At 62.9% G+C, this 56,812-nt stretch carries 55 protein-coding genes, 2 tRNA genes and 1 pseudogene (2 of these 58 cut by a window edge); 27 read left to right on the forward strand and 31 right to left on the reverse strand.

Annotation, left to right across the window (positions count from 1 at the left end):
- On the reverse strand, positions 1–162 hold the 5' portion of the coding sequence (locus tag HY852_RS17100) for a thioredoxin family protein (protein ID WP_291605961.1). Its footprint begins 216 nt before the window's first position; only the first 162 of its 378 coding nucleotides appear in the window; its start codon is at positions 160–162; its stop codon lies beyond the left edge, outside the window.
- 289 nt (positions 163–451) lie between these two features.
- On the opposite strand from HY852_RS17100, the gene HY852_RS17105 reads away from it, so the two are divergent.
- The 7 genes from HY852_RS17105 (at position 452) to HY852_RS17135 (ending at position 5,243) form a co-directional block, all read left to right on the forward strand.
- Positions 452–856: a hypothetical protein gene (locus HY852_RS17105; protein WP_291605962.1), complete on the forward strand. Its 405-nt coding sequence runs from the start codon at positions 452–454 to the stop codon at positions 854–856.
- Positions 857–928: 72 nt separating this feature from the next.
- A complete protein-coding gene (locus HY852_RS17110) occupies positions 929–1,537 on the forward strand; it encodes a nitrous oxide reductase accessory protein NosL (protein ID WP_291605963.1) in 609 nt (202 codons plus the stop codon).
- A 104-nt stretch (positions 1,538–1,641) separates the two neighbouring features.
- Positions 1,642–2,148: a nitrous oxide reductase accessory protein NosL gene (locus tag HY852_RS17115; protein WP_291605964.1), complete on the forward strand. Its 507-nt coding sequence runs from the start codon at positions 1,642–1,644 to the stop codon at positions 2,146–2,148.
- Positions 2,145–2,453 (forward strand): hypothetical protein, encoded by a 309-nt coding sequence (locus HY852_RS17120; protein WP_291605965.1) that lies wholly within the window; start codon positions 2,145–2,147, stop codon positions 2,451–2,453. The genes HY852_RS17115 and HY852_RS17120 overlap by 4 nt, the downstream gene beginning before the upstream one ends.
- On the forward strand, positions 2,450–3,574 hold the full coding sequence (locus tag HY852_RS17125; protein ID WP_291605966.1) for an FtsX-like permease family protein: 1,125 nt from the start codon (positions 2,450–2,452) through the stop codon (positions 3,572–3,574). Before HY852_RS17120 ends, HY852_RS17125 begins: the two co-directional genes overlap by 4 nt.
- Positions 3,571–4,251 (forward strand): ABC transporter ATP-binding protein, encoded by a 681-nt coding sequence (locus tag HY852_RS17130; protein WP_291605967.1) that lies wholly within the window; start codon positions 3,571–3,573, stop codon positions 4,249–4,251. Before HY852_RS17125 ends, HY852_RS17130 begins: the two co-directional genes overlap by 4 nt.
- Positions 4,248–5,243 (forward strand): hypothetical protein, encoded by a 996-nt coding sequence (locus HY852_RS17135; protein ID WP_291605968.1) that lies wholly within the window; start codon positions 4,248–4,250, stop codon positions 5,241–5,243. The genes HY852_RS17130 and HY852_RS17135 overlap by 4 nt, the downstream gene beginning before the upstream one ends.
- Positions 5,244–5,318: 75 nt before the next feature.
- Here the strand turns inward: HY852_RS17135 and HY852_RS17140 are convergent, their stop codons facing one another.
- Positions 5,319–5,732 (reverse strand): hypothetical protein, encoded by a 414-nt coding sequence (locus tag HY852_RS17140; protein WP_291605969.1) that lies wholly within the window; start codon positions 5,730–5,732, stop codon positions 5,319–5,321.
- Positions 5,733–5,915: 183 nt separating this feature from the next.
- Here HY852_RS17140 and HY852_RS17145 point away from each other — a divergent pair, with 183 nt between their 5' ends.
- Positions 5,916–7,412, forward strand: coding sequence for an AMP nucleosidase (locus HY852_RS17145; RefSeq protein WP_291605970.1), 1,497 nt, complete (start codon positions 5,916–5,918; stop codon positions 7,410–7,412).
- A gap of 229 nt (positions 7,413–7,641) precedes the next feature.
- A complete protein-coding gene (locus tag HY852_RS17150) occupies positions 7,642–8,229 on the forward strand; it encodes a phasin family protein (RefSeq protein WP_291605971.1) in 588 nt (195 codons plus the stop codon).
- A 1,065-nt stretch (positions 8,230–9,294) separates the two neighbouring features.
- On the opposite strand, the gene HY852_RS17155 is transcribed toward HY852_RS17150, so the two are convergent.
- A complete protein-coding gene (locus tag HY852_RS17155; RefSeq protein WP_291605972.1) occupies positions 9,295–9,687 on the reverse strand; it encodes a VOC family protein in 393 nt (130 codons plus the stop codon).
- Between the two features lie 511 nt (positions 9,688–10,198).
- On the opposite strand from HY852_RS17155, the gene HY852_RS17160 reads away from it, so the two are divergent.
- The gene (locus HY852_RS17160; RefSeq protein ID WP_291605973.1) at positions 10,199–10,522 is read left to right on the forward strand and encodes a hypothetical protein; all 324 of its coding nucleotides are present in this window, start codon (positions 10,199–10,201) and stop codon (positions 10,520–10,522) included.
- A 147-nt stretch (positions 10,523–10,669) separates the two neighbouring features.
- Here the strand turns inward: HY852_RS17160 and HY852_RS17165 are convergent, their stop codons facing one another.
- Entirely contained in the window at positions 10,670–11,554 is an 885-nt protein-coding gene (locus HY852_RS17165; protein WP_291605974.1) for an alpha/beta hydrolase, read from the reverse strand.
- 243 nt (positions 11,555–11,797) lie between these two features.
- A complete protein-coding gene (locus tag HY852_RS17170; RefSeq protein WP_291605975.1) occupies positions 11,798–13,036 on the reverse strand; it encodes a CHRD domain-containing protein in 1,239 nt (412 codons plus the stop codon).
- A gap of 882 nt (positions 13,037–13,918) precedes the next feature.
- Between HY852_RS17170 and HY852_RS17175 the strand changes: the two genes are divergently transcribed.
- The 4 genes from HY852_RS17175 (at position 13,919) to HY852_RS17190 (ending at position 18,582) form a co-directional block, all read left to right on the forward strand.
- Positions 13,919–14,794 (forward strand): DUF4349 domain-containing protein, encoded by an 876-nt coding sequence (locus tag HY852_RS17175; RefSeq protein WP_291605976.1) that lies wholly within the window; start codon positions 13,919–13,921, stop codon positions 14,792–14,794.
- A gap of 61 nt (positions 14,795–14,855) precedes the next feature.
- Positions 14,856–15,032 carry a hypothetical protein gene (locus tag HY852_RS17180; RefSeq protein ID WP_291605977.1) on the forward strand — a complete coding sequence of 59 codons (177 nt, stop codon included), beginning with the start codon at positions 14,856–14,858 and terminating at the stop codon, positions 15,030–15,032.
- A 437-nt stretch (positions 15,033–15,469) separates the two neighbouring features.
- A complete protein-coding gene (locus tag HY852_RS17185) occupies positions 15,470–16,666 on the forward strand; it encodes a serine hydrolase (protein WP_291605978.1) in 1,197 nt (398 codons plus the stop codon).
- A 233-nt stretch (positions 16,667–16,899) separates the two neighbouring features.
- Positions 16,900–18,582, forward strand: coding sequence for an NAD(P)/FAD-dependent oxidoreductase (locus HY852_RS17190; RefSeq protein WP_291605979.1), 1,683 nt, complete (start codon positions 16,900–16,902; stop codon positions 18,580–18,582).
- Between the two features lie 440 nt (positions 18,583–19,022).
- On the opposite strand, the gene HY852_RS17195 is transcribed toward HY852_RS17190, so the two are convergent.
- The 13 genes and pseudogenes from HY852_RS17195 to HY852_RS17255 all read right to left on the reverse strand — a co-directional run bounded on the left by HY852_RS17195 (position 19,023) and on the right by HY852_RS17255 (position 27,539).
- Positions 19,023–19,098, reverse strand: a tRNA-Phe gene (locus HY852_RS17195).
- A 182-nt stretch (positions 19,099–19,280) separates the two neighbouring features.
- Positions 19,281–19,472 carry a DNA gyrase inhibitor YacG gene (gene yacG, locus HY852_RS17200; RefSeq protein ID WP_291605980.1) on the reverse strand — a complete coding sequence of 64 codons (192 nt, stop codon included), beginning with the start codon at positions 19,470–19,472 and terminating at the stop codon, positions 19,281–19,283.
- Between the two features lie 62 nt (positions 19,473–19,534).
- Positions 19,535–20,164: a Maf-like protein gene (locus HY852_RS17205; protein WP_291605981.1), complete on the reverse strand. Its 630-nt coding sequence runs from the start codon at positions 20,162–20,164 to the stop codon at positions 19,535–19,537.
- Between the two features lie 411 nt (positions 20,165–20,575).
- Positions 20,576–20,668 (reverse strand): annotated as a pseudogene (locus HY852_RS27945) (low molecular weight phosphatase family protein); the annotation flags it as partial.
- A gap of 181 nt (positions 20,669–20,849) precedes the next feature.
- Positions 20,850–21,320 carry a low molecular weight phosphatase family protein gene (locus HY852_RS17215; RefSeq protein WP_291605983.1) on the reverse strand — a complete coding sequence of 157 codons (471 nt, stop codon included), beginning with the start codon at positions 21,318–21,320 and terminating at the stop codon, positions 20,850–20,852.
- Positions 21,321–21,449: 129 nt separating this feature from the next.
- Positions 21,450–21,947 (reverse strand): UPF0262 family protein, encoded by a 498-nt coding sequence (locus HY852_RS17220; protein WP_291605984.1) that lies wholly within the window; start codon positions 21,945–21,947, stop codon positions 21,450–21,452.
- On the reverse strand, positions 21,944–23,239 hold the full coding sequence (gene hisD / locus HY852_RS17225) for a histidinol dehydrogenase (RefSeq protein WP_291605985.1): 1,296 nt from the start codon (positions 23,237–23,239) through the stop codon (positions 21,944–21,946). Before hisD ends, HY852_RS17220 begins: the two co-directional genes overlap by 4 nt.
- Before the next feature lie 130 nt (positions 23,240–23,369).
- Positions 23,370–23,864, reverse strand: coding sequence for a DUF2948 family protein (locus HY852_RS17230; protein ID WP_291605986.1), 495 nt, complete (start codon positions 23,862–23,864; stop codon positions 23,370–23,372).
- Between the two features lie 10 nt (positions 23,865–23,874).
- Positions 23,875–25,164 (reverse strand): UDP-N-acetylglucosamine 1-carboxyvinyltransferase, encoded by a 1,290-nt coding sequence (gene murA, locus HY852_RS17235; RefSeq protein WP_291605987.1) that lies wholly within the window; start codon positions 25,162–25,164, stop codon positions 23,875–23,877.
- Between the two features lie 206 nt (positions 25,165–25,370).
- Complete coding sequence (locus HY852_RS17240) at positions 25,371–26,195, reverse strand: alpha/beta hydrolase (protein ID WP_291605988.1); 825 nt, start codon at positions 26,193–26,195, stop codon at positions 25,371–25,373.
- A gap of 75 nt (positions 26,196–26,270) precedes the next feature.
- A complete protein-coding gene (locus HY852_RS17245; RefSeq protein WP_291605989.1) occupies positions 26,271–26,765 on the reverse strand; it encodes a hypothetical protein in 495 nt (164 codons plus the stop codon).
- Positions 26,766–26,981: 216 nt separating this feature from the next.
- Positions 26,982–27,290: an EthD family reductase gene (locus HY852_RS17250; RefSeq protein WP_291605990.1), complete on the reverse strand. Its 309-nt coding sequence runs from the start codon at positions 27,288–27,290 to the stop codon at positions 26,982–26,984.
- Positions 27,291–27,359: 69 nt separating this feature from the next.
- The gene (locus HY852_RS17255) at positions 27,360–27,539 is read right to left on the reverse strand and encodes a hypothetical protein (RefSeq protein WP_291606036.1); all 180 of its coding nucleotides are present in this window, start codon (positions 27,537–27,539) and stop codon (positions 27,360–27,362) included.
- Between the two features lie 362 nt (positions 27,540–27,901).
- Between HY852_RS17255 and HY852_RS17260 the strand changes: the two genes are divergently transcribed.
- Positions 27,902–27,976 (forward strand) — tRNA-Thr (locus HY852_RS17260).
- A gap of 267 nt (positions 27,977–28,243) precedes the next feature.
- Here the strand turns inward: HY852_RS17260 and HY852_RS17265 are convergent.
- Positions 28,244–29,224 carry a DUF4142 domain-containing protein gene (locus HY852_RS17265; protein ID WP_291605991.1) on the reverse strand — a complete coding sequence of 327 codons (981 nt, stop codon included), beginning with the start codon at positions 29,222–29,224 and terminating at the stop codon, positions 28,244–28,246.
- Positions 29,225–30,230: 1,006 nt separating this feature from the next.
- Between HY852_RS17265 and HY852_RS17270 the strand changes: the two genes are divergently transcribed.
- Complete coding sequence (locus tag HY852_RS17270) at positions 30,231–31,307, forward strand: PQQ-dependent sugar dehydrogenase (protein WP_291606037.1); 1,077 nt, start codon at positions 30,231–30,233, stop codon at positions 31,305–31,307.
- Positions 31,308–31,430: 123 nt separating this feature from the next.
- Here the strand turns inward: HY852_RS17270 and HY852_RS17275 are convergent, their stop codons facing one another.
- A complete protein-coding gene (locus HY852_RS17275; RefSeq protein ID WP_291605992.1) occupies positions 31,431–32,189 on the reverse strand; it encodes an MFS transporter in 759 nt (252 codons plus the stop codon).
- Between the two features lie 92 nt (positions 32,190–32,281).
- Here HY852_RS17275 and HY852_RS17280 point away from each other — a divergent pair, with 92 nt between their 5' ends.
- The 6 genes from HY852_RS17280 (at position 32,282) to HY852_RS17305 (ending at position 38,152) form a co-directional block, all read left to right on the forward strand.
- Positions 32,282–33,697 carry a hypothetical protein gene (locus tag HY852_RS17280; RefSeq protein ID WP_291605993.1) on the forward strand — a complete coding sequence of 472 codons (1,416 nt, stop codon included), beginning with the start codon at positions 32,282–32,284 and terminating at the stop codon, positions 33,695–33,697.
- Positions 33,694–35,082, forward strand: coding sequence for a glycosyltransferase (locus HY852_RS17285; protein WP_291605994.1), 1,389 nt, complete (start codon positions 33,694–33,696; stop codon positions 35,080–35,082). The genes HY852_RS17280 and HY852_RS17285 overlap by 4 nt, the downstream gene beginning before the upstream one ends.
- 640 nt (positions 35,083–35,722) lie before the next feature.
- A complete protein-coding gene (locus HY852_RS17290) occupies positions 35,723–35,944 on the forward strand; it encodes a hypothetical protein (RefSeq protein WP_291605995.1) in 222 nt (73 codons plus the stop codon).
- 80 nt (positions 35,945–36,024) lie between these two features.
- Positions 36,025–36,351 carry a hypothetical protein gene (locus HY852_RS17295; protein WP_291606038.1) on the forward strand — a complete coding sequence of 109 codons (327 nt, stop codon included), beginning with the start codon at positions 36,025–36,027 and terminating at the stop codon, positions 36,349–36,351.
- Between the two features lie 131 nt (positions 36,352–36,482).
- Positions 36,483–37,574: a glycosyltransferase family 4 protein gene (locus tag HY852_RS17300; protein WP_291605996.1), complete on the forward strand. Its 1,092-nt coding sequence runs from the start codon at positions 36,483–36,485 to the stop codon at positions 37,572–37,574.
- Between the two features lie 218 nt (positions 37,575–37,792).
- Positions 37,793–38,152, forward strand: a complete 360-nt coding sequence (locus HY852_RS17305; protein WP_291605997.1) for a PRC-barrel domain-containing protein — start codon at positions 37,793–37,795, stop codon at positions 38,150–38,152.
- Positions 38,153–38,278: 126 nt separating this feature from the next.
- On the opposite strand, the gene HY852_RS17310 is transcribed toward HY852_RS17305, so the two are convergent.
- On the reverse strand, positions 38,279–38,440 hold the full coding sequence (locus HY852_RS17310) for a DUF2934 domain-containing protein (RefSeq protein ID WP_291605998.1): 162 nt from the start codon (positions 38,438–38,440) through the stop codon (positions 38,279–38,281).
- 219 nt (positions 38,441–38,659) lie between these two features.
- On the opposite strand from HY852_RS17310, the gene HY852_RS17315 reads away from it, so the two are divergent.
- Together HY852_RS17315 and mdoH are read left to right on the forward strand one after the other, a co-directional pair.
- A complete protein-coding gene (locus HY852_RS17315; protein ID WP_291605999.1) occupies positions 38,660–40,171 on the forward strand; it encodes a glucan biosynthesis protein G in 1,512 nt (503 codons plus the stop codon).
- Positions 40,159–42,306 carry a glucans biosynthesis glucosyltransferase MdoH gene (gene mdoH, locus HY852_RS17320; protein ID WP_291606000.1) on the forward strand — a complete coding sequence of 716 codons (2,148 nt, stop codon included), beginning with the start codon at positions 40,159–40,161 and terminating at the stop codon, positions 42,304–42,306. Before HY852_RS17315 ends, mdoH begins: the two co-directional genes overlap by 13 nt.
- A gap of 149 nt (positions 42,307–42,455) precedes the next feature.
- Here the strand turns inward: mdoH and HY852_RS17325 are convergent, their stop codons facing one another.
- The 9 genes from HY852_RS17325 to HY852_RS17365 form a co-directional block, all read right to left on the reverse strand.
- On the reverse strand, positions 42,456–44,597 hold the full coding sequence (locus tag HY852_RS17325) for an EAL domain-containing protein (protein ID WP_291606001.1): 2,142 nt from the start codon (positions 44,595–44,597) through the stop codon (positions 42,456–42,458).
- Between the two features lie 599 nt (positions 44,598–45,196).
- Complete coding sequence (locus HY852_RS17330) at positions 45,197–46,498, reverse strand: phenylacetate--CoA ligase family protein (RefSeq protein ID WP_291606039.1); 1,302 nt, start codon at positions 46,496–46,498, stop codon at positions 45,197–45,199.
- A gap of 167 nt (positions 46,499–46,665) precedes the next feature.
- Positions 46,666–47,241, reverse strand: a complete 576-nt coding sequence (locus tag HY852_RS17335; protein WP_291606002.1) for a 2-oxoacid:acceptor oxidoreductase family protein — start codon at positions 47,239–47,241, stop codon at positions 46,666–46,668.
- Complete coding sequence (locus tag HY852_RS17340) at positions 47,238–48,077, reverse strand: thiamine pyrophosphate-dependent enzyme (RefSeq protein WP_291606003.1); 840 nt, start codon at positions 48,075–48,077, stop codon at positions 47,238–47,240. The genes HY852_RS17335 and HY852_RS17340 overlap by 4 nt, the downstream gene beginning before the upstream one ends.
- Positions 48,077–49,243, reverse strand: a complete 1,167-nt coding sequence (locus HY852_RS17345; protein ID WP_291606004.1) for a 2-oxoacid:acceptor oxidoreductase subunit alpha — start codon at positions 49,241–49,243, stop codon at positions 48,077–48,079. The genes HY852_RS17340 and HY852_RS17345 overlap by 1 nt, the downstream gene beginning before the upstream one ends.
- Positions 49,240–50,154: a 2-oxoacid:acceptor oxidoreductase family protein gene (locus HY852_RS17350; protein WP_291606040.1), complete on the reverse strand. Its 915-nt coding sequence runs from the start codon at positions 50,152–50,154 to the stop codon at positions 49,240–49,242. Before HY852_RS17350 ends, HY852_RS17345 begins: the two co-directional genes overlap by 4 nt.
- Before the next feature lie 38 nt (positions 50,155–50,192).
- Positions 50,193–52,004 (reverse strand): indolepyruvate ferredoxin oxidoreductase subunit alpha, encoded by a 1,812-nt coding sequence (iorA, locus tag HY852_RS17355; RefSeq protein ID WP_291606005.1) that lies wholly within the window; start codon positions 52,002–52,004, stop codon positions 50,193–50,195.
- Between the two features lie 179 nt (positions 52,005–52,183).
- Positions 52,184–52,528 carry a hypothetical protein gene (locus HY852_RS17360; RefSeq protein ID WP_291606006.1) on the reverse strand — a complete coding sequence of 115 codons (345 nt, stop codon included), beginning with the start codon at positions 52,526–52,528 and terminating at the stop codon, positions 52,184–52,186.
- A gap of 212 nt (positions 52,529–52,740) precedes the next feature.
- Complete coding sequence (locus tag HY852_RS17365) at positions 52,741–53,058, reverse strand: hypothetical protein (protein ID WP_291606007.1); 318 nt, start codon at positions 53,056–53,058, stop codon at positions 52,741–52,743.
- A 259-nt stretch (positions 53,059–53,317) separates the two neighbouring features.
- Between HY852_RS17365 and HY852_RS17370 the strand changes: the two genes are divergently transcribed.
- The 3 genes from HY852_RS17370 (at position 53,318) to HY852_RS17380 (ending at position 56,299) form a co-directional block, all read left to right on the forward strand.
- Positions 53,318–54,613, forward strand: a complete 1,296-nt coding sequence (locus HY852_RS17370; protein ID WP_291606008.1) for an O-acetylhomoserine aminocarboxypropyltransferase — start codon at positions 53,318–53,320, stop codon at positions 54,611–54,613.
- A gap of 3 nt (positions 54,614–54,616) precedes the next feature.
- A complete protein-coding gene (locus HY852_RS17375; RefSeq protein WP_291606009.1) occupies positions 54,617–55,399 on the forward strand; it encodes an alpha/beta hydrolase in 783 nt (260 codons plus the stop codon).
- Between the two features lie 168 nt (positions 55,400–55,567).
- A complete protein-coding gene (locus HY852_RS17380; RefSeq protein WP_291606010.1) occupies positions 55,568–56,299 on the forward strand; it encodes an SDR family NAD(P)-dependent oxidoreductase in 732 nt (243 codons plus the stop codon).
- 37 nt (positions 56,300–56,336) lie between these two features.
- Here the strand turns inward: HY852_RS17380 and HY852_RS17385 are convergent, their stop codons facing one another.
- Positions 56,337–56,812, reverse strand: partial view of a long-chain fatty acid--CoA ligase gene (locus HY852_RS17385; RefSeq protein ID WP_291606011.1) — the 3' portion only. The gene runs 1,081 nt beyond the window's last position; 476 of the gene's 1,557 nt are visible here — the last part of the coding sequence; the start codon falls outside the window, past its right edge; it ends in the stop codon at positions 56,337–56,339.

The following is a 56,812-nucleotide window of genomic DNA, read 5'->3' on the forward strand; positions in this document are numbered from 1 at the left end:
GCAGGTCGGGCACCAGGATGCGGTTATGTCCACGAGGATCGCCTTGTCCGCGGCCTGAGCAGATTGAAATGCCTTGGCGTCGAACGGCTGGCCCGCCCGCGCAAATGGAGACAGCAACAAGGCCGCGGCAACCGCCATGGCGAGGTAGATCCGGGGAATCATGTTTCATCTCTCCGTCGATGCTGCACAGGCTCGAAGGCCTCACCGCAAACAGTTCGTTCGGAGAATGGGAAAGGTTACAGGGGATGCCACGGAGAACAACAAAAGCTTCGATCGGCCGCCGCCAGCTGTCCTTCCGGAATATACTTCCGGGTAACGCGCATTGACATAGGTCAGCGCGTTCGGCCCTTTGTCGGAGCATGTTCCTGGTCTCGCCCGCCACGACGACCGATCCATCCTCTTGCCAATCGCACATTCAAGCGGGGATATGCAGCGACACCGAAAGCCCGCCTTGTCAGCTCTGCGCCGCAGTCTCGCCGCGGCGTGCCTGGCGTTGCTGGCGCTGGTCATGCAGGTCGCCGCCACAGCCAGCCATCTGGCGATGCAGGCGGCAACCGTTGGCGAGCCCACCCTCGCTCTCGACCAGATCGGCCTGCTCTCTCTCTGTATTCAGGGCGACGAGGCGTTGCCGCCTCATGATGAAGGGGGATTGCCGAAGAAGACGGTGTCGCCCTGCGTCGTCTGTCAGGCCGTCAAGGTCGCGGCACACGGGATGGCACCTTTGCCGCCCGTCCATATCCCGCCGGTCGAGCCGACCCGAGCGCCGACCTTGGCCGAAGTCGATAGGGGCATCATATCCAGGCTTCTCCTGCGCTACGGCGTCACGCGCGGGCCGCCATCTTCCTTCTTCGCCTGACATCGCGCACCGACCCGTCGCTCCGGCGGTGGGGTCGACCTATCTTGTCATTCAGAAGACGGAAGCTAACCCATGACCGACATCATCAACCGCCGCGCCTTAATGGCGGCCGGCGCCATGACCGCGCTGTTCGCGACTTCGCCCGCCCGGAGCGAAGACAAGCCGCTGTCTCCCGTGCAGTGGACCGATCAATTCGGCCTCATCAAGGATCTGCCCAAGGACAAGGATCCCCTGACGGACGAACTGAAGAAATATCCGCGCTGCCGCTATTGCGGCATGGAACGGGCAAAGTTCACCCATTCCCGCCATCTGATCGTCTATGAGGACGATGCGATCGACGGTACCTGCTCGCTGCACTGCGCCGCCATCGGGCTTTCCATCAACATGGATCGCGGCCCCAAGGCCATCTATGCCGGCGATGCCGGCACCGAGGCGCAGTTGAAGCCGCTCGTCAACGTGGACAAGGCGACCTATGTAGTCGATCCCTCCAAGCCCGGCGTCATGACCAAGGTCTCCGTCCTCGCCTACGCCGACAAGGCCAAAGCCGAGGCGGTCGCCAAGGCAAGTCCCCAAGCGGAGGCGATCGCCTTCGACGCTGCGCTACGCAAGGCCTACCTGTTGATGGCCGATGACACGATCATGCTGCGTCAGCGTCGCAGCGAAATCCGCAAAAAGATGTAAGGCAAACGCCGAACGAACGCACCGCCCTCTCTCCCTGAGAAGCGCCGTTGCGCCGCGCAGGGCGAGGGGGCGAAGCTCCAGGCTTCCGCCGGGAAGGACCTTCGATGAAGAGGACCACTCGTCCAAGTCGCCGTGCGATGCTCGCAGGGCTTGCCGCATTCGCTTGCACGGGCGCCGAAGCTACGCCCGTCAAGCTGCCGGCACCGGGACCGCGCGATACTTGCCCGGTCTGTGGCATGTTCGTCGCCCCCTATCGCTACTGGATCGCTACCGTACTCTTCAAGGACGGCCAATCGGTGCACTTCGACGGCGCCAAGGATCTCTACAAATACCTGACCGACATGGCGAGATGGGCGGGTGGGCGCAAAGCGCCCGAGATCGCAACGATCGGTGTCACCTCCTACTACGACACGGCGATGATTGATGCTGCGAACGCAGTCTACGTCATCGGATCCGACGTGCTGGGCCCGATGGGCCACGAACTTGTGCCTCACGAGACGACAGAGGATGCCGAAGAATTCCTGCGCGACCACAAGGGCAAGCGCATGGTGAAGGCTTCCGACATAACGGCGACGCTGCTCGCCGCCCTGGATGATGGTCGATTCGAATGAAACCGCGCGGCTCGACTTTGGCCTTGGTGGTTTGGGGCGGACTTGCGCTTGCATTCGCCGGATGCCTCGCGGGAGCCGCGTGCGGCCAATGCAACGATGCTACCACCCGCGAACTCGCCTCGCATCTCGCACTGACGGATATCACGCTTCTGAACGAGGCCCGCTATACCCGCAATCCGGCCCTTGCTGATCTCCATTCCGCCTTCCAGGACGGACCGGGAAGTCTCGACCACTTCCCCGCGGGATCCATCCTGGCTCCGTCACGTACCGGTCCCGGCTGCAGGCTGGAGGTGATTGATCCGTGACTGCGCTTTCCCGAACCCGGTACTTCCTCGACTTCGCCGTTTCCTCGCTGTTGCGCCGCAGGTGGCGAACCCTCAGCCTCATCCTCGTCTATTCGTGCATCGTCGCCCTTCTCGGCTCGGTCCTTCTCTTCGGGACCGCGCTTCGCCGCGAAGCGGCGACCCAGCTTTCAACCGGCCCGGATATCGTGGTTCAGTCAATGATCATGGGCCGCCACGACATGCTCCGCGCAGCCGATCTAGACGCCTTGAGGGGGCTTCGCGGGCTGAGGCGGGGCGAAGCTCGCCTCTGGGGCTATCTCTACGACAGCTCCGCCGCAGCCAACTACACGCTGATGGCAAATGCCGACACCGCACCTGGCGAGGCGCTAGTAGGTGAAGGCGTTGCGAGGGCGAGAAAGCTCGAGCCCGGCAAGCTCCTCTTCCTCGTATCCCCGGCGGGCAAGTTCCTGAAAGTCAGGGTCAAGTCGGTCATCGCCCCAAAGTCCGCCCTGATCTCTTCCGATCTGGTACTCCTGAATGAAGCCGACCTGCGTGCGTTCTTCTCCGTTGCTCCCGACCTCTACACTGATCTGGCGCTCTTCGTGGCGAACCCGCGCGAGGTGGCGACGATCGCCCAAAAGGGCGCCATCCGTCTGCCGGGCCGCCGCTTCGTCACGCGCGAGGACCTCACCCGATCGTACGAGTCCCTCTTCAGTTGGCGCGAGGGGCTGGTTTTGGTGATCCTCGCTGGCGCGGTGATTGCCTTCGCGATCTTCGCCTTCGACAAGGCGTCCGGCCTTTCCAGCGAAGAGCGGCGCGAGATCGGCATCCTGAAGGCCGTCGGATGGGACACCTCGCACATCATTGCCCAGAAGCTGATCGAAGGCGGACTTGTCTCGGGCACGTCCTTTCTCATCGGCTTCATCCTTGCCTATGCCCACGTCTTCCTGTTCCGCGCGGTCCTCTTCGAGCCGGTGCTAACAGGCTGGTCCACACTCTATCCCCGCTTCCGCCTCACTCAGGAAATCGACGGGTTGCAGGTCACCTCGCTCGCGCTGCTCACGATCCTGCCCTACGTCGCGGCCATCCTGGTGCCCGTCTGGCGCACCGCTTCAGCCGACCCGGACGAGGTGATGCGATGATCGAGCTTTGCGCCGTCACCAAGACCTACAACGCTGGCAGGCCGAACGAGGTGGTCGCCCTGGGGGCGACCGACCTTACGATTTCCGACAAAGCCCTGACCGTGTTCGCCGGCCCGAGCGGATCGGGCAAGACGACGCTCATCACGATCGTCGGCTGCCTGGCCCGTCCCACCTCGGGACGGGTCGTCCTGAACGGCGAAGCGGTCTCCGGCCTCCCGCAACGGTTCCTGACCGAGGTGCGTCGTCGCACCTTCGGATTCGTATTCCAGCGCTTCAATCTGGTGCGGGGAATTTCTGCGATCGAGAACGTGATGCTGCCCGCTTATCCGATCGGCACGCCGCATGCTCGTCTCAAGACCCGCGCGATGGAGCTGCTATCGAGCTTCGGCATGGCTCATCGGGCTCACTTCAATGTCGAGATCCTGTCGGGAGGCGAGGTGCAGCGCGTCGCCATCGCCCGCGCCCTCGTCAACGACCCGGAGGTCATCATTGCCGACGAGCCGACCGCCAGCCTCGATGGTGAAAGAGTGGCGCATTTCCTGGCCATCGCAGCCGATCTCAAGGCGCGGGGAAAGACCGTTATCGTCACCAGCCACGACCCGCGTGTCACCGGTGCGGCCACTGTCGACCGCCTGGTGACGCTCGCCGACGGGCGGCCCGCGGATGCAACACCATGATCGCGCATCCGCCCGTTCTTGCGCTGGTTCTGGCATCTACTCTCTCCGCGCTGGTGATGGTGCCGACCTTCGTTTTCGCGCTGAGACTGCTCGCGCGCTGGGACCCTTCCTCCGGAAACGAGGAGCAGCTCAAGCTCGAAAAGACGACCTATCTCGTCTCGACGCTCGTCGCCTTCGTTGCTGTCGTCGAACTGGCCTCGCTTGCCGCCTTCGCATTCAATGCCGACCGCATGGCGGTGCTTTTCGTCGGAGCGATGTGTGCCGTCGGCACGCTGAACGCCAGTTCCTACGGTTTCCCGACGCTCGTTGCCAAGATCGCAGTCTTTTTCGCCGCCTTCGTCTGGCTTGTCCTGGACCGGACCGACAACAAGGGCCGCGACTACCCCTTCATCTTGCAGAAGTACTGGGGAATCCTCCTCCTCGCCCTGCTGGTCGTGCTCGATGCCGCCCTGCAGCTCGCCTATTTCCTCGATCTGAAGGCCTCCACCATCACCTCCTGCTGCGGCAAGCTGTTCGGCGATGCTGGATTGGGAGCGGGGGCCGAGCTTGCCGGCATCGAGCCCAGGCTCGCGCTCGTCCTCCTCTTCGGCGGATTGGCGATCACCATCGCATTGTCCTTCGGCACCGCCCGGTCCAGACTCATGGGCCGTCTCCTTGGCCTTGCCAGTCCGGCCATGTTCGCGATCGCAATTGCCGGCGTGATATCGGTCATCTCGGTTCATGTTTACGAGCAGCCGCACCACCATTGCCCCTTCTGCCTCCTGAAGAGGGAGTACGGATTTTTCGGCTTCCTGCTCTACATCCCGCTGTTTGCCGCCACCGGGTCGGGCATGGCCGCGGGCCTGCTGTCAGCACTACCTGCAAGACAGAGCCTGTCCGACGTCCTGCCACCGCTGCTGGGCAGGCTGAGCATCCTGACGATCTCCGGCTTCGCACTGTTCGGCGGCCTGTCGCTGTGGAAGATCATGGCGTCGCGGCTGACCTTGATGTGACGGCAGGGGCCACGGCCTCGACACCCACCGGTGCGGCCCAAACGGTTCGCGGCCGATCTCGGTCGCGACCGATGCTTACGGTAGCCGCCCGCCTTCGAGGCGAAATTGCCAGCCGGCGCCGGTTGTCGACTTCTCGAGACGGTCCCGCACCCGCGCGTAGTCGATCTCGCCGCCACCACCCGGCGAGATGTCCTTGCGCGCGCCCGACCGTTTCCAGCCGCTCACCGTCTCCACCTCTACCGTCAAGGTCGGCGGCGGCAGCCCCCAGGATGTTTCCGTCGCCGCTTCGCGAAACACGACGGCATGTTCTGCTTCGACCAGACGCAACGACATCCGATAGACGAGTTTGCGCCCGCCGAGAAACCACTTGGCCTTGATGGCCTCGTTCTCGCCCTCGAGGCCGTCCTCGCCGTCCTCGGTGAGGCCCAAGCCAATTTCGGCAGCGCTGGTTTGAAGCTGTGCCTTCAGTTGCGACTTGTTCAATGCCATGGCGTGACCCTCACTGCCCGGCCTGCTCAAGGGGTTAGGCCCATCAATACCTATTCCGGCGCCCCCCGCATTGCGAGGGATCAACCGTGGTGGCGCACCGGCGTCTCATTCGAAGCCGCCGCTTTTCTTCTTGTGATGGCAGGCCCATAATCGCACGACGTTTCGACAGGATGCCCTGCACACATGTGTCCCGCGCTGACAACCCTCACACCACCGCACGTCGCGACTGAAGCCTTCACGGACGCGGGTGCGGCGGTCGATCGCCTCGAAGAGATCTACGAGCGCAACACCCAATTCCTGCGCGACCGCTTCGAGGCCTATGCCAACGGCGAGGCGTTCACGACGCGCGTGCGCGCCACCTATCCGGTCGTACGTATCACGACCTCGAACTACGTCCGGCTCGATTCGCGCCTTTCCTACGGTTTTGTCGCAAGGCCCGGCGTGCATGAGACCAGCATCACCCGGCCGGATCTTTTCCGGACCTATCTTACCGAGCAGATCGGGCTGTTGATCCAAAATCACGGCGTTGCGGTTGAAGTCGGCTTGTCGAACGAGCCGATCCCCATTCATTTCGCCTATCGTCGGGACATCAACGTTGAATCGGCCGTCTCCGCCGGCTCCAGCCCGATCCTCAGGCGATCATTGCGGGATGTGTTCGACACGCCCGATCCCGCCATGATGGACGATGCGATCGCCGACGGCACGCTCGAGCTGCCGCCTGGAACGCCCGAGCCGCTCTCCCTGTTCCGTGCGACGCGCATCGATTACTCGCTGCGCCGGCTCTATCACTACACCGGCACCGATCCGGAGCACTTCCAGAATTTCGTGATTTTCACGAACTACCAGTTCTACGTCGATGCATTTGTGCAGTTGTGTCAGGAGCGGCTCGCCTCGGGTCAAATCGGTCCCGAAGCTTTCGTCGGCCCCGGCAATGTCGTGGTGCGCAGCGCCCGTCTTGGAGGCGGCACGCGTGGGGTTGGCCCCGAGCGCACTCCGCAGATGCCGGCTTTTCATCTCGTCCAGCCGGGCTATCGAGGCACTACCCTGATCAACATCGGGACCGGTCCGTCGAATGCCCGCAACATCACCGACCATGTCGCCGTGCTGCGGCCGCATGCCTGGCTGATGCTGGGGCATTGCGCGGGCCTGAGAAGCACGCAGCGGCTTGGCGATTACGTCCTCGCCCATGGTTACGTACGCGAGGACCACGTGCTCGACCGCGAGCTGCCGCTCTGGGTGCCGATACCGGCACTGGCCGAGATGCAGGTCGCACTCGAGGAGGCGGTCGGCGAAATCACCGGGCTCACGGGTTTCGAACTGAAGCACCTGATGCGCACCGGAACCGTTGCGAGCGTCGACAACCGCAATTGGGAGATCGGGGGCCCCGCAATCATCCAACGCCTGTCGCAGTCGCGCGCCATCGCCCTCGACATGGAGTCGGCGGCGATCGCCGCCAACGGCTTTCGCTTCCGCGTTCCCTACGGCACCCTGCTGTGCGTATCGGACAAGCCTCTTCATGGCGAAATCAAGCTCGCCGGCATGGCCAGCGAATTCTATCGGCAGCGCGTCGGCCAGCATCTCCAGATCGGCCTGAACGCGCTCGAAAAGCTCAAGGACCAGGAATCCGAACGCCTGCATTCGCGCAAGCTGCGAAGTTTCGCCGAAGTGGCGTTTCAGTAGACCGGCCGCCGCGCCGTGATGGTCTCCCTGCGTCATCTTCCCCCTGTAAAGAGCGTCGATAATTGCGGATCCGATGACCGCCGACGAAAACCACCGCCGAAATGATCACCGCTTCTGCCGCGCGGTTCGCGAGTTCCACTTCACAAATCTCAACACATCACCGCCGCGCGATGGACAAGCCGCAACCGCGATTTCAGCGCAAAGGTGAACGAGGTTTGCAGTTCGATTCATGTTCAAAGGCACGGGGTTATCGATCATGTTGAGTGCAGACGGCGACAAACCGACCGGAAAGTCCGGGCAGCGGAACCGCAAGACCGGACAGCGGAGCCGCAAATCCGGCCAGCAGCAGAGCCCCAGTCCGGATGCATCGCAGGGCGCCAGCGCGGACCAACTGCAGAGCATCACCCCGGAGCCATCGCAGGGCGACCAGGCGCAGATCAGCGAACCGATGAGCGAGCAGATCAGCGCACCGACGGCCTCGGGTGAAAATACCCCGGCTGAGACGACGAACACCGAGGGCGCTCCAGTCGCCTTGGCCGCGCCGCCGGAAACCGTCCCGGTCAGCCTGCAGACCATCGCGAATGCCTACGGCGACTACAGCAGGAAGTCGCTCGAACAGACCAAGTCCTTTTTCGAGCAGATCGCGGGCGTGCGGTCGCTCGACAAGGCTCTTGAGCTTCAGGCCGATTTCGTCAGGCAGGCTTGCGACACGTTCGTGGCCGACGCGCACAAGATCCGTGAGCTCCACAAGGAACTGGGCAGACAGAATCTGCAGCGTCTGGAGGGCCTGGTGCCCGGGATGCCCAAAGCGCGCTGATCCAGTGCACCGAGGTTGCAGGAGGGGTTGAACGAAATGAAACCCATCACGCGGAAGAAGATGGGTTTCGCTGCGCTCTACCCATCCTGCGCGCTGTTGCCCGGGTATGACGACTGAGGATTTGTCGCGCTCCTGCATCCGCATCGTCGTTGCGAGCGGAGCGAAGCAATCCAGAATGTCTTCGCTGCGGCAGTCTGGATTGCTTCGTCGCTTCGCTCCTCGCAATGACGCAATTGCCAATTCCTCATCCTGAAGGAGCGCGAAGCGCGTCTCGAAGGATGACGGCCCCCGCTGGTGCCCCTCGCCCTTCGAGACGCCGCGCAAGCGCGGCTCCTCAGGGGTGAGGGTTAGACATTGTCGCTCGCGGTAACATTCGTACAATTCGCAAACACGACTTCGCGTTCTCGCGGCATGTTCTGCCCGAGGTTTGCTGCACTTTCCCGCCCGCTTCAATGAAGAGGGCGCAGGGAAGGCCGGGTGCCGGCTGGCACCCGCGGTCCGTGCGCAAGACGCACACGGCTTGGACCACAGTGCAGCCGGAGCAACCCGGCCTTCCCTGCGCGGATGGTTTTAACGGCTTATGTCGTGATCTCCCCGGTGAGACGAGCTCTATTGCCACCGTCGCCGCGCGGATATTCAGCACCTCACACCCGGTCGGGGTGAGCGCCTCCGCGGACTTGACGCCAGCTTCGGGCGCCAGGACCACACGATTTAGCCGTCCGCGCACGTCCCCGCCCGGCGTTCGAGGGCTGGCGTGTGCTCACCCTCGAAGCCTTAAGCGAAGACGCTTTCAGCGCCGTTCGTCCCCGCGAAAGCCTTGCTCACGGACTTGAGGCCCGCCCTGCAACGCTCCTCGCGCACGACGCAGTCGCGTCCACCGCATCCCAACCCGCGCTTCTGACGACTCGCGAACCGCCCCTCGTATCGGGTGAGACAGATCGCATATACGCCAATTCCGAATTCTGGAAAAGCGAAATATTTTCGTCGACCGGGCTTGACAGGTTTTGCGGTGATTTGCCTGTCGAGCATGGTGCACCGCGGAGCGGATACTTGTCGCGTCAGGCGTCAGGGATTCCACCCGCCGCTGCCGTAGGAGCGCGTCATGACCTCGAGCAGATGGCCGCTTGGATCTTCGAAATAGAGGCCCCGTCCGTTGTCGTGACGATTGATCTCACCCTTCTTGGTGCGGCCCGGATCGGCCCAGTAGGCCAGTCCGCGCTCCCGAAGGCGCGCGAAGATCTGGTCAAACTCCGCTTCGCTCACCAGGAAAGCATAGTGCTGTTTCCTGATGTCCTCTTCGGCGTCCATGAAATCAACGTTGACGCCGTTGGCCGTTGCGACGACCTGGAAGGGGCCCCATTTTCGCGGCGGCTCCAGGTTCAGGATGTCGGCAAGAAACGTGGCAGAAGCCTTGCTGTCGCGCGACCAGACGATGGTATGGTTGAATTCGACGCTCATGCTCCACCTCCTTGGTTGCCATGGTCGGGATAGCGGTTCAGGAGCCCCCGACAGCCGCCATGCACAGCCGCCACTCAAAGCATCGCGCACTCGGAACCGTTTGCCTGACGGTCCTTGCTACGAAAGCAACGAGAGCAGCCGCTGCGAAATCAGGAAATGGGATCGGTGGCGCCCATGCATCAGGACCACATCACCGTGTTCAGGAAAATGTGTTTGCGGAGGATGGCCCGATCAACCCGGTGGCGGGTGTAATTCGAATTCTGCTTGCCCCAGGCTTTGGCTTCAAGACAGCAGCGATGGAGGCCCTTTGGCGCCCAGTACCGGACGAGTGTGGCTGCGTGCCGCGCAGAAGATGAACATCAAGAATCGCGCTCAACATCGTGGCGCCGTTCAATTCTGAACAACCATTCAGGCACCTGTCGGATTCTTAATGTCGCGCGCTGGAACAGGCCGATCGCGTTTCCGTTATCATCCCACACAAGTGGAACTCGGAGTAATGGGGAGTAATGGAATGAAGAACTTGGTTGTTGCGGTGGCTGTGGGCGCCGCGGCGCTCGCCGGTGGATCTGCGGCGAACGCGGCGACGATCGACAGCAAGGCGAAGCCGGGCATGCAAGCCAGCGAATCGACGGACTTCAGTTCGCACAGACGGCATGGTTACCGGCATGGCTATTACCGGCCCTACAGGAGCTACGGCGGCTACTACCGGCCCTACAGGAGCTACGGCTACTACAACCGGCCATACGGCGGCTACTATGGTGGTGGACCGTATGGATATTATGGCGGAGGACCGGGGATCAGCTTCAGCTTCGGCAGCGGCGGCTACCGCTGGTAAACAACGACGACAAAGGAGCCCGCAGCGATGCGGGCTTTTTCTTTGGCCGCGTTCTATTCGGCGACCCGCCCGCGCGCCTGTTGGGCCGTCAGCAAGGCATCAACGCATCCTGCACACTTCGGGCGACCTGCGCCCGCGGCAAGGTCATCAGACCGCGGCGCTGGCGATTTCGTCGGGCAGTCCGAGGAATGAACGGACCAGCCTGAGGACCTCATCAGGCTTGTCGTGATGAAGCCAGTGCCCTGCACCCGACACGGTTTCTGCTCGCGCCTGTTTGAAATAGTTCGCCACTCCCCTGGCTTCGGCATCGCCGAGAAAGCTCTCGTTCGCACTCAGCAGCAGCGTGGGGCAGGTGATGCGTGACCACAGCGCAAAATGATCTTCCGGCCAGAGCCGGTGGGGCGCCATTGCCCGCTGGTATGGATCGAATTTCCAGCTGTAGGTCCCGTCCGCGTTTTGCCTGACGCCATGATTGGCGAGATGCAGGGCCAGTTCGGGGGTCAGGCGCTTGTTGTGCGCCGACATTTGCGCGGCCGCTTCCGCGACGGTGCGATAGCAGCGAGGCTTTCGCTCTTCGAGTCCGTCGAGCTGGGAAATCCACTTCGCAATACGTTCGTGCGTCGGCGCCTTCTGCGTATTCGGGGAGACGACTACACCGTCAAGAACGACCAGACTCGACACCTTGTCCGGGAAGGTGCCTGCGAAGGCAAGCCCAATCATGCCGCCCATCGAGTGGCCGACCATTGCAGCTTCGTTCGCTCCGGTGAGGCGCACCAAACGCGCCAGGTCGTAGACGTATTCGGGCAGGCTGTAGCTGCCGCCGTTCGTCCACTCCGAGTCTCCGTGACCACGAAGGTCGGGCGCCAGCACGTGATAGTGACGCCGCAGCGATCGGGCGATCAGGTCCCAGCTACGGCAATGATCGCGACCACCATGGATCAGTATCAGGGGCGGCGCTGCATCGTTACCCCAGTCGGCATAATGCAAATGCAAGCCTTGGGATTCGTAGTATCGACTTTGCGGACCGGGCATTGGTGCAATGACTCAGTTTCGTATGGGCGCGATTCGGGTGCATACCGACTAAAACCACCCTATCAACGGATCATGCGCTCGGGCCAGAGCCGAAGTCCGCTTCGGTCAGCTCGCAGGATGGGTTGAACGAAGTGAAACCCATCACCTGGGTTCGCTTGGCTCGACCCACCCCACGGTCATGAGAAGCAGCTCAGTGGGGGCCGCATCACAGGCGGGCCGGAGATCCGGCCCGCCTGCGCGACCTCAAGCGGTCACGAGGAAATCCGCGGCGTCAAACTCGTTCGGAAGGCGACCCAGGAATAGCACCTGACTGCCCCCACCGAGAGCAAGGGTGGCGCCCGAAGGTGCCGCGCTCAGATTGTCCAGCGGGTCGAATTCGGCGCCAAAGCCATCCAACACCACGAGGTCCTGCGTTACGTCGAAGTCGACGATGAGATCATTGCCTGGTTCAGACTCGCGAAAGACAAACTGATCAGCCCCACCGAAACCGGCGAGGTTGTCGTCGCCGGGGCCGCCTTCGATCGTATCATCGGCATTGCCGCCGATGATGGTGTCATTGCCGCCGTCTCCGAACAGGCGGTCGGGCGCGTGGTCCGCCAACTGCTGGTTGGCGACCGCCCGGATGAGGTCGTCACCCGCACCCCCAAAGATCGTGTCGGCGGCAACGTCGCCGCCGCGCAGCGTGTCATTCCCGGCGCCCCCAAACACGACATCGCCCGTAGGGTCGTTCCAGGCGATGAAGTCATCGCCGGCACCGCCGAAGACCGTATCCTTTCCGGCCATGCCGCCAACCGTGTCGTTGCCGCGACCGCCGAAAACCAGGTCATCGCCGGCGCCCGTATTGATATCGTCGTCTCCCTTGCCGCCCCTGATAATGTCGTCGCCGGCGCCACCTTCAAGTCTGTCGTTCCCGGCAAGGCCGCGGATGATATCATTGCCGCCGAGCCCGGGAAGAAAATCGTCGCCCTGCGTTCCGACGACGACGTTGTCGTTGTCATCTGCGATCGCGATCAACTGACCCCGGATCTCGCCTCCTTGGAATTGATTGGTATGGACGTTGAAATAGATTGGGATCTCCGATCCCACCGGAGCCGAGCCGAATTCGTCGGCGAAGTTGGTGATTGAAACGCTGGCGGGGTCCGTCGTCTCCCATCGACCACTTACCGTCCAGGAGCCATCCGCATTCAGGGCGATGTTGAGATCATCGCCGTCCTGGGCGGGGTTGATCTGCCCGAAGACAACGGGCCCGTTTGCTCCCCGCACTTGATTGTGAAAATGCGTGGAGGTGACGTCGTCCAGGGGCGACGGCGTCTGGGCGGGACCACCCGTAACGGGGCCATAATCGACCCCCTCGATTTGAAACGTATAGCTCGCGGCAACTTCCGTGCTGTCAAAGATGACGGTGCCGAGACCGCTTGCAGTCGAGTTGTTCGGGGGGACTTCCTGAGTGCCTTCGAGAACCACGCGGAACGCTGTGGACATGCGAGCCTCCTGTGCTCTTTGCTCAGCAGGTCTTGGCGGCCAGCGATGCCGGCGTGCAGGCGTGGCAGGTGTTGTACCCGGCTCGGGCCGGCATGGATCAGGCGCCGCGTCGCTCCGCTTCGACTATCGCGGAATCGGCGCGCTATCCTTCTCGCTGCATTTCGGCCGAGGACAAGGGATCGCTGGATCGCGCCAACCTGGGTTCCCCGCCGTAGACCATCGACTGGGCGTTATTGTGATTTGCTTGTTGCGATCGACGCATTGTGATCGAGGCCATCTTCGGATGCCGAAGCTGAAATTGCGCTCGGCTCCAACTTCCGTGTGCATCTCGATCGCGCCTGTCCTTGGTACCATCAGTTCCGATCGCCATGTCGGCTCGAGCAGATGTGGAACTTCAGGAGGGCTTTCGCGCCCCCGCAGCTAACCCCCTCGCCGCAGCCGTCAGCGATCCGAATGTGAAGATGGTCGCGATCCATCCGATTGGCGCCAGGAGAGGCGACATGATCTTCCCGCCCTGTTGGCCCGACGAGCCCGATTTCGTTCGGCCATCTCTTGCCGACCTGCTGAAGGCGGGCACGCCGTCATTTGACAAACGAAGGGAGCGACCGCCGCGCGTTTCGCGCAGCAGTGAACGAATCGGACCCCATCACGCGGACGTGGTGGGTGGCATGGCTCGACCCACCCCAACGAACCATGGTCATGAGAAGCAGTCTCAGTGGTGCCGCATCGCAGCCGAAAGGGTCCAGAACAGCTCTCGAAAGTGAACCTGCACGCCGCCGGGCGCGACCCTGTAGCGGGGGTGCGGAGCCGTCTCAGCGCCGCGCATCCGGAAAGCAACCGGCAGCCAGTCCATCAAGCGGCACGCCTGGCGAGGCAGATCAAATGGTGAGAATCGAGAAGTTCAAACTCTGGCACGCCGGCGTCGCGGCGATATTGGTCTTCATGGCCTTGTTCGGTTTTCGTCTATGGGTTCTTTCGAACGGAGCTACGCCTGCAGACGGTTCGAGGAGGCTGGCCGTCGAATTCGAGACAAAGCAGCGAAACTACGCGTCGGTGAAATTCAAGGGCGAGGCACCCGCGGCTCCCGCAGTGCCCGCGGGGATCGGCTTACAGCAGAAATACGAAAGAATTGCCTCTGTCGGCGCGGCGAGCTCATCGTTCGAGCAGGATCGTCAAAAGGCGAACGATGAGATCAAGACGCACGCGGCGCTGGTACAGTTCGAGATGATGTCGGGCTTGCCCGGCAATCGCGATCTGCAGCTTGGCATCGGTGTGCCGCCGGACCGTTTTGACGAGCTGTTGTCCGCGATGCGCGCTATCGGGACGACGACCTCGTTCAATGTCGTCAGGAACGACAAGACCAACGAATACCTGAGACTAAGGGCGCATCGCGCGTCGCTCGAGGCCGCACGCACGCAACTGCAGAAGCTGCAGGCCGCGGGAGGGTCGATCGATGAGCGGCTGAACCTTCAAAATCGTCTGAGTGAGATTGAAGAGAAGATGCAGGAGCTGGGCGTGTCGCTGGGAGATTTCGACAGCAACAACGAGTTTGTTACGATCAAATTCGGCCTGCGCGAGAAAACGATTGCTCGTCCGCGTGCATGGCGGTTTCTCGTGTTGAGCGCACTGGAGTGGACGGCCGGGGCTTATCTTGCCCTGGGCCTCGGCTTCCTCGGCATCGTCGCCGGGCTGTGGATATGCGTCGTACTTGTGAAATTCCTGATGAGCGTAACCCGTCCCGAGCGCCCGGCCGGATGATCGGGGGCCCCGCTGCGCATCGTTTTCTCAAAGAACTCGGCTCGGCACAGGAAAAGCGATCATGGATCGCAGAATGGCCTCCGGAATCCGGCCGAATCCAACCCTCACCCGCAATCAAGTGGAGCTGATGCAGGTCGATCCCGTGTCGGCGCCGGAGTTGCCTGGATTTGCCGAACTCGAAATGTCGCCGCGCTCGGTCGAGTTCATGCTCCAGGAGATGTTGTCGAGTTGCGATTAAAGCGCGGACCACCCGCTTCGGATGCAGGCGCGCTCCCATCTGCTCCCAGCGAGACAGGTCCGCGAGGTTTGGAACCGTCGTCCGCACATGGCGCAGAGCGGAGGCATCAATTGTCAGCATCGCTGACGTGCCTCGGCAAAAAGAACGCCCTTCTGATGCCAAACGAAAACTCGTAGCGGCCTCTACGAATTCGTTCTAGTCTTCCCGACGCTCGGTCGACACACGCGACTGACCTAAAGCAAGATCATGTTCAAAGCGCAACCACGATTGCCGCTTCGGCAGCAGTGGGATTTTCGTTTGCGCGACCAGCGTTGGGATGATCGGACTGGAGCCCGACTGAACGCCTGACCACGGTTGACATCGTTCCACGCGAACTGCTGGCGGCCTGTCGAGAAAGCAGGATCAGAACTGGCGAACTTCAAACGGGAGGAACGGCAATGGCTAACAACTTAAGAGGCGCATGTGACGGGATCCTGCAAAGGGTCGTGACTGGCAAGCCCCGCGTTCCGGGCGTGGTGGCGATGATCACCAGTCGCTCGGCCAATATCTATGAAGGCGCCACTGGCGAGCGTGTCCTCGGCGGCCCGGCAATGACGACCGACACGGTCTTCGCCATTTTCTCGACCACGAAAGCGATCACCGGCACAGCGATCCTGCAATGCCTCGAAGAGGGAAGACTCGATCTGGACGCTCCCGCCAAGACCTACGTCCCCGATATCGGCAAGCTCGAAGTGCTCGAAGGATTCGATGCAAGCGGCAATCCGAAGCTGCGGGCGCCGAAGCGCGACATCACCACCCGCATGCTGATGCTGCACACGGCCGGTCTCGGATACGACTTCTTCAACGCCAACTACCTGCGCCTCGCGCAAGAGCGCGGGCAGCCGAGCGTGGTGACCTGCTCGAAGGCATCATTGATGACACCGCTGCTGTTCGATCCCGGTGAAAAGTGGGAATACGGCAGCAACATTGACTGGTGCGGCCAGATCGTCGAGAGCATTCGCGGCAAACGCCTCGGCGAGGTGATGAAGGAGCGGATCTTTACGCCGCTCGGGATGGAGGACATCGCGTTCTCGCTGACCCCTTCAATGCGGTCACGGCTTGCCGCTATTCACCAGCGCGAAGCCGACGGGTCACTGACGCCGCTTCCAGATATGCAATTGCCGCCTGACCCGGAAGTCCACATGGGCGGCCACGGACTCTACGCCTCCATCGGCGAGTATATGAAATTCATCCGCATGTGGCTGAACGATGGAGTGGGGCCGCACGGCCGCGTGCTCAACAAGGAAACTATCGAGGTCGCCGTCCGCAACGGACTGCAAGCGCACCAGACCGTGGTCATGCTGCCCGGCATCATTCCGACATTATCGAACGATGCCGAGTTCTTCCCCGGCCTGAAGAAATCCTGGTCGTATACCTTCATGGTCAACGACGAGGACGCGCCCACCGGCCGGCCAGCCGGCGCGATTGGATGGGCAGGGCTCGCCAACACGTTCTACTGGATCGATCGGAAGAATGGGTTCGGAGGATATTGGGCGACGCAGATCCTTCCCTTCGGCGATCCGGCTTCGTTCGGCGGCTCCCTGGACTTCGAGACGGCCGCCTATGCGACTGGTGAGGCGCGCGCGGCAGCCTAGCGCTGGCGAGCGATACGGCCTGCGCCACCACGCCCCTTGAGGGAAACGGTCGGCGCAGGCCGTGGCGTGCTTCACCACGTTCCGGCGAGCGCAGTCTTACAGCGGCGCAATCAGCGCAGCGTTGGGGACGCGGTGTCGCGACCGTTCTCCCTGCCGTGCTGCCCGCTGCGACCGGATGCGTGGCGACAACACAACTGAACGTACAAGAAAGTGCTCACAACAGGAGGTGTGTCATGGATGTGCAGGTTGATGCACAAAGGGCAGATGCGAAAGCCGATTTCGATGCCATCATCATCGGCGCCGGATTCTCCGGCATGTACATGCTGCATTCGCTGCGCGACAAACTCGACATGAACGTCACCGTGTTCGAGGCCGGCGACGGCGTCGGCGGGACCTGGTACTGGAATCGATATCCGGGCGCTCGCTGCGACTCCGACAGCTACATCTACTGCTACACATTCGACAAGAACCTGCTCCAGGAATGGCACTGGTCCGAGCGCTATCCGGAGCAGGACGAGATCCTGCGCTACCTCGAACATTGCGCCGAGCGCTTCGACCTCAAACCCGACATCCAGTTCGGAAAGCGCGTCGTCGAGGTCGTCTTCGACGAAGGTAGCGAGCTTTGGACGGTGCGTACCGACAAGGGCGACGTTGCCAGGGCCCGCTTTGTCATCACCGCCGTCGGCTCCCTCTCGACCGCCAATGTGCCGCAGTTCAAAGGCCTGGGCTCTTTCAAGGGCAAGTGCTACCACACCAGCCAGTGGCCGCATGACGGCGTCGACTTCACCGCCAAGCGCGTCGGTGTCATTGGCACCGGAGCCACCGCGGTGCAGGCGATCCCGGAGATCGCGCAACAGGCCAAGCACCTGACGGTGTTTCAGCGCACGCCCGCTTTTTGCGTGCCGGCGCGCAACGGCCATGTCGATCCCGAGGTGACCAGGGCGCGCAAGGCCGATTACGACGCGATTCGCCAGCGCATCAAGGATTCGTTCTTCGGTTTCGAGCTGAATTTCATCCCGAAGTCGGTGCTCGAGTCGACACCCGAGGAGCGCGAGCGGGAGTTCGACAGGATGTGGGACACCGGCGGCTTCGCATTCTGGCTGGGCAACTACCAGGACATGTTCTTCTCCAAGGAGGCGAACGATGTCGTGGCCGACTACCTCAAGCGCAAGATCCGCTCGACCGTCAACGATCCGGTGGTCGCCGAGAAACTGACGCCGAAAACCTACCCCTACGGCACCAAGCGCCAGCCGCTGGACACCAACTACTTCGAAACGTTCAACAAGAAGAACGTGCTGCTGGTGGACGCGAGCACCGATGGTCCGATCGAGGAAATTACGCCGGATGGCATTCGCGCCGGCGGCAAGGAGTATCCGCTCGACATCATCGTGGTCGCGACCGGCTTCGATGCGCTGACCGGACCGCTCACGAAACTCGGCATCAAGGGCCGCGGCGGCAGGGCGCTGGCGCAGGAGTGGGAGGACGGCCCGCAGACCTACCTGGGAGTGGCTGTCGCCGGCTATCCGAACCTGTTCATGATCACAGGCCCGCAAAGCCCCTCGGTCCTGTCGAACATGCCGGTGTCGATCGAGCAGCATGTCGAATGGATCACCGACTGCATCGCGCATATGCGGAGAAACAAGCTGACGACCATCGAGCCTGCTCCCGAGGCACAGGACGCGTGGGGCGCCCATGTCGCCGAGGTCGTGAGCGCGACGCTGATGCCCACCGCCAATTCCTGGTACATGGGCGCCAACATCGAGGGCAAGACGCGCCGCTTCTTGCCATATCTAGGCCCCGAAGGAGTCGGCGGCTATCGCAGGAAGTGCGCCGAGATCGCCGAGAACGGCTACGAGGGCTTCGTGTTCGCGAGCCGGGGTCAGGGCGGGACAATGCACCCGATTGCGGCGGAATAGACCAGACAATCGTTGCAAGGGAGCGGCGTCCAGTGTCGCCGCTCCCGGGAAGCACTCGTGAAAACGTTCGATATTCAACGTGCGATTCGTCAGCGTGACGATTGCCACCGGACGCGCCGTCGCCTTGCGCCCCCAGATCTATCGGCAATGTCTCGATGATCACCGCGCTTGGCATTGAAACCGGCACCGCCGACGCCACAACGATGCTCAGATAATTGCCAGTCATCAGCAGCTAGAACGAATAATCAGCATGCTCGCCGGCGGTAAGCTCAAGCCGCGCTATCGTAGCCGGTGCCGAAACCACATGAGCGCCAACCGGATTACATAGTGCACCGGGATAACTGCGGCTGCTGTCTCGCACTATTCACAGCCACAAGATCGGCCGCAGTTCGATTCCTGGGTCGCAATAGGATGTGGGTAGCGCGTTAGGAAAAAAGTTCTGGTGCCCAGGGGCGGAATCGAACCACCGACACTGCGATTTTCAGTCGCATGCTCTACCAACTGAGCTACCTGGGCGTCACAGGAAGGGCCCAAGGCCCATCGAGCGGGCGGTTTATAGTGGCCCGAGGGCGGCCTGTCTACCACGCTTCGCCTTCGGCTTCGCGTGGCGAGGCCACCCGAGGCTGAAAGGCAGAGGGTGCCCGGCGCAGCCCCATGGGCGAAGCCCGGCTGCCGCCACAAGTTATTGAAGCAACACGCTATTCCACATTGTCCTCGTCGCCCTCGCGGCCGGGGATGACGTAGGAGCCGGACAGCCAGCGATGCAGGTCGACATCCCGGCAGCGCGACGAGCAGAACGGCCGCGTCGCCTGTTGCGCCGGCTTGCCGCAGATCGGGCAGGATCTTGGTTTGGGGCGGCTTTCGCCGTCTTTCCTGGATTCATCCGCCATTGGGGGGCCGAGGTTAGCTGAACCAGCCGGAATAAGGGGCGCCAGGCCGCAAGGTTCCGGCCTCAGACAGTCACCGCATTGAGCCAGCCGAAGCGGATCGGGAACCCCTCGCCGGCGAGCAGGGTGGTGGTCTCGTAGAGCGGCAGGCCGACGACGTTGGTGTAGGAGCCGACCAGCTTGACCACGAACGAGCCGGCGATGCCCTGCACGGCATAGCCGCCGGCTTTGCCGCGCCATTCGCCGGAGCCGATATAGGCCTGGATGTCGTCCTCGGACAGGCGCTTGAAGCGCACCCGCGTCTCGATCAGGCGCTGGCGGAAGGCCTCGCGCGGCGTCACCAGGCAGATCGCGGTGTAGACGCGGTGGTTGCGGCCTGACAGCAGCCGCAGGCACTGCGAGGCCTCGTCCACCAGGTTGGCCTGGGGCAGGATGCGGCGGCCGACCGCCACCACGGTGTCGGCGGCGAGGATGTAGGCCCCGCGCAACTCGTCGTCGAGCTGAACCGACTTGAGGGCGGCATCGGCCTTGGCGCGCGCCAGCCGGTTGGCGCAGGCGCGCGGCAGCTCGCCCCGCCTCGGCGTCTCGTCGACATCGGCCGGGCGCAGCGCATCGGGCTCGATGCCGGCCTGATTGAGCAGCGCCAGACGCCGCGGCGAACCGGAAGCAAGAACGAATTTGGGTCGGCCAAGCATTGTGCGGATGTCGGGATGCGAAGCAGGGGGTGAATTGCGCGCGGAACCTATCGGAAGGGGGCTGCTTTCACAACCCGGGAACGGACGACGGCGAAGCTGATTCGCGCATCCCAACAAGCCTGTGCCCGCTGTCTGTGACGCCGTTGTTACGGCGAGGAACAGCGGGTTTGTATTTCCGTGACAATGGCCGGGCTCAGCGTCGTCGGTACATTCTGTTGAGCCGCAAGCTCGCTCCACCTCTCCCGCTTGCGGGGGAGGTCGACGCGCTCGTCAGGGCGCCGCGGGTGGGGGAAAGGTCTGTCCACTCGAACAGCTGCATCTGTGGCGGCACCCCCCACCCCGGCCCTCCCCCGCAAGCGGGAGAGGGAGCGCACTTCCGCCGTGGCGCGAGCTCAACCTAATCTCATCCTGCTACCCGCTCGCGGCGCCGGCCTTGGCGAAGCGCCTGCGGATGCGCTGCCAGAGCTGGTCGGCGACATCGCGATAGGCCGACAGCTTCTGCTCGCTCCACCTCTCCCGCTTGCGGGGGAGGTCGACGCGCTCGTCAGGGCGCGGCGGGTGGGGGAAAGGACTATCCACTCGAACAGCTGCATCTGTGGCGGCACCCCCCACCCCGGCCCTCCCCCGCAAGCGGGAGAGGGAGCGCACTTCCGCCGTGGCGTGAGCTCAATCTAATCTCATCCTGCTACCCGCTCGCGGCGCCGGCCTTGGCGAAGCGCCTGCGGATGTGCTGCCAGAGCTGGTCGGCGACCTCGCGATACGCCGACAGCTTCTGCTCGCGGTTGCCTTCGGCGGTGGTGGGGTCCTGGGTCGGCCAGTACTCGACGTCGGCGGCCAGCGTGCGCGTCAACTCCAGTGCCTTGTGATGGGCCTCGGGCGACAGACTGATGATGAGATCGAAATTGAGCCCCTCCCAGTCCTCCAGCTCCTCGAAGGTCATGGGCTTGTGGGCGGAGATGTCCTGACCGAGCTCGGTCATCACGGCGACCGCAAAGGGATCGACCTCCCCCTTCTTCACGCCGGCCGAGCGCACGTACAGCGTCTTCGGGAACATGTGCTGCAACAGGCTCGCCGCCATCGGCGAGCGCACGCTGTTGAGGCCGCAGACGAACAGCACCGATTGCGGATTGCGCGCGCGGGGCGGCGCCGCATTCATGCGTCACGCTTCTTTGGTTGCGCGCATGACCTTGTCGGAAAACCGGTACCCACTTTTCCGGGTCATGACGCCGTTTGTATTGCGCATGACCTGATCGGAAAACCGGTATCCACTTTTCCGGGTCATGCGCTAGCCCTTCCAGTGAAGGACTGTGATCAGCGTGAACAGGCGCCGCGCGGTCTCGAAGTCGATGCGGACCTTGCCCTTCAGCCGTTCCTGCAGCGTGCGCGATCCCTCGTCATGGATGCCGCGGCGGCCCATGTCGATCGCCTCGATCTTGTCGGGCGTCGCGGTGCGGATCGCCTGGTAATAGCTGTCGCAGATCATGAAGTAGTCTTTGACGATGCGCCGGAACGGCGTCAGCGACAACAGATGGGCGACCACCGGCGTTCCATCCTCGCGGCGGATGTCGAACACCAGGCGGTTGCCGGTGATGCCGATATGCAGCGTGAACGGGCCCAGGCCGTCGGCGCCCGCCGGCGCGAACAGGTTCTCCTCGATCAGGTCATAAATCGCGATCGCGCGCTCATGCTCGATGTCGGGCCCGGACCGGCCGATCGACTCCTCATCGAGCGTCACGCCGACGATGCGGTTCATCGTATCGTCCTGTTCGGGCGGCTTTGTCATGGCAGGTTGAGGCGAATCCCCACCGAACGCGCATGAGCGTCCAGCCCTTCCGCCTTGCCGAGCGTCATCGCCGCCGGTCCCAGCGCGCGCAGCTGGTCCGGTCCGCATTTCAGGATCGAGGTGCGCTTGATGAAGTCATGCACGGAAAGGCCGGAGGAGAAGCGGGCCGAGCGCGCGGTCGGCAGCACGTGGTTCGAGCCGCCGACGTAGTCTCCGATCGCCTCCGGCGTATGCGCGCCCAGGAACAGCGCACCGGCGTTGCGGATCCTCACCGCCAGCGCCTCCGGATCACGCGTCATGATCTCGAGGTGCTCGGCGGCGATGGCGTCCGCGAGCGGCACCGCGTCGTCGAGATTCTTCACCAGGATGGTGGCGCCGAAATCGTTCCACGAGGCGGCCGCGATTTCCGCGCGGGGCAGGGTCTTCAGTTGCGATTCCACCGCCTGCTCGACCTCAGCGGCGAGGCGCACGCTGTCGGTGATCAATATCGATTGCGCGCTGGCGTCATGCTCGGCCTGCGCCAGCAGGTCGGCCGCGATCCAGGATGCATTGGCGCTGTCGTCGGCGATGATCAGCACCTCGGAGGGGCCGGCGATCATGTCGATGCCGACCTTGCCGAACACCAGGCGCTTGGCCGCGGCGACATAGGCGTTGCCCGGGCCGACGATCTTGGCAACCGGCGCGATGGTGGCCGTGCCGTAGGCCAGCGCCGCCACGGCCTGCGCGCCGCCGACGCGGTAGATCTCGGTGACGCCGCCGAGCGAAGCTGCCGCCAGCACCAGCGGATTGAGCTTGCCGCCGGGCGACGGCACCACCATGACGAGGCGCTCGACGCCAGCGACCCTTGCCGGCACGGCATTCATCAGCACCGAGGACGGATAGGCGGCGGTGCCGCCGGGCACGTAAAGACCGACCGAATGAATCGCGCTGTAGCGCCAGCCGAGCTCGACGCCGAGGGAATCGGTAAAGCGTTCGTCCCTGGGCAACTGCCGCTTGTGGAAGGTCTCGATGCGATCACGGGCGAGCTTGAGTGCGTCCAGCGTCGTGGCATCGCAGGCCTTCACCGCCGCATCGATCTCGGCGGCCGACACGCGCAAGGAGGCAGCGTCGAGCTCGAGCCGGTCGAATTTGGCGGTGGCCTCGATCAGCGCGGCGTCGCCGCGCGCCGCCACGTCGTCGACGATGGCGCGCGCCGCCGCCTCGACGTCGGCCGAAATCTCACGCTTGGCAGCGAGAAAGCTCGCGAATCGCTTGTCGAAATCGGCGCTGCTGCGGTCCAGGCGAACGGGCATGATGGGCTTTCCGGGGGCCTTCGAATGTGGCGGTCGAAGCCCCCTGCTCAATGGCGCGGCGGACCATCGCCGTCAACCCTTGGTGCCCATTCTCCGCTGTCGTCCCCGCGCAGGGCGCGTCGTGGGGCAGTTACGCCGTTCCGGGTGGCTTGTCACCCTCGCCGGCACCCTCCCCGGGCTCGCCGTCCCCACCCTCCCCGGCCTCTGCCTCGCCGGTGCCGAGGTCGTCGGGGCCGAGGTCGGTCAGTTCGCATTCCAGGCATTCGACGTCGAGCCGGATCGCCCCACCCTCGCCGAACAGGAGCAGCGCAGTGCCGCCGGGCGGGTCGCTCGAATGAAACTCGATGCCGATCAGCTCCAGCATGTCGTCCGGCGCATGGAGGTCGATGTTGCGCGACTTGCAGGCCAGCACCCGATCGAAACGCAGAGCCGAGATCAGCCGCCGCGGCTCCGTTTCGCCTTCCAGGGTCTGATCCCAGTCCAGCCGGCTCATGCCGACCACCAGGCGTCTCTCGCCCTGACGCCAGATGATGTCGGCGGTGCGCACGTGCGCATCCTGCACGTGCGTCGAGACGACGGCGAGGTCGTCGGCATCGAGGGCGATCAGTTTGAGCTGTGAAGCCACGCCAAACCCTTCACTCGCGGATACGCTCGATCGACGCGCCGCAGGCCTTGAGCTTTTCTTCCAGCCGCTCGAAGCCGCGATCGAGATGATAGACGCGGTTGACGGTGGTCTCGCCCTCAGCGACGAGCCCGGCGATGACCAGCGACACCGAGGCGCGCAGGTCGGTCGCCATCACGGGGGCGCCGCGCAGGCGCGTAATGCCGTCGATCCGCGCCGTCTCGCCGTCCAGTTTAATGCGCGCGCCGAACCGCGCCAACTCCTGCACGTGCATGAAACGGTTCTCGAAGATCGTCTCGGTGATCTCCGAGGCTCCCTGGGCGCAGACCATCAGCGCCATCAGCTGGGCCTGGAGGTCGGTCGGGAAGCCGGGGAACGGCGCCGTCGATACCGTCACCGGGCGCAGGCCGGAGCCGTTGCGGACGACGCGGATGCCGTCGCCGTTGACCGAAATCTCCGCGCCCGCCTGCTTCAGCACGTCGAGCGCCGCCTCGAGCAGCTCGGGGCGGGCGCCCGAGAGCTGCACGTCGCCACCGGTCATCGCGACCGCCATGGCGTAGGTGCCGGCCTCGATGCGGTCGGGCAGCACGGTATGGCGGGCACAGTGCAGCTTCTCCACACCTTCGATGACGATGCGCGGCGTGCCGGCGCCCAAGATGCGCGCGCCCATCTTGTTAAGGCAATCGGCAACGTCGGCCACCTCGGGCTCGCAGGCGGCGTTGGCGATGACGGTGGTGCCCTTGGCCAATGTCGCCGCCATCAGCGCGACATGGGTGCCGCTCACCGTCACCTTCGGAAAATCGATTGTCGCGCCGCGAAGCCCTGCAGGTGCTTTGGCGACGACATAGCCGGCGTCGATCGAGATCTCGGCCCCCAGCTTTTCCAGCGCCATGATCAACAGATCGACCGGCCGCGTGCCGATGGCGCAGCCGCCCGGCAGCGACACCCTCGCTTCGTGCATGCGCGCGAGCAGCGGCGCGATCACCCAGAAGCTGGCGCGCATGCGCGACACCAGCTCATAGGGCGCGGTGGTGTCGATGATGTGGGCGGCCGAGATGTGCAGCGTCTGGCCCTGATACTCGCGATCTCCGGCCCGCTTTCCGACCGAGGTGATATCGACGCCGTGATTGCCGAGGATGCGCTGCAGCTGCGCGACGTCGGCGAGGCGCGGCACGTTCTCCAGGACGAGCGTTTCGTCGGTCAGAAGCGCCGCGATCATCAGCGGCAGCGCCGCATTCTTCGCCCCCGAGATCGGAATGGTGCCGTTGAGCTTGTTGCCGCCGGTGATGCGAATCCGATCCATGCCCCTCTTTCGCCCCCTGCAATTCGTGAGAGTGTATACGGCGAAGCGCGGCGGTGTGGCAAAAACGTGGTTTCAGCCGAAAAATAGGGAATTGATCGAAAGAAGGCCGTCATGCCAGGGTGAGGCGAAGCCTCGAACCGGGAATCTCGAGATTCCGGGTTCGGCCCTGACCGGGTTGCCCCGGAATGGCTCCGAACGGAATGCCTTCAGCCCCTGATGAAGGCGAGCAGGTCGGCGTTGATGGTCTCCGCTTCCGTGGTCGGCATGCCGTGCGGGAAGCCCTTGTAGGTCTTCAACGTTCCGCTCTTGAGAAGTTTCGCCGACAACGGCGCCGAGTCGGCATAGGGCACGACCTGATCGTCGTCGCCATGCATCACCAGGACCGGAATGGTGATCTTTTTCAGGTCTTCGGTGAAATCGGTCTGCGAGAAGGCGACGATGCCGTCGTAATGCGCCTTGGCGCCGCCCATCATGCCCTGGCGCCACCAATTCTGGATGATGGCTTCCGACGGTTGCGCGCCCGGACGGTTGTACCCATAGAACGGGCCGGCGGCGATCTCACGGTAGAATTGCGAGCGATTGGCGGCGAGCTGCGCCTGGAATCCGTCGAAGACTTCCTTCGGCAAGCCGCCGGGATTGCCTGAGGTCCGCACCATCAGCGGCGGCACCGCGGCGATGATGGCCGCCTTCGCGGCCCTGCTCTCGCCATGCCGCGCCAGGTAGTGCACCACCTCGCCGCCGCCGGTCGAATGGCCGACGTGAACGGCGTCCTTCAATTCAAGACGCGCGGTGAGCGCCGCGAGGTCGTCGGCATAGTGATCCATGTCGTGGCCCTCGGCCGTCTGGCTGGAGCGGCCGTGGCCGCGGCGGTCATGGGCGATGACACGGTAGCCGTGACCGAGGAAGAATAGCATTTGCGCGTCCCAATCATCGGAAGACAGCGGCCAGCCATGACTGAAGACGATCGGCTGACCCGAACCCCAGTCCTTGTAGAAAATCTCGACGCCGTCCCTGGTCGTGATCGTGGGCATGTTCTTGCTATCTCCAGGACAACAGCTTTGCCGCGCCGCCGTGGCGCACCTATCGAGTTCTCGATCCGAGAAAGGTCAGGCGAAGCTCGGAACGGGACGGAAGCGCCGCCAGCCCCTGATGATCGCAGCCACGAACAAGAGCAGCACGACGCCCTGGATCGCGGCGAAAGGCGCTTCGCTCTGCGTTGGCGCCAGCGCGTTCAGGCTCGGCACCTTCAGGAAGGCCTGGACGACCAGCACGAAGACGTTGAGATAGAGCGAGGTCATCGCCGTCACCACATAGATCGGCCGCCAGACCCCCGACAGGTTCATGCCGTAGAGCGCGATGCAGGCGATCGCGAGCAGCACCAGGGAGAGGATGCCGACCATGTGCGAGGGCAGGAGCATCGCGAACGGAAACAGGAAGCCGGTGGCGCTCGTCAGGATGGTGAGCAGCAGGAAGACGGCGCTTAGAATGGGCAGGTGTTTCGATCCGAGCAGGCCGAACATGACGATAATGCCGGCGACGATCGCGATCAGGCTGACGATGACGTGGAGGGCAGTGAAGGCAGACAGGCTCAGACCCAGCATGGCACGCTCCCCTGTTCAGACCGGTATCATGCTATTCCCGTCCATGGCCAATTGCCACAAGCGTTCCTGCCTTGCCGGGCAAGCGAGCCATGCGCTCATCGCGCAAATCAGCGGGCGTTCGCCCGCTTGCCTTGCACTTCTGTCACAATGACGGCAGTGGTGATGAGATGATGCTCATCATCAGACGCACCGGCCCGTGAGCGGACTGCAGCGCGCTCAAACCTCGCCGGTGTCGAACATGAGCATCTCGACCCCGCCGCTTGCGAATTTGGGCACGTCGGCGGCGGTGGCTTTGCCTTCGGAACTCGCGAACGCGGCCTTCATGGCGGCGACACTGTCGAAGGTGAGGGTGGCGACCAGGTGAACCGGCGACGGACCTGCAGGCGTTACGACCTGGCCCTTGCTCACCGTGTATTTCCTCAAGCCCGGCAGCTTCTTGGCGATCGGCACGTGGTTTTCGAAATAGTGTTTGTCGAAGGCAGCCGCGTCCTTCGGCGTCTTGTACAGCACGATCAGTTCAGCCATGGCAGTCCTCCCGTGTCTTAGACTTGTTTCCGCAATTCGATCCTCATGGTGAGGAGGCCCTGGCCCCACCTACGCGCCGGAGTCGTCGGCACCAGGCGGCGGGCGCTCGTCTGCGGCATCGCCTGTCCTCGAGCGCTCGCGCGTCTGCTGTTTTCGCCGCTTGAGGTTTTCGCGCAGCGCGTTCTTCAGCCGCTCCTGTCGCGAATCCTTGAGCGGGGCCTGCTCGCTGCTGTCGGTCTTTTCGGTCATCATGGTCACTGATGGGATCGATCCCAGGTACCAACATGCCATCGCCAGATGGCAGCGCAAGGCGTCGGCTCGATCAAATTCAACCGGCGGACGCCAGGAGCGAATTCCAAAGACGGATCGGCCCGGAAGATGCCTCTGCTGCGCCGGCACGAGCGATCGGGAACCGGGCGTTGGCGAGGTGCTCCCGGCGTTGCCGCGCGGTCTCCGTTCTCATTGAAATTGGACCGGATTTTCAAACCTTTAACCGGGACTGATTTTATTGGCCCGAGGGGACCGGCGCGCTTGCACCGGCGGGGGGCTTGTGGCAGACATCGGCCCGCTTGTCGGGCCAACTGGGCCCGATTCCCGCATCTCGCGCGCACGCTGCCGTAGCTCAGTGGTAGAGCACTCCCTTGGTAAGGGAGAGGTCGACAGTTCAATCCTGTCCGGCAGCACCATCGGTCAGATCTCCAAAAGCATCAGCAACGCGGTACAATTACGCGCCGGGCGACCCCGCGCGATAATGATGACCAGTCTTCCCCGAGACTTGAGCTGAAAGGGTGTCAGCAAAGCGGGGCCGACGCCCTGCCGCGCCAAGTGATTCGCGGTCCCAAATATCCTGCCTGCCTTGGAAAGCACCGGCGTCGGGGACTATGCCAAGGCCCGCGAGGCCGCGACGAACATCATCATCAAGGCCTCGCGTCGTCCGCATTCCAGGCCAGCTGCTACCTGTTTCCTGTTCCTGCTTCTGTTCTGAACGTCGGAGCCTGCTCGAGATCCTGCCTCGTCATGTCGCGCAGATAGATGCGCTGCGGCCCGGCCGACCGGCCCTGCCGTTCCTGCGCTGCCATGCCCGTAGTCGTGCGCTCCAACTCTCGGATGTTGATTTGCGAGAACGGGATGGCGACGTCCTTCTCGCCGATGCCGAGAAAGCCGCCGACGCCGACGACGACCGCCGCGATTCGGCCGTCTGTCGTCAGGATGATATCGTTGATCTCGCCGACGTTCGCGTCATTGGCACCGTACACGGTCGTGCCACGGAGCTTCGATCCGAGCATGTGGTTCGGTGCTGGCTGCGAAATGATCGCCTGTCGAGTCTGCGCATCACCCTGCGTTTGCCCCCGGTCCCGCGCGCCCTCGTCCCGCGTCATGCCCTGCGCGACCTGAGGATTGTCGGTCAAGCCCTGCGCCATGCGCAAGTGCTCCTTCAGCTTGGGCAGCGTCTGCTCCGCGAACTGCTTGAGCCGCGCATCGTCGCCCTGGTTGGCGAAATCCTGGAAGAGCTTGACGGCGTCCTGGTGTGCCTGGACCTGCTGCGTCTTGTATTGCCGTGCAAGGTCGGCTCCCGACGCGGATTGCAGCTGATCGATCATCTTCCTGTGTTTGTCATCGAGCTGCGTCGGAGGCTGCAGGCCATTCACGGACTGGGTCATCGATTTGAGCTGATCGCTCGACTTGGTGTGATCGTCGATGATTGTCCTGGCGAAATCCTGGAACTCGCGAACCTGAACCTTGTCGAGCACCAGCCGGCTCGACTGGATCTCATACATGTCTCCAATCGCAGCCTGCTCGACGAAACGCTTAGCCGCCGCACTTGCCTGAACTTGCGATCCGCTCTCGCTCTTTGCGGCTGGAGGGGCGGTGGTTTGCGCATAAGCGGGTAACGCGATTGCGACGGATGCGAGTGCGATGCAAATCCGCTTCATGGATGACTCCTCATGGATTGTGGCTGATGCCAGTGCCCAGGGCCAATGCAAAAGGGGCGGTCGACGTTCCTCGCAGGTATCGGCGATCTCGCAGAACTAACGTCGCAGTGAATCCCGGCTCATCCGAATGCCGTACCGCAACGCCCGTGCCGCTCGCTTTGCCCTTCTTGGGTGCGCCGGACTTTCCTCTAACCTGTTCCGGCACAAACGCTCGACGCAGCCCCAAGCTGAACCATCTCGGTGCTGCAGGAAGCCGCGGCCGTGTGCGAAGCAGGCTGACACGCCCCAAGCGCGCCTCCTCGCAACCCGTCGCCGGCAGCCTCTCCCTTGCTGCGTTTCAGGAGGTGCCGGACTCGATCGGCAACCCTGCCCAGATACCCTGGACCCCGGGTACGCGAAATTTCGGAACATTCACCTGATACGTCTTGACTTCCGCTAACCCCGAACAGAGTTCTGCGCTCATTCGGCCAATACTGACGCCGAGCATTCGCCGACCATGGTGAAGCGTGTTCCTGATCCGCGCCTCTGTCCGGTACTGGCCGGCACTGACCTGTGGTTTGCGACTGTCAGCGGCACAGGCGGGATGACACTCGTGTAGGCGCCTAGGTGCGCTGCTGAAAATTTGCTGTGCAACAACTGGATCGAAACGCGCCGTACACTGTTTCGTCAACGGTATGTGTTCCCGCGCTGCGCCACAGCGATCCAGCCGGATTGGCGTAACCGACTCCTGGCGACGATCACCAGTGCGTGTGTCAATGGCAGCCCCGCTCGCGCTTGACTGGTTCGCAAGCGTCCAATCGCCTCCTCGGGAGCGCCCTGACCACGCGTGCTTCACCTTTCGACGGTCTTCCGCATGCGGAGTTGGAACAGCCTGCGCAGGCCGATCTGAAACTGCGGCGCTTGAGATTATCAGTCCAGAACTCCGGAGAAACCCATGCAGCCCTTTTACAGCTTCGCCAGTTCTGTCGGATGCGCTCTGTTCGTAACCTGCGGCTTGCCACAGGCGATGGCCCAGACCAAGACAGTCACCGTAAAGACCGGAACGGTGCAGATCGAAACCGTTTCACGAGGCCTGGAGCATCCCTGGGCTCTTGCTTTCCTTCCTGACGGGCGCATCCTGGTCAGTGAGCGGCCAGGCCGGCTGCGTGTCGTGTCAAAGGACGGTGCGCTTTCCCAGCCGCTTCAGGGCGTGCCGAACGTATTCGCGCGAGGACAGGGAGGGCTGTTGGATCTGGCGCTTGCCCCGGACTTCGCCGAGGAGCGGCTTGTATATCTGACATTCGCCGAGCCGGGCGACGGCGGCAAGGCCGGCACTGCGCTTGCGCGCGCGCGGCTGAACGAGGCAGCGACCGCGCTGGAGCAGTTCGAGGTGGTTTTCCGTCAGCTTCCAAAGGTGAATGGCCCGAACCATTTCGGCGGCCGAATCGTATTTGCGCGCGACGGCACGCATGTATTCGTTACGCTTGCCGAGCGGTTCAAGTTCGAACCGGCGCAGGACCTGTCGAACCATCTCGGCAAGATCGTCCGGCTCAACCGCGACGGCTCGCCGCCCAGCGACAACCCGTTCGTCGGCCGGCAAGACGCCAGAGGCGAAGTCTGGTCCTACGGTCATCGCAACATCGAAGCAGCCGCGCTGCACCCGCAGACAGGTGAACTCTGGATCGCCGAAATGGGGCCCCGCGGCGGCGATGAACTCAACCGTCCGCAAGGAGGCAAGAACTACGGCTGGCCGCTGGTGTCATGGGGCCAGCATTACGACGGGCGTGATATTTCCGACCCGCCGACCCGGCCGGATCTCGCGGACGCCGTTCATCACTGGACCCCGGTGATTTCGCCCTCCGGCATGACCTTCTATACGGGGGGCATGTTCCCGGACTGGAGAGGCTCGCTGCTGATCGGCGGTTTGAGCGCCTCCGCAGTTGTGAGGCTGACGCTGCAGGGCGACAAGGTCGTCTCGGAGGATCGTATCAGGGTCGGCGCGCGTGTACGCGACGTTCGGCAGGGTCCCGACGGCGCGGTCTACGTGCTCACCGACGAGAAGGACGGTGCACTGTTGCGACTTACGCCCGCAAGGCGGGACTGACAGCTTGTTCAGGTGGATGTCCGGAATAGATCCAGAATAGATCCTCAGGTGCTACGTGCCGGTCACGGTGCAAAAGCGGATTGGCTCATCGCAAAATCGCTCGCCGATCAGTCCCCTCTATTGCTAGTGGCGAAACGCTGGCAATTCGCTTTTCGGCGACCGCGCCGGGAACCCGAACCAGGCAAACGGGAGTGCGGTGGCGCAGAGCATCGCCATCGGCAGAAAGGACACTCCTCCATACCTGGCATATAGCGCCCCCGACAACAAAGTGAGCGCAGCTGTGACACAACCAGAGCCGAACGCGTAAAGGGCTTGAGCGGTGGCAGCCGAATTCGCCGGAACATTATCGGCCATCATCCGCATACAGGCCAGATGAAGCAAAGCGAAAGTCAGTCCGTGCAGCGGCTGCACAAGGGACAGCAGCAGGACGGAGGTGGTCGTTGCCGCCACGGTCCAGCGTATGATCCCAGCTGCGGCTGCCAGGGTGGCTGCAGCACGCACGCCAAAGCGCCGAATCAAGGCTGGGCCAATTACAAAAACCAATACCTCGGCAGCTACTGCTTCCGACCACAGGACGCTTATGAGCGATGTGTCTATTCCGGCGTGGCTCCACCAAATCACGGCAAAGGCGTCGTGCATCGCATGACTGCCATAGACGAGAGCAGACACGATCACGATGACGCGAAAGCCCCGGCGCTTAAGAAGCCCACGCGCTCCTGCGAGCCCCGGCGGTGGAGCAGGATGCGCGCGAGATCGAGTAGTGGCATTGGGCAGCAAGGCCGTTGCACCAGCGGTCGCCGCGAGCAGGCTTGCATTCATCCAGATGATCGGTGTCACATCGTGGCCAGTCGCAAGCTGTCCGACGGTCAGGGTACCCGCCACGAAAGCCGCTGACGCGGCTCCGCGTATCCAACCGTACTCGAAAGGCCTTCCGGCCATCTGAGGTCTCGCAGGAGCTTGCGCCGAGAGAGGGAGTGGTCGAGGGCAAGAATCTACTGGTCGTGCACGCGCGACGAGACGCAAACCTCGTCAGTTTGACGCAGGCGCAGGCGGTGAAAAAGGGCGATGTGCTCGCCGAATTCATTCCGCCGGCGATGGAGGCGCAGCTTTCAGTGCTCGACAACCGCATCGCTGAGGCTCGCAGCCGTGTTCAGAGCCTTGACCATCGTGCTTTGCCGGTGGACCCACTCTTGATCCAGCGGCAAGCTCAAGTCAGAGGAGAGCTGGATAGGGCGCGATCATTCGCGTTCGATCTGCGCCGGTCGTTGCGGGAGCTGGAAAAAGACGAGCTTGCGCAACGAATTCAGTGGACGCGCGAGCGTAGCCAGCTTGAGGCCGAGCGCGACAGCGCACGGCGGCAGCGCGATTCGTACAACGCTCGTATAAAGATCGCCGAGGCTGCCGCTGCCCGCATGGCGGAACTGCAGAAACGTGAGATCGTGACATCTCAGCTCGTCGGCGACCGCAATACAACCGTTATCAGCTTGACCCTGGAGCGCGACGCCGCTGAAGGAAACCTGCAAGCCGTGAACACGCGAATCACGGCGCTGGCGCAAACATATGAGAAGAACGAAAAAGCAATCGCCCAGCAGCAGGGCGCTCTCCGCAAAGATTTGGCCGAAGCAGAGCAATCCGAACGAAGCCTCGGCGAAAAGGCGGCCGAAGTCGATGAGCAGATAAGAGCGGACCAGAACCGTGCGTCGGCCGAAACCGCTAGCGAAATCGAGACTTCTCGCCATCAGCTCTCGGCTCTGGTTGCCGATCGGGAACGCGTAATCGCAGGTACCCGCGTCAGGGCTCCGCAGGACGCGCGCATCGTGTATCGGCACCCATCTCCTGGTCTGGTTGCGAACGAAACTCCGATCCTCGCGGTCTCATCGGACAGCGGTTTCGCAGCGCGGATGCTTGTCCCTGCCAGCGATGTCGAAAAGCTGGCCAACACCGACAGCGTGCAGTTCTCGATCGAGAAACCAATCCTGGGCAGATACTTTGGCGGCCAATACCGAGGTTATGATAGGATCCCGGACGACCAGAACCACGTACTTGCGTTTTTCGATGTTCAGCCTTCTCGCGAGGTGGTCACGGCACTGGCGACCACACCTGACAACTCAGTGCCGGCGAGGCTCCGATGGCGGCCGGATCTGGTTTCAGAGGGTCCATTCCAGGCCGGCGTCATAGCGGTTGCAGTGGGACTCCTGGGAGCGCTTGCGTCGGCGACGCGCCGTCGCACTCGGAGCGAGCCCACGACTCCCGTCGCGGACGAACATTCCACGACAGCAGGCCAGAATGCAGCCTCAGGCGCCAACCGCCAGCTGTTGACCACACGCAGGAGAACGTCCGCAACTCAGTTCTCGTCGCAGCGGCGAGCCGGCAGCCGACCACCTGAATGAACAGCGCTGAACTGTACCTGCCGGAATTTCGGTCTCGACGGCGTCATATTCCCCACGGAGCGATGGTCTTTCTATCGGCAATGATCATCGTGTATGCAGCGGTGCTGGCGATCGTGCTGCCCTGGACGGCAATTGACGCATTAGGCTACGGCTTCTTGCCTGCGCCGATGGGCGCAGTTCTGATCCTTTACGGAACAACGATGCTGTTGCGTGGGTGTGTTGTGCACACGCTCTCCTGCTATGAACATGTCCGGCGCATCAGCCGTCCTGTTGCTGATCCGCTGCAATTTCCATTCGTTTCGATCCTGGTGCCGGCATATAACGAAGGAGACACGATCGTATCCGCAGTGGAGTCCTTGCTTGCGCTCAACTACCCGCACTACGAGATCATCGTGGTCGATGACGGATCGGAAGATGATACTTACTTGATGGCGCGCACGTTGATCGGCGACCATGACCGCTGCAGGGTCCGCGTCATTCGCAAATTAAACGGCGGGAAGTGGAGCGCCTTGAACCGGGCGTTTCAGGAATCGGAAGGAGATCTCCTTCTTTGCGTCGACGCCGATTCTCGGGTGGGCGATAATGCGCTTCAGCTGATGGTGCCCTGGTTCGATGATCCAACGGTCTATGCCGTCTCCGGGCAAGTCACCATCAGGAATCGTGTTAACGCGCTGACGCGCTTTCAGGCTGCCGAGTACCTGCTCGGCAACGGAGGAATGCGTACGGCGCTCAGCTTTCTCGGTCTTGTCACCGTGGTTCCCGGGCCGATCGGCCTTTATCGACGCGACGCTTTGACGTCCATCGCGGAAGTACCCTGGAACAGCTCAGGAGAAGACGGTATGCGCGGGCCCTTTTCTGGGGCCACCTTTGCGGAAGATTTCGAGCTCTCGTTATCTGCGCTCGCAATTGGAGGACGCGTAATCTACGAGCCTCGCGCCCAAGCTTACACCAAATGTCCAACCGAAATCACAAGCTTGCTCAATCAGCGCTATCGGTGGATGCGCGGTACAATGCAGGTGTTCAGGCGGTACATGCGCGAAATGCGCCCAACCGCCAGGACAAGGAATAGGCCGCTGGATGCTCTGATGCTGGGAGCCTACCCGATCGACGTCTATGTCGCACCATTGATGAACTTCCTGTTCTGGGCGTTTGTCGCCGTTGCCGCTGGGACCGGCTTCTCCCTGGAGTTGATCGCTTCCTGGATCGCTGCCGTCATGCTTCTCAACGTCATGGCCGCATCCGTCTATGTGTTGGCCCATGACGACGACTTCTCACTCCTGCCTTATGCGCTCCTGATGGACCTGTACCAATGCGTTCTGGTAAACAGCGCGTGGGTGATCGCTCTCATTGACGAAATCCGCGGCGCACGCATGCGGTGGTCGTAAACCCTCAGCGTCACCACCCTGAAAATCTCCGCATCCTTTCACAACTTAGGCGCGTCCAGATTTCTCAGTGGGGGCATACGGCGTCAGGCACTCGCTCCGCTTCTCCGCGGTGTTCTTCGCCGTTGGGCGGGTGCAGTGCAAATTTTCGCGGTGCGGGGAGAAGCGGACAGAGATTCTGTTGCCTCGTTGCCTCGTATCGTAGAGCTTCATGCTTCCATTGGCTTCTGATCGGGTTTCTTTCAGAGGAGCCGGTTTGGTACCTGTCCCTCAAAGCAATTCTGCCTGAGTTCCAGGCCGTGGACTTGGTGGCGCTTTCCTTGAGGACTGGCTGGCCATGGCTGATGCGGCGCAGCAACGGCCGGCACCTGCCAAACATCTTGGCCGATGATGAAGATGAGCGGGAGGAGGCCGGCGTTGACCTCGTCAGGTCAACGGAGCCCAAAAAAGGAAAGGATCGCCAGGACCACCACGATCAGTCCGACCAGGTATATGACGTTGTTCATGGCCTCGCTCCGCAAAGTCAAGGTCGCCACGCCGTTTAATTCTCATCGGCCGGGAGCCGTTCCGAGGAACTCTGAGCCGCCCATCAACATTGGTTGCCAGTCCTTCGGGATGGCACAAAGAATACGGAGCCTCAGCCATGGCGATGCAGATCGTAATGGACCATACCGGTGATACCCGCCACTACTTCAGCACGAACGATCCTGAAGCGCTCGCAAAGGCGGAACGGCGGTTCAAGGAATTGACCGGCCTGGGATTTACTGCGGCTGTGCGAACGGGCAGCGGCGAGGTCTCGAAGATCCGGTCTTTCGACCCGAACGCTGAAGAGACGTTGTTCTTTCCCAGACTCGTCGGCGGCTGACAGCCGCAAGCACCATGTTCCGATTGCGTCGAGGGTTCACAAGAGGCTTGCGTTTGCAAGCCTTGCGTCAGCTCTACCGGATGTTGTCGCTGGAGAATACCAGCGACGCGCGCGGGCTCCGCCTCCTGCGGGAGTGGCTGTCGCCCGAGCAACGTGCTCAGTTTGATACCGAGGGACAGTTCGACGTCATTGGATGCGACACCGGCAAGCACTATCGGATTCGGTACGGCACTTCGACCAATGTCTACGAGCTCGACGGTGCGGGCAAGGCCAGGACAGGCTGGTGTTTTGTGCCGGAAGCCCGGCTGGTTGCCGGAGACGTGATGCTGGCGCAAAAAATCGCGTTGGAGACATCCGAAGCAAGCGCTCTGGCGGTAGCCCACCAGTTTCCGATTTTGCGCCTCTGACCTTGAAGCCTTGCGGATGCTGCAAGCACCCGGTCGGCCGACCCGGCCTGGGAACGCTCGAGGCGGTCAGACATTTGGAGTGGGGACAACGAGCCACGCTCCCGGCTCGGCTTATTCCGGACCGGACTACGATGCGGATTGCCCAGTTCGCCCCTTTAGCCGAAAGCGTCCCCCCAAGACTCTACGGCGGCACGGAGCGGGTCGTTGCGTGGCTCGTCGACGAGCTCGTCGAGCTCGGACACGAGGTGACCCTGTTCGCGAGCGGGGACTCCCGAACACGCGGCAACCTTCACGCCGTCTGGCCACGCGCGTTGCGCCTCGGACGGCCACGTTCCGATCCGATGGCTGCATGCACCGCCATGCTTGAGGCGATCATGCGGCACGCCGACGAGTTTGATGTAATACACGCTCACACGGACTGGCTGCATCTGCCCGTGCTTAGTCGGCTCGGCATTCCCTTCCTGACGACGATGCACGGACGCCTGGATCTACCGTGGGTCGCGGATGTGGTACGGCTCTTTCCTGGCGCACCCTTCGTCTCGATCTCCAACAATCAGCGACTTCCGCTTGCGCACGCGAATTGGTCCGGCACGGTCTATCATGGAATGCCACCCGACCTGCTTCACCCCCGTTACGAGCCAGGATCATACCTTGCCTTTCTCGGGCGACTGACCTCGGATAAAGGTCCGGAATGCGCCATTCGCATCGCGCGCGCCGCCGGCGTTCCGCTTCATATCGCGGCAAAAGTGCCACGGGACGAAACACGGTACTTCAAAGAGCGGCTAGAACCCCAGATCGACGGCAAACAGGTGCAACTGATCGGTGAAGTCGGCGATCGCAGAAAGCAGGAATTTCTAGGAGGGGCCGCAGCCTTGTTGTTTCCGATCAATTGGCCAGAACCTTTTGGCCTCGTCATGATCGAAGCGATGGCGTGCGGGACGCCTATCATCGCCTTCCGTGCGGGCTCCGTGCCGGAAGTTGTCGACGACGGCGTTACCGGCTTCGTCGTCGACAGCGAAGAGGACGCCGTCCACGCCATCAATCGTCTGGGCGAGCTCGACCGGCGCAAGGTGCGAGCACGGTTCGAGGAACGATTCACGGCTAAACGGATGGCGCTTGAGTACCTCGGTCTTTACAGAGCGCTGACCGAATGCACGAACGCTGGTTTCAGGGAAGATCATGTTGCGCGCGTGGAGGTCAGTTCCGATGAACCTAGCGCCTGACGATCAGGATCGAGCCGCGGTCTGATCGGGCCCGCCCCCTTCCGTCGGGATCGGGAGCAGTGCGACGTTGCGACGCCTGTCACCGTCGAACTGCCCGTCTCGCCAAGTCGGTTTTGTCAGGCGCATCTAGTCGCGCAGCACCTGAGGCGCCGAACCTTTACCTTTCGGAACAAATACTTGGCTCGTCTGTTGCCGTCCCATCAGTCATGGAGGAAACGATGGTTACTGAAGCGAGGGAAACAGCAAACCTGATCGGTAGCGACAAGGTGGAAGGTACGGCAGTGTACGACGTTGACGGTACCAAGATCGGCTCCATCGAGCGCGTGATGATCGACAAGCTGAGTGGCAAAGTCTCTTATGCCGTGCTCAGTTTTGGCGGCTTTCTTGGCATCGGCGATGATCATTACCCGCTGCCGTGGCAGTCTTTGAAGTACGACACCAATCTTGGTGGGTATGTAACTGGCATCACCGAGGCGCAACTGCAGAACGCCCCCAGGTTCAGCAATGACAACGCCTGGAATTGGGGCGATCCGGCGCAAACCCGTTCGGTGAACGACTATTACGGGGTCGCGGTGTAGACCGAAGGAAGGTCCGTGTTCGGCGGGCCTTTCTTTTCGCCTTGTGCTTTTATGAAAAATTGTGGGCCGCTCCGTAGCCACATCGTCAACTGAGCGGCCGATCAGCGGCGTTTATCCGTCGCGAGTTCAAGACTCGCTCGGCTCCTGAGGATTTCCGAGGGCTTCAGCGTCCCTTAGTTCTCGCTCTGCCTGATGCCAGAATTCCAGCTCCCTCCCCTCAGGCTTTCCGGCTTGTTCCCATAATTCGTGGGCTCGTACTGCAATCTGCTGTTCTGTAGGAAATGACATTCGTGCCTCCTCGGGAGCACGGCCCCACCTGCGGGGGCTGTATCGGCAGAGCCGTGCAGGCCCGAAGGCCCGCACACCAACGTCAATCCGCGTGTTGGCGTTCCTCAGGATCGGTTCGCCTGGCCGACAGGCAGTTCCGACTCGCGATTACTCGCTGACACAGGAACTTGGCATTCCGGAAACGGTTTGTTTGTTCGTCGGAACAGAACGGGGGACACTTTGAATCGCCGCCAATTCCTTGGCACCTCGGCGGTCCTGCCGTTGGCCGCAACCTTGCCTCGCAGCGCATTCGCCGAGGCCAAGCCGGAGGAGGGGCCGTTCGGCTCGTCCTACGTACGCCAGCTCGCGCGCAATCTGGCGTCGCGGCCGTTCGAAGCGCCAGACGAGAAGTTGCCCGATCCGTTGAGAGATCTGACCTACGATCAATACCGCTCGATTCGATTTCTGCCGGAACGGGCTCTATGGCGAGCCGACAAGCTGCCTTTCGAAGTCCAATTCTTTCATCGCGGCTTCTACTACAAGAACCGGGTCGACATATACGAAGTCGCGAACGGACGCGCCGTCCCGGTCAAGTACCGGCGGGACGATTTCTCGTTTGGCGACAAAATGCCTCGCCTGCCCGAGGGGGACCTCGGCTTCGCAGGGTTTCGTATCCATGCGCCGATGAATCGGCCGGACTACTTTGACGAGGTTTGCGTCTTTCTAGGAGCGAGCTACTTCCGCGCCGTCGCAAAAGGCGAGATCTACGGTCTGTCTGCGCGTGGTCTATCGATCGACACAGGCGAGCCGAAGGGTGAAGAATTTCCTGTGTTCAAGGCGTTCTGGCTGGAGAAGCCGGCGCCCAACGCTACATCGATGGTCGTTCACGCCCTCCTCGACAGCAAGAGCGCCGCGGCGAGCTACCGCTTCACGCTCAGGCCGGGCGAAACCACCGTCTTCGATGTGGAGGCTTCCTTGTACCCGCGCGCCGATCTCGCTCACGCGGGGCTAGCGCCCATGACGAGCATGTTCTTCTTCGGACCGAACGACAGGAAGGAGGTCGACGACTTCCGTCCGGCGGTGCACGATTCCGACGGCCTTGCGATTCACAACGGCCGCGCCGAGCAGCTTTGGCGTCCATTGAGCAATCCGCGCGATCTGCAGACGAGCACCTTCGCCGATCTCAATCCGCGGGGATTCGGTCTCATGCAGCGCGAAAAGAAGTACGTCGCGTTTCAGGACCTCGAGTCAAGGTTCGAGCGGCGCCCGAGCCTCTGGGTCGAGCCGATCGGCAATTGGGGTGAAGGTTCGGTCGTTCTGTTCGAGATCCCGACCACCGAGGAGATCCACGACAATATTGCCGCGTTCTGGCGACCGAAGACACCCCTCAAAGCGAAAAGCGAGAACAACTTCACCTACAGGCTCCACTGGGGGCCGGACGCACCAAAGGCCGACTCCCTGGCCCGGTTCACGCGGACCGGAGTCGGTGCCGGTCCCGCTGACAGCAAACTGTTCGTGCTCGAGCTCGCCGGGGAAAAGCTGAAGGGAGTGGATCCGAACTCGGTGAAGGGGCTCGTCGTTGCGGAAAAGAGCGAGATCAAGAACATCGTTACACAACCCAATCCGGAGACCGGTGGGTGGCGACTGAGCTTCCAGTGCGCGGTGAAGGATGCGCCGGTCGAACTTCGGGCCGTCCTGCTCCAAGGGGATATACCGCTTTCAGAGGTGTGGCTTTATCGATGGGCGCCCTGACCAAACCGTCCTCGCGTCTGACGCCTGATTCAGGCGGCCTTGGACTGCTTCCGCGCGAAGCACCCCTGCCGATGGTGCCAGGCCGGCTCGATCATGTGCCTCGAACCGAGACTTCACAAATTGAAACTGGCGGTTTTGTTGCATTACGCCGGGCGCTCGTTTTCGCAGGCACCGCAGTCGTGTCGGCCGGAGGGGCGTACGAGATGTACGAAGCCCTCAAGGTCGGCGGAGTGACGCTGCTCGAAGCGACACTGCTCGCGCTCTTCGTCGTCCTGCTCGCCTGGATCGCATTTTCCTTCGTGTCGGCGTTGGCCGGGTTCTTCGTCTTGTTGGCCCGGCGGCCCGATACTTTGCCCATCGAAACCCGAGGACCGCTCCCTGAGATCTCGGGTCGTACCGCCATGCTTCTGCCCACCTATAACGAGGACCCGCACCACGTCACCGCCCGCCTTCGCGCAATGTTCGAGTCGGTGGCGGAAACGGGGCACGCCGAACGTTTCGACTGGTTCCTGCTCAGCGATTCGACGAACCCCGAGATCTGGGTCTGCGAGGAACTGGCCTTTCTCGAGCTGCGAGCCGCATACGGCGACGATCACCTGTTCTACCGGCACCGGTCCAACAACACCGCCCGGAAGTCCGGAAACATCGCAGAGTGGGTCGGACGCTTCGGCGGCGCCTACGACTACATGATCATCCTCGACGCCGACAGTCTCATGACCGGCGACACCATCGTGCGGCTGGTTCACGCGATGGATGCCCACCCGCAGGCGGCACTGATCCAGACCCTTCCTGTGATCGTCAACGCGCGCAGTCTGTTCAGCCGCCTTCAGCAGTTCGCGGCCCGGCTTTATGGGCCCTTGATCGCCGCGGGAAACGCGTGGTGGTACGGGTCGGAAGGCAATTATTGGGGCCACAACGCCATCATTCGCGTGCGGGCGTTTGCCCAGGAAGCGGGCCTGCCCGAATTGCGGGGCCGCAGGCCATTCGGAGGGCACATCCTGAGCCACGACTTCATTGAGGCCGCGCTCATGCGACGTGCCGGTTGGGGCATCTTCATGACCGTGAACCTCGGAGGCAGTTTCGAAGAGGTTCCACCGTCGCTGCTGGACTTCGCCGCTCGGGACCGGCGATGGTGCCAGGGCAACCTTCAGCACATTGCGATTCTCAGGGCGCGCGGACTGCACTGGGTGTCGCGGCTTCACCTCCTGACCGGCATCGGATCGTATGTGACCGCGCCGCTGTGGCTGTTGTTCCTGTTGCTCGGACTGCTGATTTCGCTGCAGGCCTATTTCGTCAGGCCGGAATACTTTCCGAAAGGATTCGCGCTTTTTCCGACCTGGCCGGCGCAAGACCCCATACGCGCTGCCTGGGTATTCGGGGCAACGATGGCGCTTCTCGTCGTTCCGAAGCTTCTGGCCTATCTCGTCCTGCTCGCGAGAAGCCGGGAGCGTCAGGCGTTCGGCGCCCCCGGTCGCGTTCTGGCGGGAGTGATCGCCGAGACGATGCTTGCGGCCCTGATCGCCCCTTCGATGATGATCTTCCAGTCCGGCGCCGTGATCGAGATCCTGCTCGGTCGCGACGCGGGATGGCAGGTCCAGCGAAGGAGCGACGGCCAGGTCACGCGTGACGAGATTTGCCGGAAGCTCGCCATTCCGACATTGTGCGGGATCGTCATGGCGATTTGTGCGTATGCCGTCTCGCTTCCGCTTCTGCTCTGGATGTCGCCGGTCATCATCGGCCTGACGCTCGCCATTCCAATGGGCGTGGTCACCTCGGCGCCGGTGACAATGGGGCGCCTGTTCGTCACCCCGGAGGATCGCGCCGCCCCTCCAATCCTCGTCCGCGCACGCGAGCTTGCATCCGGCTCACCCTCCGACGTCACCTCGGCCTTGGTCGAACTGAGGCAGAATCCCGAACTGCTCAAGTGGCATTCCTCCTCTCTCGGTCCCGAGAAGAGAACCAAGTCCGATCGAATCGACGTTGATCTTGCGATTGCCCGAGCGAAGCTGGACGATGCCGATACATTCGAGGAAGCGGTCGGTCTCCTTTCGCGACGGGAAACGCTCGCCGTACTCAAGAATCGCAGAACGCTCGTACGATTCCTGGACATGCCGTCCGGACAGTCGAATGCATGACAAACCGGACTTCTTCGCGCTCCGATTCACAAAGCACCATGCTGCCATAGCCCGGCGGCAAGAGAGGTCGACAGTTCATCCTGTCGCGCCTTGGTCAGTCCTCCGATAGCCTGCTTGGACAACGAACGCATCCGGCGCTCGCCCTTTGGCTAGAAAGCTGCAGCAGCTCCGGCTTTCTGCTCAAGCGCGAAGAAATTCAGTTCCGACGCCGGAACCGGACGAGCGAACAGGTAGCCCTGCAGCTGGTGAACGCCTGCAGCCCGCAGCAATTCATATTGCTGCTTCGTTTCGACACCCTCGGCGGTTACGCTCATGTCGAGAGCGCGAGCCAGCGTGAGAACGGATGCCACGCTGGCGGCGCAAGCAGTATTGGTGGTCAAGCCTTGCGTGAACGATTTGTCTATCTTTATCTTGTCGAACGGAAACATGGTCAGATAACTCAGTGAAGAATAGCCGGTCCCGAAATCGTCAAGCGCAATCGAGACGCCGGCGTGCTTCAGCTGCTGGATAATCTCCCTGCAGTGGCCGACATTTTCCATCAGAATCGATTCCGTAATTTCCAGTTCCAGGCGTTCGGGCGGCAGCCCGGAGTCGACAAGTGCGCCCAATACAACGTTCAACAGCCTGCCGGAGCGGAACTGCACAGCCGACAAATTGATTGCTACCTTCAGGTGATCCGGCCACGCCACAGCGTCGGCACAGGCACGTTCCAGCACCCATTGTCCCAGTTGCTCCATGAGGCCAGCCTCCTCGGCGAGGGGAATGAAGCGGTCGGGCGGTATCAGACCCATTTCTGGATGACGCCATCGCAGGAGAGCCTCGACAACACAGGGCTGGCACGAAAGGGCATCGAAAATGGGCTGATAGTGGATTTCAAATTCGTCGCGGTTCAGCGCGAGACGCAAATCGTTGACAGTCTGCAGCCTTGTTGCGGCAAGCCTGCCCATTTCCTTGTCGAAGAAGCAGAAACTGTTGCCTCCTTCGCATTTTCCGCGATAGAGCGCGAGGTCCGCGTTTTGCAGGAGTGCGCCGAAGCTGTCGCCGTCGTGCGGGGCAATGGCAATGCCGATACTCACTCCAACGGTCATTTCATGGCGATCGAGATTGAAGGGTGCCCCCACGACCTCCAGGAGCCGAACCGCGAGTGCGATAGCCGCTTCGCTCTGGTTCGTTTCGCTCCCTTGAACGATCGCGAACTCGTCACCGCCCAGCCGCGCCAGGAAATCGACTTCACGCACGGAGGACTTCAGACGGCTTGCCAACTGCTTGAGCAGCTCATCGCCTGCCGCATGCCCGAGCGTATCATTGATATACTTGAAGCCGTCGAGATCGAGCAGCAGGACGGCAAACCCGCTGTCTTCACTTCGGTTCACGCGTGCCAGGGCTTCCTGAAGCTTTTCGTTCAGCAATGCGCGGTTGCCGAGTCCGGTGAGTGAATCATAGTTGGCAAGGTACGAAATTCGCGCGTATGGCGCGAGGACTCCGGATACGAACAGAGCGCGGTAGAAGATAATGTACGCTATCGCCTTGTATACATGTCCGAGAACATTCTCCAGGTCGGTGACCTGGGCATAAAGGGTAAAGAATACCTCGGCGAGGCCCATTATCCAGCAGCCCACCGCAAGCCAGTGTAGATCGACTGCACGCTGTCGGGTGCTCCGCCACATCAAGATCAACCCGGCAGAGAAATACGTTGCCGAGATAACGTACTCTGTGGCGATCTTGAAGGCCGTCAACCCCTGTCCAGCGACAAAGGTCTGCGGCAGCCAGCCGCGATGAACAAAGCCCAACCACCATCCTGCCGCGCTGACGGCAACAGCCGCCGCGACGGCAGCGTAACAGATTGCTGGCGGCCATGTTCTCAGCGGCAATAGCGCCACGCCGAGTAGCCCTAACGCAGCGATGGCGCGCCCGGCGAGCCAGAAGTTGATCGCTTTTTCCGGCCCGCTCGGCCCAAAGAAGTCCGGCATCCCGTCGAAGGACTCCGTGTGGGCAAAGTCGAGCAGCGCTACGGCCAGGAAGGTGGCGCCGAGTACGACAGCGTGGTTGTTGTTGGGCTGGTGGCGCAGATTCCAGCCCAGCCCGAAAACCATCGCGGAAACCGATATGGCCACAAATTCGAGGCTTGTATGCAGCGGCAGATAATATGCGGATTTCGAGAATAATCGGGTGGCCGGCAGAAGCGGCGCCACGCCAACGGCCAGCAACGTCAGGATCGCCAAACCGAAAGGCAGCCCGTAGTCTTTCACGTTGAAAGACCGAGCCAGTTCCTTTTTCGACAACGCCTGCATTACGCATCCAGTTCGCTGAGGACTGAGCCTTCAAACTTGCCGCCGGGTCGAGTCGGTAGACAGCCGCTGTGCCACCGAAGGACCCTACGGCGGGAGTCTTTGCGAAGCATGAACCCGCGCATGCGAAGGATCCGGAAATGCGAAACCTGCAATCCGGCCCTGGGGGCTGGCATCGGTTGGCTGCCTGCAACGTTCGCCGGAGACAGTATGTTTGGAAGCTCCAATTCATGGTTAAGAGCATCTCCGTACAACTACTTAGAGTTGCAGTCCCAGAAACCGGTCTCGCGGAATGGTTGAAGGATTGCAATGCACTCCCGCGGTCCATCCAGCTGATGACCTCGCAGTCATAACTGCGCCGGAAGCAACTCCGGCGACCTCACATTTCCAGCGGGTTAACTCTGACGGAGAGGCCGCCGGTTCAATCCTTTCCGGCAGCACGAGCAAGGCCCGGGCTGAACCGGGCCTTTCGTTTCACCATTCTTGCTTGGCGGTGTCAGCGGCTCGTCTTTGCCGACAATCCATCACGGCGAAACTCGGTTTCAATGGTTGCGCGGCTCAATCCCGCGCATGACCAGTCTAACAGGTCGGAAAGAGGCGCCTCACGGCGCCGTGTTTCGCAGATCCTTGACGCGGACCGCCTTGCCCTGCGACCGCGGCACCGCGCCGGGCTGCTGCACCATCACGGTGCAGGTGACTCCGACCATCGATTTCAGATGATGGCGGACTTCGCTCGCCTTCTTCTTACGCGCGTCATCGTCGGCCGGCACGCCAGGCAGCATTTCGGCCTCGACAGCGATCGCATCCAATGGACCCTCGCGGGTCAAGATGATCTGGTAGTGAGGCGCGATGCCGGGGAAGCCGACCAGCACGGCTTCGATCTGCGAGGGGAACACATTGACGCCGCGGATGATCAGCATGTCGTCATCGCGTCCCGTCACCCGCATGATCCGCCTGTGAGTGCGGCCGCAGCTGCACGGCTCGGACGTCAGCGTCGTGATGTCGCGCGTGCGGTAGCGGATCATCGGCAACGCTGCCTTGGTCAGCGTCGTGATGACGAGCTCGCCGGCTTCTCCCTCTGCGAGCGGCTTGAGGGTATTCGGATCGACAACCTCGAACAGGAAGTGGTCTTCCCAGCCGTGCAGGCCGTTCTGCGCCACGTTGCACTCGCACGCGACGCCGGGACCCATGATTTCCGACAGGCCGTAGATGTCGACCGCCTGGATGCCGAGCCGATCCTGAAGGTCGCGGCGCATCGCCTCGCTCCAGGGCTCTGCGCCAAAAAGCCCGCAGCGCAGCGGCAGCTTGCGCACGTCGACGCCCATGCTTTCCGCAACCTCGGCGATGTTGAGGGCGTAGGATGGCGTCGAACACAGCACCTTGGCGCCGAAATCCTGCATCAGCTGGACTTGCCGCTCGGTGGCTCCGCCCGACATCGGCACCGTCGCGCAGCCGAGCCGCTCGGACCCGTAATGGGCCCCTAACCCGCCGGTGAACAGACCGTAGCCATAGGCATTGTGCACGATGTCGCCGGGCCGCACCCCGGCGCAGGCCATCGACCGCGCCATCAGGTCCGACCACAGGTCGATGTCGCTGCGGGTATAACCCACGACCGTCGGCCGGCCGGTGGTGCCGGACGACGCATGCAGCCGGATCAAATCGTCCATCGGCACGGCAAACAGGCCGAAAGGATAATTGTCGCGCAGGTCGGTCTTCATGGTGAACGGGAAGCGCTCGATGTCGGCCAGCGAGCGCAGATCCTCAGGGCTAACCCCGGCCTCGTCGAACTTGCGGCGATAATGCGGAACCCTGGCGTAGGCATGCGCGAGGATCTTCTTCAGTCGCTCGAGCTGCAGCGCCGCGATTTCGGCGCGCGGCATGCACTCGACGCGACGATCGAACATGTACGGCTGGTCCTGATGGGCTACGGCTCGGGTCATCAACTTAACTCCAATCACAACGTCTTCATCCTTGCGGCCGACCTGCCACGCGGGATGTCACTCGAAAAATGCTTCGCACACGTGATGAGGGCGGTCCTCAAGGACCGCACCGTCCCCCGCCCTGCACGATCTCACACGCTCCCTGCGACTGCGGCCCGGGCGGCACCAATTCCGCTGCCCAGCGAAAGACCCGCATCGAGCGCGTCCATGTTGAGGTTGAGGAAGCCACGCGGCGTGCTGGCTCTCACCGCCCGCTCGATGCGCCTGCGGTCGCAGACGCCGCTCAGCGCAATCAGCGCGCCGAGCGCGACCATGTTGGTCACCCGCTCGCTGCCGAGCTCAAGCGCGGTCGCACTCAGGGGCAGATGCAGGCAGCGCTGTTCGGCCTGCGCCGGCAGGTCCGGGCACAACCGGCTGTCGGCAATCACCAGCGCACCGGGCTTGAGCAGCGGCCAAGACGGCTTCACCGCCAGGCGATCGAGCAGCACCAGGCTGTCGATCTCGGTGAGCAGCGGGAAGTCCACCTCACCCTCGGCGATCACCAGATCCGCGTTGCAGTAGCCGCCGCGCGAGGTCGGCTCGTAGCTTTGGGTCTGGGCGACATTCCTGCCCTCGGCCGCCATGGCGTCGGCAAGCATCTTGGCGCTCAGGATCAGACCCTGCCCGCCGGTGCCGCCGAATCTGATTTCGATCCGCGATTCGCTCATGGTTTGGCTTCCCTTGCAGCCGCCGCAGCGCGTCGATAGCTCGTGCCGTATTCGGGACGGTCATTCCTGGCCAGGATGCCGGTCGGCAAGTGGTTCGGACGGAACGGCATGTCGACGGTGTCGCGATAGGCGGTGGGACGCAGCTCGCTCTTCTGACGCAGCATCATTTCCGGCGACGATCCCAGATCATTCTTGCGGCCCAGGATCTCGGTGCAATCCGACAGGACTTCGATAAAGGCAAAGCCCGGATGCGACAGCCCCTCCCGAATCAGTTCCTTGAGCTTGGGCACATGCCGCGTCACCTCGCGGCCGACAAAACCCGCGCCCGCCGCGGCGGCGAGCGCGCAGGCATCGAAATGCGGCTCGGTATTGCCGCGCGGCGTGGTCGTGGTCAGAAGCGTCTCCGGCGTGGTCGGCGAGACCTGGCCGCCGGTCATGCCGTAGACCTCGTTGTTCAGCATCAGGCAGGTGAGATTGAGATTGCGCCGGCAGGCATGGATGAGATGATTGCCGCCGATGGCGAGGCAATCGCCGTCACCCGAGATCACCACCACCTGCAGATCGGGCCGCGCCAGCGCGAGTCCCGTGGCAAAAGCCAGCGGCCGTCCATGCGTGACGTGGAAGGTGTTGGCGTCGATATAGGCGGACAGTCGTCCGGCACAGCCGATTCCCGACACCACGGCGAGCTTGTCCTTGTCGATACCGAGGTCATGGATCGCCCAGAGCAGAGCGCGCAACGCGATGCCGTGGCCGCAGCCCGGACACAGGAAATGCGGCATCATCTCCTTGCGCAGATAATCCCGCACGTCGAATTCGGCAGTCTGATCGACCAGCATCACGCACCTTTAACCAGTGCCGCGGCGCGCGCGGCGATTTCCGACGGCAGAAGCGGCTCGCCGTTGAAGCGAAACAGACCATCGACCTTCGCGCCGCCCAGGATGCGCTGGACCTCGCGGCTGAGCTGGCCGGCGTTCAGTTCCGGCACCAGCACCGCGCGCGCATTCGCGGTGGCTGCCCGCAAGGCATCCTCCGGAAACGGCCACAGCGTCTTCGGCCGAAACAGGCCGGCGCGCACGCCCTGCGCCCGGCACAACTCGACGGCGCGGCTCGCGGCGCGGGCGGTGATGCCGATGGCGACGATCACCACCTCAGCATCGTCGCAGCCTAGCGTGTGCCACGCGTCGATCGCCTCGCGATTGAGATCGAGCTTGGAGAACAGCCGCGACAGGTTGCGGGTCACCGCTTCCGGATTCTGGGTCGGGAAGCCGTTCTCGCTGTGGGTCAGGCCGGTGGTATGGGTGCGGTAGCCTGCGCCCGGACGCACCATCGGCGGAATGCCGTCGGCGCCGGCGGCATAAGGCTTGTAGTCCGCCGGTGGACCGCTCGCCCATTTGCGCTCGACCAGCGCGGTGTCCCTGACGACGTCGAGCACGACGGTCTCGGACAACTGGGCGACAACCTGATCGTAGAGGAGCACGACGGGGGTACGGAACCGTTCGGCCAGATCGAACGCGCGAATGGTCTCGTCGAAAATCTCGCGGACCGACCATGGCGTCAGCACGATGATCGGATAATCGCCGTGACTGCCCCAGCGCGACTGCATGATGTCGGCCTGCGCCGGACGCGTCGGCATCCCGGTCGAGGGCCCGCCGCGCATGACGTTGACGATCACACAGGGGATCTCGGCGCCGGCCGCGTATCCGAGATTCTCCTGCTTGAGCGAGAACCCCGGACCGCTGGTCGCGGTCATCGACTTCACGCCACCCATGGAAGCGCCGATCACGGCGGCCATCGAGGCGATTTCGTCTTCCATCTGCACGAACACGCCGCCGACTTCCGGCAGGCTGCGTGCCAGCCGCTCGGCAATTTCTGAAGAAGGCGTGATCGGATAGCCGGCGAAGAAGCGGCAGCCGCCGGCGATCGCGCCCAGCGCGCAGGCCTGGTTGCCCGACATCAACGTCGCCGCCGGCCTGCCGGCCAGGGCGGGGTCGATCGCATTCATCGCACGGCTCCTTCCGTAGCGCGGACAGGATCGAGATGGACCCGGAGCGCGAAATCAGGACACAGCCACTCGCACATGCGACAGCCGGTGCATTTTTCGGGTGAGGCGAGTTCAACGATGCGCTCGGCGTTGAGCCGCAGGCAGCGCTCCGGACACATTTTCACGCAGATGTCGCAGCTCTTGCACCATTCCGGCGTGATTTCGAGCCTTACGCGATAGTCCGCATGGACCGGCATCGCCGGTGTAGGAACCGTCGAAGGATGCGGCAAGCCCTTCCGCGCCTCCTCGATCCAGCGGCGACCCTGCCGGAGCGCCTCGATATTTACTCCCACCGTCTTCTTCGGCACGAAGTCGGCGATGATCTCTTCCCATTGCGAGGCGGGAAACTTCAAGGCCGCCGACAGCGCGCCCAGCAGCACGACGTTGGCGACGCGATCGTTGCCGAGCTGTTCGGCCATGTGGGTGGCGTCGATGGCGTAACCTTCCGCCACCTTTGCGATCACTTCATCCACGGTCTCGCGCACGTATCCGAGCGCCGCGCCGGGCCGACGATCGCGACACGAGAAAGGCGGCACGATCTGCTTGGTATCGCAGATGAACACTCCCGTGTCCGGCTTCAGATAATTCAGCCAGCGCAGCCCCTCGGCCCACTCCAGCGCGATCAGGAAGTCCGCTTCGCCCAATGGAATCGTCGGCGACCAGACGCGCTCGCCGAAACGCACATGGCTGAACACGGCGCCGCCGCGCTTGGCCATGCCGTGGACTTCGCTCTGCTTGACCTCGAATCCCTGTTGCTGCGCGAGCAGCGCGATCAGCTTGGAGACCATGATCACGCCCTGGCCGCCGACGCCGACCACGAGAACGTTGACCGGCTGCTGCTCGGCGGCGGCAAGCGTCGATGGCGCGGGCATGGCCTTCGCCAGTTCCGACGCCGTCGGAGAAGGACCACTCATTTACGCACCTCCGCCGTCGGCTGAATGCAGTCGACCGAGCAGATCTGGGCGCAAAGCGAGCAGCCGATGCAGAGCGATTGGTCGATTTCGATCTTGTGCCGGCCCTCGAACGTTTCCTTGCCCCAGCTCATGGCGGGGCAGCCGAGATTCATGCAGGCCTGGCAGGCAACGCATTGCGCCGTAACCACCTGCAGCGGCGGCCCCTTGATCTTGACCGGGTCGAGCACGCAGGGGCGGTTGGCGATCAGGACGGCCACGCCGCGGTAATTGATCGCTTCGCGCAGTTGCTGGTGCATGGCCGCCAGATCATAGGAGTCGACAGTCTCCACCCATTTGACGCCGACCGCGCGGATCAGCGCTTCATAATCCACTCTCGGCGCTTCTTCGCCGCGGAGCGTCCTGCCGGTGCCCGGATGGTCCTGCCCACCGGTCATCGCGGTGATGTGATTGTCGAGCAGCAGCACGGTCAGATTGGCCTGGTTGTAGACCGCGTCGATCAGGCCGGGAATGCCGGCATGGAGAAAGGTCGAATCCCCGATCGTCGCCACGACCGGCCTGGTTTCGCCCGCCTTGACCATGCCGATCGCGTTGCCGATCGAACAGCCCATCGCTACCGTCGTGTCGATGCCGCGCAGCGGATCGAGGCAGCCCAGCGTGTAGCAACCGATGTCGCCGGCGACGCGCGCACCGGATGCGCGTATCGCCAGGAAGCTCGAGGTGTGTGGGCAGCCGGCACACAGCACCGGCGGCCGCATCAAGGGCTCCGGCGCCCAGACGTTGGACTTGGGACGGGGTTGCAGAACTCCCGCCTTTTCGAATCCGGCGCGCACCAGTTCGGGGCTGAGTTCGCCGGCCCGCGGGAAGAATTCCTTGCCTCCGACCCGAAGACCGAGCGCGCGCATTTCGCGCTCGATGACCGGCTCGAGCTCTTCAACCACGATCACCCGTTCGACGCTGTCGCAGAAACGGCGAAGCAGGCTGTCCGGCAGCGGCCAGGACGCACCTAACTTCAAAACGCTGGCGTTCGGCAGCACCTCGCGGACATAGGGATAACAGGTCCCCGCGGTGACGACGCCGACCGCCGCATCACCCTTTTCCCAGCGATTGATCGGGGCGTCCTCGAGATACTCCTTGAGCCTGGTCTCGCGCTCGAGCACGACGCCATGGCGCCGCCGGGCGTGGGCCGGAATCATGACGTTCTTCGCGGGCTGCTCCAGGAAGCCTCGGCCGGGGATGTCGGTCCGGGTGCCGACCCTGACCGGGCTACGCGTGTGCGACAATCGCGTGGTCCCGCGGACGATTACCGGGGTGTCGAAGCGTTCCGACAGATCGAAGGCGAGCTTGGTGAAGTCGAGCGCCTCCTGGGCATCGCTCGGCTCCAGGATCGGCACGATGGCGAGCGCGCCGTAGATCCGCGTGTCCTGCTCGTTTTGCGAACTGTGAATGCCGGGATCGTCGCACACCACCAGCACCAGCCCGCCATTCACGCCGATATAGGCCTGCGACAGGAAGGCGTCGGCGGCAACGTTGAGGCCGACATGTTTCATGGCCGCCAGAGCCCGACGGCCGGCGAACGAAGCGCCGATCGCGACGTCGAGGGCGACCTTTTCATTGGTCGACCATTGGGCATGGAGGTCTTCGGCCGGATAGGTCGCCAGATTCTCGAGGATTTCCGTGCTCGGCGTGCCGGGATAGGCCGCAGCGACCTTGACCCCCGCCTCCCACGAGCCCCGGGCAATCGCCTCATTGCCAGTCAGCGGGCGCAAAACATTCGCCGACGCTTCAACGGATACCTCAAGGACGGACATTTACCCCCCGCGACTGGTCATTCATTGAAGATTGACCAATCGCAAATCCGCCCAAAAGTATTTGAGTTAGGTCAAAAAATCGCCGCCGGGTACCTCCGAGGCCTCCTTTGGCGCGATCCCTCTCGCTGGCTCGACCGGACTGCCCGCGCCGCCCACCCGCCTAGATGCAAGTCACGATCTCATACACGCGCAGCACGAAAATTGAAGTAGCTGAGCCCAACGGCAGCGGCGGCGTGCACCAATACGCGCGGATCGAACAGATTGCCGATCGATATGCCGAACAATCCGGCGATGCCAACCCAGCAGAGAGTGCCTGCCAGCGCGATCCAGGCTACCGCCCTGTCACCGGGACGAAAGCTCCGAACCACATTCAGCGCCACCAGGAGAGCCGCGGCGAGGACGCCTGCGAGTGACCAGACGAAAAGGGCACTCCACAACTCGGCGAACAAGAAAGTGCCCAGCAAATGGCCTGCCGCCCCAAAGGCCAGAAGCCCGCAAAAAAGCCGATCGACGATCCTGTCCATCCGAGCTTCATAGCATCCAGCTCAAGCCATGGCGACCGCGCGAACGCCTTCTTCAGATCTTGATCGGGCGAGCAGCGCGAGGCCAATGCCGAGGCTGAAGCCGATCAGCTTCTTTTCGATCGGCAACAGCGGCTCGACCGCGTTGCCGTTCGCCCCGGATTCAAGATTGGTTTACGCCATCGAAGATTCTTCCGTTTGCGCAAGAGTGGAGATCAGCGCCTTTCGTGCTCCGCCCCTTCATCACGAATCCTCAGGCTGAAGATCCTGCCGCGGAGCTGATGCACGACTCTGTCAATATCGTCCATCTGCGCCTCGAGCTTTTGGCGGCCGCTGGGATCGGCCGTCTCGAGCACGAGTCGCGCATGCTGAATATTGAGGTCGAGAAACAGAACGAGATGTCTGATGTCTTCGAGCTGCGATCGCAAACGCATCAGATAGGAATCGAATTCATCGGCGCCGGGGTTCGTACAGCCGGAACGGGAGGCCCGTTTGCCTGCTCGTGTCGTCCGCGCTCGCTGAAAACTGATCAAGATACCCCACCGTGATCCGAAGCCCCGTGACCTGCCTTGTAGCCGGTTTCCCTGTACATTGGCTGAGTACGTCCAGTGCCAGCATGACCTTCAACTGCCAGTCGACGTTTCTCATGACAGGCCATGTCAGGGATCCGCTCCGGCCGTGCCGCTGAGCCGGAATTGTCTCGGAAAAGCGATGTCAACGGTCGACGCGCCGCGCCGTTTTGTGGCAGAACGAGGCTCCCTTCCTGGTATACCGATCGATAGCGAGGTCAGCATGGCTGCGCCAAAACCGCCTGCATTCGAAACCCTGAGCCTGCATGCGGGCCAGCATCCGGATCCCGCCACCGGCGCCCGCGCGGTGCCGATCTACCAGACCACGTCCTATGTCTTTCAGGACACCGACCACGCCGCCGCGCTGTTCAATCTCGAACGCGCCGGCCACCTCTATACGCGCATCTCGAACCCGACGATCGCGGTACTCGAGGAGCGCATGGCGGCGCTCGAAAGTGGGGTTGGCGCGGTCTGCACCGCGAGCGGGATGGCGGCGATGCATCTTGCCATCGCAACGCTGCTCAATGCCGGCGACCATATCGTGGCCTCGGCCTCGCTCTATGGCGGTACCATCAACCTGCTCGCGCACACCCTGCCGCGCTTCGGCATCACGACCAGCTTCGTCAAGCCGCGCGATCTCGACGGTATCCGCGCGGCGATCCGGCCCAACACCAGGCTCGTGATCGGCGAAACCATCGGCAATCCCGGCCTGGAGGTGCTCGACATTCCGGCGGTGGCGCAAATCGCGCACGAGGCGAAGATTCCGCTCCTGATCGACAACACCTTCGCCACGCCCTATCTCAGCCAGCCGATCGAGCTCGGGGCCGACATCGTGATGCATTCGGTGACCAAATGGCTCGGCGGCCACGGCATTGCGATCGGCGGCGCCATCGTCGACGGCGGCCGTTTCGACTGGCGCGCCTCCGGCAAGTTCGGCGTGCTCACCGAGCCCTATGGCGGCTACCACGGCATCGTTTTCGACGAGCAGTTCGGCACCGCCGCCTTCATCGTGCGTGCACGGACCGAGGGCCTGCGCGATTTCGGCGCCTGCATGTCGCCGACCAATGCGTTCCAGCTGCTTCAGGGCGTGGAGACGCTTGCCGTGCGCATGGACCGCCACATGCAGAACACCTACGCGGTGCTGGAGGCCCTCAAGGCCAACAAGGCGGTGGAATGGGTGCTGCATCCTTCGCTGGAGAGCCACGCCGATTACCAGCTGGCGAAGAAGCTGCTGCCGCGCGGTGCCGGCTCCATCGTCAGCTTCGGCATCAAGGGCGGGCGCGCCGCCGGGCGCAAGTTCATCGAACAGCTCAAGCTGATCAGCCATCTCGCCAATGTCGGCGACGCCAAGACGCTGGTCATTCACCCCGCCAGCACCACCCACCAACAGATGGACGCGGCCCAGCTCGCCGCGGCCGGAATCGGCGAAGGGCTGGTGCGGCTGTCGGTCGGCATCGAATCGGCACAGGACATCATCGACGATCTCGGACAGGCGCTGCGCGCCTCGCAAAAGGTTTGAGCCATGAAGTTCTCCATCAACGGGCTGGATGCCTTCGCTGCGACCGGCGGTCGCGAGTTCGATCCGTCGCTGCCCGCCGTGGTGTTCATCCACGGCGCCGGCTTTGACCACACCGCATGGGCGTTGCAGACGCGGTGGTTTGCCCATCACGGCTTTGCCGTGCTTGCGCCGGACCTGCCCGGCCACGGCCGCTCCGCGGGACCTTCGTTCGCCACCATCGCCGACATGGCAGACTGGATCGCGGCCCTGCTCGATGCCGCCAAGGCGAGCAAGGCCTATCTGATCGGCCACTCCATGGGATCCATGATCGCATTGGAAACAGCGGCGCGACATCCCGACAAGGTGTCGGCGCTCGGCCTGATCGGCAGCGCCGCCGCGATGACGGTCAGCCCCGACCTTCTGAACGCAGCCGAAGCGAACGACCACGCGGCCATCGACATGGTCTCGATCTGGGGCTTGGGCTTCAAGGCGGAGTTAGGCGGCAGCCTGGCGCCGGGACTTTGGATGCACGGCGGTGCGCAGACCACCCTGCAGCGTTGCGCGCCGGGCGTGCTGTTCAAGGATCTGTCCGCCTGCAATTCCTACCAGAACGCGCTAACCGCCGCTGCCAGCGTCAAGGTGCCGACAACCATCATCATGGGCGAGCGCGACCTGATGACGCCCGCCAGGGCCGGCAAGGCGCTGGCTGCGGCGATCCCCAACGCGCGCACGGTGATCCTCCCGGGCGCCGGCCATACCATGATGGCCGAATCCCCCGATGAATTGCTTGCGGCGCTGAAGAGGTAGCAGGGCTTCCGATCGGCGCAGCAACGACTCCGATGCAGCTCCCGCTTGCGGGGGAGAGGTCGAGCGAACGCAGGCCATCGGTCGTCGCGACGTTTTGATTGACTGGCGCATTGATCGGCGACGCCTCCTTCCCGGACAATCCTGCTATGACGGGATGGGAGGAGGAAGATGGCGGAAAGCCTGGCAGGACGGGTCGCCCTGGTGACCGGCGGCTCACGCGGCATTGGTGCCGCCATTTCGAACGCCCTTGGCGAGGCCGGCGCGGCGGTCGCCATCAATTGTCGCGAACGGCTGGATCAGGCCAACAGCGTTGCGGACGATATCCGCGCCAGAGGCGGACGCGCCATTGCCGTGGCAGCGGACGTGTCGCAAAGCGTCGCGGTGGCCGGGATGGTGGAGCGGGTGAAATCCGAGCTCGGACCGATCGAAATCCTCGTCAACAATGCCGGCATTGCGATCACACGCGGGGTTGATGACCTGACTGAAGCCGATTTCGACCGGACGATAACGGTCAATCTGAAATCGGTTTTCCTGTGCACCCAGGCGGTGTTGCCGATGATGCGCGCCAGGAAGTGGGGACGCATCGTCAACATCTCCTCGGGCGCGGCGCGAGGCGCCGGCTCGATCGGGCCGCATTACAACGCCTCCAAGGCCGGCATCGAGGGATTGACGCGCGGCTATGCAGCGCGCCTGGTGAAAGAGGGCATCACCGTCAACGCCGTGGCGCCCTCCCTGATCGCGACGGACATGATGAAGGGACAGGAGCAACTGGTCGCTCGCATTCCCCTCGGCCGGTTCGGCAGGGCGGAAGAGGTCGCCAAGGCCGTCATGCTGCTGGTGGACAATCCCTATATGACCGGCCAGACGATCGCGATGAGCGGCGGCATGAGTTTCAACTGAAGCCGCCGGTCTCTCGGCGCGCCCGTTCGGCCGCGCATCAGCTCACGCGCCGGTCGCGCCCTTCCCAGAACGGCTTGCGCAGCTCGCGCTTGAGCACCTTGCCGGCACCCGACAGCGGCAGCGGCGCCTCGGTGATCTCCACGCTGCGGGGGCACTTGTAGCCGGCGATCCGCGCCTTGGTGAACTCGATCAGTTCAGTAGCGGAGACCTCCCCGCCGGCGCGCTTGACCACGATGGCGTGCACCGTCTCGCCCCACTGCTCGTCCGGAATGCCGATCACCGCGCAAGACAGCACGGCGGGATGTTGCGCCAGCGCATTCTCGACCTCGACTGAATAGACGTTCTCGCCGCCCGAGATGATCATGTCCTTCACCCGGTCGACGACGTAGACGAAGCCGTCCTTGTCCATGAAACCGCCGTCGCCGGTGTGCATCCAGCCATTGATCACGGCGCGCGCGGTTTCCTCGGGCCGCTCCCAGTAGCCCATCATCACGTTGTCGCCGCGCGCCACGA

Source organism: Bradyrhizobium sp. (genome assembly GCF_016213215.1).
In the GTDB taxonomy this organism is placed as follows: domain Bacteria; phylum Pseudomonadota; class Alphaproteobacteria; order Rhizobiales; family Xanthobacteraceae; genus Bradyrhizobium.

Coding starts and splice junctions, on each gene's coding strand:
- HY852_RS17110 (WP_291605963.1), top strand. CDS start 929: ATGACCGACATCATCAACCGCCGCGCCTTAATGGCGGCCGGCGCCATG.
- HY852_RS17115 (WP_291605964.1), top strand. CDS start 1,642: ATGAAGAGGACCACTCGTCCAAGTCGCCGTGCGATGCTCGCAGGGCTT.
- HY852_RS17120 (WP_291605965.1), top strand. CDS start 2,145: ATGAAACCGCGCGGCTCGACTTTGGCCTTGGTGGTTTGGGGCGGACTT.
- HY852_RS17130 (WP_291605967.1), top strand. CDS start 3,571: ATGATCGAGCTTTGCGCCGTCACCAAGACCTACAACGCTGGCAGGCCG.
- HY852_RS17135 (WP_291605968.1), top strand. CDS start 4,248: ATGATCGCGCATCCGCCCGTTCTTGCGCTGGTTCTGGCATCTACTCTC.
- HY852_RS17140 (WP_291605969.1), bottom strand. CDS start 5,732: ATGGCATTGAACAAGTCGCAACTGAAGGCACAGCTTCAAACCAGCGCT.
- HY852_RS17145 (WP_291605970.1), top strand. CDS start 5,916: ATGTGTCCCGCGCTGACAACCCTCACACCACCGCACGTCGCGACTGAA.
- HY852_RS17150 (WP_291605971.1), top strand. CDS start 7,642: ATGTTCAAAGGCACGGGGTTATCGATCATGTTGAGTGCAGACGGCGAC.
- HY852_RS17155 (WP_291605972.1), bottom strand. CDS start 9,687: ATGAGCGTCGAATTCAACCATACCATCGTCTGGTCGCGCGACAGCAAG.
- HY852_RS17160 (WP_291605973.1), top strand. CDS start 10,199: ATGAAGAACTTGGTTGTTGCGGTGGCTGTGGGCGCCGCGGCGCTCGCC.
- HY852_RS17165 (WP_291605974.1), bottom strand. CDS start 11,554: ATGCCCGGTCCGCAAAGTCGATACTACGAATCCCAAGGCTTGCATTTG.
- HY852_RS17170 (WP_291605975.1), bottom strand. CDS start 13,036: ATGTCCACAGCGTTCCGCGTGGTTCTCGAAGGCACTCAGGAAGTCCCC.
- HY852_RS17175 (WP_291605976.1), top strand. CDS start 13,919: ATGGTGAGAATCGAGAAGTTCAAACTCTGGCACGCCGGCGTCGCGGCG.
- HY852_RS17180 (WP_291605977.1), top strand. CDS start 14,856: ATGGATCGCAGAATGGCCTCCGGAATCCGGCCGAATCCAACCCTCACC.
- HY852_RS17185 (WP_291605978.1), top strand. CDS start 15,470: ATGGCTAACAACTTAAGAGGCGCATGTGACGGGATCCTGCAAAGGGTC.
- HY852_RS17190 (WP_291605979.1), top strand. CDS start 16,900: ATGGATGTGCAGGTTGATGCACAAAGGGCAGATGCGAAAGCCGATTTC.
- yacG (WP_291605980.1), bottom strand. CDS start 19,472: ATGGCGGATGAATCCAGGAAAGACGGCGAAAGCCGCCCCAAACCAAGA.
- HY852_RS17205 (WP_291605981.1), bottom strand. CDS start 20,164: ATGCTTGGCCGACCCAAATTCGTTCTTGCTTCCGGTTCGCCGCGGCGT.
- HY852_RS17215 (WP_291605983.1), bottom strand. CDS start 21,320: ATGAATGCGGCGCCGCCCCGCGCGCGCAATCCGCAATCGGTGCTGTTC.
- HY852_RS17220 (WP_291605984.1), bottom strand. CDS start 21,947: ATGACAAAGCCGCCCGAACAGGACGATACGATGAACCGCATCGTCGGC.
- hisD (WP_291605985.1), bottom strand. CDS start 23,239: ATGCCCGTTCGCCTGGACCGCAGCAGCGCCGATTTCGACAAGCGATTC.
- murA (WP_291605987.1), bottom strand. CDS start 25,164: ATGGATCGGATTCGCATCACCGGCGGCAACAAGCTCAACGGCACCATT.
- HY852_RS17240 (WP_291605988.1), bottom strand. CDS start 26,195: ATGCCCACGATCACGACCAGGGACGGCGTCGAGATTTTCTACAAGGAC.
- HY852_RS17245 (WP_291605989.1), bottom strand. CDS start 26,765: ATGCTGGGTCTGAGCCTGTCTGCCTTCACTGCCCTCCACGTCATCGTC.
- HY852_RS17250 (WP_291605990.1), bottom strand. CDS start 27,290: ATGGCTGAACTGATCGTGCTGTACAAGACGCCGAAGGACGCGGCTGCC.
- HY852_RS17255 (WP_291606036.1), bottom strand. CDS start 27,539: ATGACCGAAAAGACCGACAGCAGCGAGCAGGCCCCGCTCAAGGATTCG.
- HY852_RS17265 (WP_291605991.1), bottom strand. CDS start 29,224: ATGAAGCGGATTTGCATCGCACTCGCATCCGTCGCAATCGCGTTACCC.
- HY852_RS17270 (WP_291606037.1), top strand. CDS start 30,231: ATGGCCCAGACCAAGACAGTCACCGTAAAGACCGGAACGGTGCAGATC.
- HY852_RS17285 (WP_291605994.1), top strand. CDS start 33,694: ATGAACAGCGCTGAACTGTACCTGCCGGAATTTCGGTCTCGACGGCGT.
- HY852_RS17290 (WP_291605995.1), top strand. CDS start 35,723: ATGGCGATGCAGATCGTAATGGACCATACCGGTGATACCCGCCACTAC.
- HY852_RS17295 (WP_291606038.1), top strand. CDS start 36,025: ATGTTGTCGCTGGAGAATACCAGCGACGCGCGCGGGCTCCGCCTCCTG.
- HY852_RS17300 (WP_291605996.1), top strand. CDS start 36,483: ATGCGGATTGCCCAGTTCGCCCCTTTAGCCGAAAGCGTCCCCCCAAGA.
- HY852_RS17305 (WP_291605997.1), top strand. CDS start 37,793: ATGGTTACTGAAGCGAGGGAAACAGCAAACCTGATCGGTAGCGACAAG.
- HY852_RS17310 (WP_291605998.1), bottom strand. CDS start 38,440: ATGTCATTTCCTACAGAACAGCAGATTGCAGTACGAGCCCACGAATTA.
- mdoH (WP_291606000.1), top strand. CDS start 40,159: ATGGGCGCCCTGACCAAACCGTCCTCGCGTCTGACGCCTGATTCAGGC.
- HY852_RS17325 (WP_291606001.1), bottom strand. CDS start 44,597: ATGCAGGCGTTGTCGAAAAAGGAACTGGCTCGGTCTTTCAACGTGAAA.
- HY852_RS17330 (WP_291606039.1), bottom strand. CDS start 46,498: ATGTTCGATCGTCGCGTCGAGTGCATGCCGCGCGCCGAAATCGCGGCG.
- HY852_RS17335 (WP_291606002.1), bottom strand. CDS start 47,241: ATGAGCGAATCGCGGATCGAAATCAGATTCGGCGGCACCGGCGGGCAG.
- HY852_RS17340 (WP_291606003.1), bottom strand. CDS start 48,077: ATGCTGGTCGATCAGACTGCCGAATTCGACGTGCGGGATTATCTGCGC.
- HY852_RS17345 (WP_291606004.1), bottom strand. CDS start 49,243: ATGAATGCGATCGACCCCGCCCTGGCCGGCAGGCCGGCGGCGACGTTG.
- HY852_RS17350 (WP_291606040.1), bottom strand. CDS start 50,154: ATGCCCGCGCCATCGACGCTTGCCGCCGCCGAGCAGCAGCCGGTCAAC.
- iorA (WP_291606005.1), bottom strand. CDS start 52,004: ATGTCCGTCCTTGAGGTATCCGTTGAAGCGTCGGCGAATGTTTTGCGC.
- HY852_RS17360 (WP_291606006.1), bottom strand. CDS start 52,528: ATGGACAGGATCGTCGATCGGCTTTTTTGCGGGCTTCTGGCCTTTGGG.
- HY852_RS17370 (WP_291606008.1), top strand. CDS start 53,318: ATGGCTGCGCCAAAACCGCCTGCATTCGAAACCCTGAGCCTGCATGCG.
- HY852_RS17375 (WP_291606009.1), top strand. CDS start 54,617: ATGAAGTTCTCCATCAACGGGCTGGATGCCTTCGCTGCGACCGGCGGT.
- HY852_RS17380 (WP_291606010.1), top strand. CDS start 55,568: ATGGCGGAAAGCCTGGCAGGACGGGTCGCCCTGGTGACCGGCGGCTCA.